At 74.3% G+C, this 57,476-nt stretch carries 46 protein-coding genes and 1 pseudogene (1 of these 47 running past the window's edge); 14 read left to right on the top strand and 33 right to left on the bottom strand.

Going from position 1 to position 57,476, the window contains the following annotated elements:
- The 7 genes from ACZ6S8_RS31775 to ACZ6S8_RS31745 all read right to left on the bottom strand — a co-directional run.
- On the bottom strand, nt 1-124 hold the start of the coding sequence (locus ACZ6S8_RS31775) for a non-ribosomal peptide synthetase (RefSeq protein ID WP_469460889.1). It extends 3,086 nt beyond the left edge of the window; the window shows 124 of its 3,210 coding nt (coding positions 1-124); its start codon is at nt 122-124; its stop codon lies beyond the left edge, outside the window.
- Nucleotides 121-1,896 (bottom strand): condensation domain-containing protein, encoded by a 1,776-nt coding sequence (locus ACZ6S8_RS31770; RefSeq protein WP_469460888.1) that lies wholly within the window; start codon nt 1,894-1,896, stop codon nt 121-123. Before ACZ6S8_RS31770 ends, ACZ6S8_RS31775 begins: the two co-directional genes overlap by 4 nt.
- Nucleotides 1,889-2,113: an MbtH family protein gene (locus ACZ6S8_RS31765; RefSeq protein WP_469460887.1), complete on the bottom strand. Its 225-nt coding sequence runs from the start codon at nt 2,111-2,113 to the stop codon at nt 1,889-1,891. The genes ACZ6S8_RS31770 and ACZ6S8_RS31765 overlap by 8 nt, the downstream gene beginning before the upstream one ends.
- A 209-nt stretch (nt 2,114-2,322) precedes the next feature.
- Nucleotides 2,323-4,590: a pyridoxal-phosphate dependent enzyme gene (locus ACZ6S8_RS31760; protein ID WP_469460886.1), complete on the bottom strand. Its 2,268-nt coding sequence runs from the start codon at nt 4,588-4,590 to the stop codon at nt 2,323-2,325.
- A 2-nt stretch (nt 4,591-4,592) separates the two neighbouring features.
- Nucleotides 4,593-5,654: a GHMP family kinase ATP-binding protein gene (locus ACZ6S8_RS31755; protein ID WP_469460885.1), complete on the bottom strand. Its 1,062-nt coding sequence runs from the start codon at nt 5,652-5,654 to the stop codon at nt 4,593-4,595.
- Nucleotides 5,620-7,212 (bottom strand): lyase family protein, encoded by a 1,593-nt coding sequence (locus ACZ6S8_RS31750; RefSeq protein WP_469460884.1) that lies wholly within the window; start codon nt 7,210-7,212, stop codon nt 5,620-5,622. The genes ACZ6S8_RS31755 and ACZ6S8_RS31750 overlap by 35 nt, the downstream gene beginning before the upstream one ends.
- Nucleotides 7,213-7,284: 72 nt before the next feature.
- Entirely contained in the window at nt 7,285-14,733 is a 7,449-nt protein-coding gene (locus ACZ6S8_RS31745; protein ID WP_469460883.1) for an amino acid adenylation domain-containing protein, read from the bottom strand.
- A gap of 247 nt (nt 14,734-14,980) precedes the next feature.
- Here ACZ6S8_RS31745 and ACZ6S8_RS31740 point away from each other — a divergent pair, with 247 nt between their 5' ends.
- Nucleotides 14,981-15,241, top strand: coding sequence for a DUF4404 family protein (locus ACZ6S8_RS31740; protein WP_469460882.1), 261 nt, complete (start codon nt 14,981-14,983; stop codon nt 15,239-15,241).
- A gap of 143 nt (nt 15,242-15,384) precedes the next feature.
- Here ACZ6S8_RS31740 and ACZ6S8_RS31735 read toward each other — a convergent pair whose 3' ends face one another.
- Both ACZ6S8_RS31735 and ppk2 read right to left on the bottom strand, forming a co-directional pair.
- A complete protein-coding gene (locus tag ACZ6S8_RS31735; RefSeq protein WP_469460881.1) occupies nt 15,385-16,002 on the bottom strand; it encodes a DinB family protein in 618 nt (205 codons plus the stop codon).
- A gap of 203 nt (nt 16,003-16,205) precedes the next feature.
- Nucleotides 16,206-17,165, bottom strand: coding sequence for a polyphosphate kinase 2 (ppk2, locus tag ACZ6S8_RS31730; RefSeq protein ID WP_469460880.1), 960 nt, complete (start codon nt 17,163-17,165; stop codon nt 16,206-16,208).
- Between the two features lie 251 nt (nt 17,166-17,416).
- On the opposite strand from ppk2, the gene ACZ6S8_RS31725 reads away from it, so the two are divergent.
- Nucleotides 17,417-17,647 (top strand): DUF6296 family protein, encoded by a 231-nt coding sequence (locus tag ACZ6S8_RS31725; RefSeq protein ID WP_469460879.1) that lies wholly within the window; start codon nt 17,417-17,419, stop codon nt 17,645-17,647.
- A gap of 186 nt (nt 17,648-17,833) precedes the next feature.
- Complete coding sequence (locus ACZ6S8_RS31720; protein WP_469460878.1) at nt 17,834-19,501, top strand: ABC-F family ATP-binding cassette domain-containing protein; 1,668 nt, start codon at nt 17,834-17,836, stop codon at nt 19,499-19,501.
- A gap of 15 nt (nt 19,502-19,516) precedes the next feature.
- Here the strand turns inward: ACZ6S8_RS31720 and ACZ6S8_RS31715 are convergent, their stop codons facing one another.
- From ACZ6S8_RS31715 to ACZ6S8_RS31695, 5 genes are all read right to left on the bottom strand, one after another.
- Nucleotides 19,517-20,305, bottom strand: a complete 789-nt coding sequence (locus tag ACZ6S8_RS31715) for a restriction endonuclease (protein ID WP_469460877.1) — start codon at nt 20,303-20,305, stop codon at nt 19,517-19,519.
- A 132-nt stretch (nt 20,306-20,437) separates the two neighbouring features.
- Nucleotides 20,438-20,611 (bottom strand): CsbD family protein, encoded by a 174-nt coding sequence (locus tag ACZ6S8_RS31710; RefSeq protein ID WP_469460876.1) that lies wholly within the window; start codon nt 20,609-20,611, stop codon nt 20,438-20,440.
- 78 nt (nt 20,612-20,689) lie between these two features.
- The gene (locus ACZ6S8_RS31705) at nt 20,690-21,484 is read right to left on the bottom strand and encodes a hypothetical protein (RefSeq protein ID WP_469460875.1); all 795 of its coding nucleotides are present in this window, start codon (nt 21,482-21,484) and stop codon (nt 20,690-20,692) included.
- A 142-nt stretch (nt 21,485-21,626) separates the two neighbouring features.
- The gene (locus ACZ6S8_RS31700) at nt 21,627-21,995 is read right to left on the bottom strand and encodes a PRC-barrel domain-containing protein (protein ID WP_469460874.1); all 369 of its coding nucleotides are present in this window, start codon (nt 21,993-21,995) and stop codon (nt 21,627-21,629) included.
- Nucleotides 21,996-22,124: 129 nt separating this feature from the next.
- Entirely contained in the window at nt 22,125-22,499 is a 375-nt protein-coding gene (locus ACZ6S8_RS31695; protein WP_469460873.1) for a PRC-barrel domain containing protein, read from the bottom strand.
- Nucleotides 22,500-22,745: 246 nt separating this feature from the next.
- On the opposite strand from ACZ6S8_RS31695, the gene ACZ6S8_RS31690 reads away from it, so the two are divergent.
- A complete protein-coding gene (locus ACZ6S8_RS31690) occupies nt 22,746-23,867 on the top strand; it encodes a glutamate--cysteine ligase (RefSeq protein WP_469460872.1) in 1,122 nt (373 codons plus the stop codon).
- A 447-nt stretch (nt 23,868-24,314) separates the two neighbouring features.
- Here ACZ6S8_RS31690 and ACZ6S8_RS31685 read toward each other — a convergent pair whose 3' ends face one another.
- The 3 genes from ACZ6S8_RS31685 to ACZ6S8_RS31675 form a co-directional block, all read right to left on the bottom strand.
- Nucleotides 24,315-25,517, bottom strand: coding sequence for an HTTM domain-containing protein (locus tag ACZ6S8_RS31685; RefSeq protein WP_469460871.1), 1,203 nt, complete (start codon nt 25,515-25,517; stop codon nt 24,315-24,317).
- Nucleotides 25,507-26,253, bottom strand: coding sequence for a DUF5819 family protein (locus tag ACZ6S8_RS31680; RefSeq protein ID WP_469460870.1), 747 nt, complete (start codon nt 26,251-26,253; stop codon nt 25,507-25,509). The genes ACZ6S8_RS31685 and ACZ6S8_RS31680 overlap by 11 nt, the downstream gene beginning before the upstream one ends.
- A gap of 145 nt (nt 26,254-26,398) precedes the next feature.
- Nucleotides 26,399-27,643, bottom strand: a complete 1,245-nt coding sequence (locus tag ACZ6S8_RS31675; RefSeq protein WP_469460869.1) for an ice-binding family protein — start codon at nt 27,641-27,643, stop codon at nt 26,399-26,401.
- A 450-nt stretch (nt 27,644-28,093) separates the two neighbouring features.
- On the opposite strand from ACZ6S8_RS31675, the gene ACZ6S8_RS31670 reads away from it, so the two are divergent.
- From ACZ6S8_RS31670 to ACZ6S8_RS31655, 4 genes are all read left to right on the top strand, one after another.
- On the top strand, nt 28,094-29,071 hold the full coding sequence (locus ACZ6S8_RS31670; RefSeq protein ID WP_469460868.1) for a helix-turn-helix domain-containing protein: 978 nt from the start codon (nt 28,094-28,096) through the stop codon (nt 29,069-29,071).
- 14 nt (nt 29,072-29,085) lie between these two features.
- The gene (locus tag ACZ6S8_RS31665) at nt 29,086-31,173 is read left to right on the top strand and encodes a SpoIIE family protein phosphatase (protein ID WP_469460867.1); all 2,088 of its coding nucleotides are present in this window, start codon (nt 29,086-29,088) and stop codon (nt 31,171-31,173) included.
- 61 nt (nt 31,174-31,234) lie between these two features.
- The gene (locus tag ACZ6S8_RS31660; protein ID WP_469460866.1) at nt 31,235-33,130 is read left to right on the top strand and encodes a TerD family protein; all 1,896 of its coding nucleotides are present in this window, start codon (nt 31,235-31,237) and stop codon (nt 33,128-33,130) included.
- A gap of 49 nt (nt 33,131-33,179) precedes the next feature.
- Nucleotides 33,180-33,563, top strand: coding sequence for a YunG family protein (locus tag ACZ6S8_RS31655; protein WP_469460865.1), 384 nt, complete (start codon nt 33,180-33,182; stop codon nt 33,561-33,563).
- Nucleotides 33,564-33,633: 70 nt separating this feature from the next.
- Here ACZ6S8_RS31655 and ACZ6S8_RS31650 read toward each other — a convergent pair whose 3' ends face one another.
- The 11 genes and pseudogenes from ACZ6S8_RS31650 to ACZ6S8_RS31600 form a co-directional block, all read right to left on the bottom strand.
- Nucleotides 33,634-34,497, bottom strand: coding sequence for a phosphatase PAP2 family protein (locus ACZ6S8_RS31650; RefSeq protein ID WP_469460864.1), 864 nt, complete (start codon nt 34,495-34,497; stop codon nt 33,634-33,636).
- 62 nt (nt 34,498-34,559) lie between these two features.
- On the bottom strand, nt 34,560-35,513 hold the full coding sequence (locus ACZ6S8_RS31645; protein ID WP_469460863.1) for a YihY/virulence factor BrkB family protein: 954 nt from the start codon (nt 35,511-35,513) through the stop codon (nt 34,560-34,562).
- Nucleotides 35,514-35,586: 73 nt separating this feature from the next.
- Entirely contained in the window at nt 35,587-37,359 is a 1,773-nt protein-coding gene (locus ACZ6S8_RS31640) for a bifunctional phosphatase PAP2/diacylglycerol kinase family protein (RefSeq protein ID WP_469460862.1), read from the bottom strand.
- Nucleotides 37,360-37,449: 90 nt separating this feature from the next.
- Nucleotides 37,450-37,929, bottom strand: coding sequence for a hypothetical protein (locus ACZ6S8_RS31635; protein ID WP_469460861.1), 480 nt, complete (start codon nt 37,927-37,929; stop codon nt 37,450-37,452).
- 154 nt (nt 37,930-38,083) lie between these two features.
- The gene (locus tag ACZ6S8_RS31630) at nt 38,084-38,527 is read right to left on the bottom strand and encodes an ATP-binding protein (protein WP_469460860.1); all 444 of its coding nucleotides are present in this window, start codon (nt 38,525-38,527) and stop codon (nt 38,084-38,086) included.
- Between the two features lie 108 nt (nt 38,528-38,635).
- Nucleotides 38,636-39,013: an STAS domain-containing protein gene (locus tag ACZ6S8_RS31625; protein ID WP_469460859.1), complete on the bottom strand. Its 378-nt coding sequence runs from the start codon at nt 39,011-39,013 to the stop codon at nt 38,636-38,638.
- 27 nt (nt 39,014-39,040) lie between these two features.
- On the bottom strand, nt 39,041-39,499 hold the full coding sequence (locus ACZ6S8_RS31620; protein WP_469460858.1) for a response regulator: 459 nt from the start codon (nt 39,497-39,499) through the stop codon (nt 39,041-39,043).
- Nucleotides 39,496-41,235, bottom strand: coding sequence for a sensor histidine kinase (locus ACZ6S8_RS31615; RefSeq protein ID WP_469460857.1), 1,740 nt, complete (start codon nt 41,233-41,235; stop codon nt 39,496-39,498). Before ACZ6S8_RS31615 ends, ACZ6S8_RS31620 begins: the two co-directional genes overlap by 4 nt.
- The gene (locus tag ACZ6S8_RS31610; protein ID WP_469460935.1) at nt 41,217-42,440 is read right to left on the bottom strand and encodes a PP2C family protein-serine/threonine phosphatase; all 1,224 of its coding nucleotides are present in this window, start codon (nt 42,438-42,440) and stop codon (nt 41,217-41,219) included. Before ACZ6S8_RS31610 ends, ACZ6S8_RS31615 begins: the two co-directional genes overlap by 19 nt.
- Nucleotides 42,441-42,808: 368 nt before the next feature.
- Nucleotides 42,809-43,267 (bottom strand): annotated as a pseudogene (locus ACZ6S8_RS31605) (MarR family winged helix-turn-helix transcriptional regulator); the annotation flags it as partial.
- Between the two features lie 106 nt (nt 43,268-43,373).
- On the bottom strand, nt 43,374-44,555 hold the full coding sequence (locus ACZ6S8_RS31600; RefSeq protein WP_469460856.1) for a PP2C family protein-serine/threonine phosphatase: 1,182 nt from the start codon (nt 44,553-44,555) through the stop codon (nt 43,374-43,376).
- A 100-nt stretch (nt 44,556-44,655) separates the two neighbouring features.
- Between ACZ6S8_RS31600 and ACZ6S8_RS31595 the strand changes: the two genes are divergently transcribed.
- The gene (locus ACZ6S8_RS31595; RefSeq protein ID WP_469460855.1) at nt 44,656-45,165 is read left to right on the top strand and encodes a MarR family winged helix-turn-helix transcriptional regulator; all 510 of its coding nucleotides are present in this window, start codon (nt 44,656-44,658) and stop codon (nt 45,163-45,165) included.
- Between the two features lie 79 nt (nt 45,166-45,244).
- Here ACZ6S8_RS31595 and ACZ6S8_RS31590 read toward each other — a convergent pair whose 3' ends face one another.
- The 5 genes from ACZ6S8_RS31590 to ACZ6S8_RS31570 form a co-directional block, all read right to left on the bottom strand.
- The gene (locus ACZ6S8_RS31590; RefSeq protein WP_469460854.1) at nt 45,245-46,681 is read right to left on the bottom strand and encodes a cellulose binding domain-containing protein; all 1,437 of its coding nucleotides are present in this window, start codon (nt 46,679-46,681) and stop codon (nt 45,245-45,247) included.
- A 26-nt stretch (nt 46,682-46,707) separates the two neighbouring features.
- Nucleotides 46,708-48,231 (bottom strand): beta-N-acetylhexosaminidase, encoded by a 1,524-nt coding sequence (locus ACZ6S8_RS31585; protein ID WP_469460853.1) that lies wholly within the window; start codon nt 48,229-48,231, stop codon nt 46,708-46,710.
- Nucleotides 48,232-48,408: 177 nt separating this feature from the next.
- A complete protein-coding gene (locus ACZ6S8_RS31580) occupies nt 48,409-49,353 on the bottom strand; it encodes a carbohydrate ABC transporter permease (protein WP_469460852.1) in 945 nt (314 codons plus the stop codon).
- Complete coding sequence (locus tag ACZ6S8_RS31575; RefSeq protein WP_469460851.1) at nt 49,350-50,252, bottom strand: carbohydrate ABC transporter permease; 903 nt, start codon at nt 50,250-50,252, stop codon at nt 49,350-49,352. The genes ACZ6S8_RS31580 and ACZ6S8_RS31575 overlap by 4 nt, the downstream gene beginning before the upstream one ends.
- A gap of 7 nt (nt 50,253-50,259) precedes the next feature.
- Nucleotides 50,260-51,519 carry an extracellular solute-binding protein gene (locus tag ACZ6S8_RS31570; protein WP_469460850.1) on the bottom strand — a complete coding sequence of 420 codons (1,260 nt, stop codon included), beginning with the start codon at nt 51,517-51,519 and terminating at the stop codon, nt 50,260-50,262.
- 336 nt (nt 51,520-51,855) lie between these two features.
- On the opposite strand from ACZ6S8_RS31570, the gene ACZ6S8_RS31565 reads away from it, so the two are divergent.
- From ACZ6S8_RS31565 to ACZ6S8_RS31545, 5 genes are all read left to right on the top strand, one after another.
- Entirely contained in the window at nt 51,856-52,668 is an 813-nt protein-coding gene (locus ACZ6S8_RS31565; RefSeq protein WP_469460849.1) for a GntR family transcriptional regulator, read from the top strand.
- Nucleotides 52,669-52,840: 172 nt separating this feature from the next.
- Nucleotides 52,841-53,848: an alpha/beta fold hydrolase gene (locus tag ACZ6S8_RS31560; protein ID WP_469460848.1), complete on the top strand. Its 1,008-nt coding sequence runs from the start codon at nt 52,841-52,843 to the stop codon at nt 53,846-53,848.
- Between the two features lie 108 nt (nt 53,849-53,956).
- Complete coding sequence (locus tag ACZ6S8_RS31555) at nt 53,957-54,298, top strand: avidin-fold protein (RefSeq protein ID WP_469460847.1); 342 nt, start codon at nt 53,957-53,959, stop codon at nt 54,296-54,298.
- Nucleotides 54,299-54,407: 109 nt separating this feature from the next.
- The gene (locus tag ACZ6S8_RS31550) at nt 54,408-55,043 is read left to right on the top strand and encodes an NADPH-dependent F420 reductase (protein WP_469460846.1); all 636 of its coding nucleotides are present in this window, start codon (nt 54,408-54,410) and stop codon (nt 55,041-55,043) included.
- Between the two features lie 197 nt (nt 55,044-55,240).
- Nucleotides 55,241-57,202 carry a flavin monoamine oxidase family protein gene (locus ACZ6S8_RS31545; RefSeq protein ID WP_469460845.1) on the top strand — a complete coding sequence of 654 codons (1,962 nt, stop codon included), beginning with the start codon at nt 55,241-55,243 and terminating at the stop codon, nt 57,200-57,202.
- Nucleotides 57,203-57,476: the final 274 nt, after the last annotated feature.

Genomic DNA, 57,476 nt, shown 5'->3' with positions numbered 1-57,476 from the left:
CCAGCGCGGGCCGGTCGAGCGGGCCGCGCAGCCTCAGCCCGACCGGGATGTGGTAGACGGCGCCGTCGGCGCCCTCGCGGGCGTGGAACCACAGCCGCTGCTGGGCGTGGGACAGAGGGATCACAGCAGGGCTCCGAGCTGGGATTCGAAGGTGTCGAGGTCGGCCTGGCTGACCTGGGCCAGGGACACGTCGGAGGGGGTCAGGCCACCGGCACCGGGGCGGGCGGCGTGGGCGGCGACGGCGCGCAGCATGGTGAACCACTCCCGGGCCAGGTCGCGTACGCGCTCCCCGGGGTAGGCGTTGCCCGCCCAGGTCCAGGTCGCGCTGAGGGTGAGGCCGTCGGCGCCCTCGTGGGCGGCTGCGTTGACCTCGATGGCGTGCGCCATCGGCAGCCCGTCGTCGGCGTCGTCGAGGGCGAAGGCGTGGCCGGGGGCCGCGTCCCAGTCGGCGGCGCCGCCCATGGGGAAGCGGCCGAGGTAGTTGAACCCGATCTCGGGGATGCCGGGTCCGGCGAGGGCGGGGCCGGTGCGGCTGTTGAGGTGGCGCAGCATGCCGAAGCCGATGCCCTTGTCCGGTACGGCGCGCAGTTCCTCCTTGACCAGGCGCAGGGCGGCTCCCACGGCGGCCCCGCCGCTCCGGGCGTCGTCGAGGTCGGGCCGGCCGAGGGCGAGGCGGACGGGGAAGACGGTGGTGAACCAGCCGACCGTGCGCGAGAGGTCCAGGCCGTCGGCGATGTCCTCCCGGCCGTGTCCCTCGACGTCGACGAGGACGGCCCCGTCCGCGTCGGGGCCGCCGGGACCGTCGGCCGGTCCGCCGGCCGCGGCGCGCCGCCAGCCGAGCACGGCCAGGGCGAGCGCGGTCAGCAGGACGTCGTTGACGGTGCCGTTGACCAGCGCGGGCGCGGTGGTCAGCAGCGGGCCGGTGACGTCGGGCGGGAGGGTGAGGGTGTGGGTGTTGCCGGCGCTCTCCGGGTCGAGGGCGCCCGGGGCGCGGACCCCGGCCAGCGGCTGCGGCGCCTCGCGCAGGGTGGCGGCCCAGCGGGCGGCCTCGGCCATCCGGTGGCCGGAGGTGGCCTCGGCGCGCAGCAGGTCGGCCCAGTGCGCGAAGGGGGTGTGCACGGGTTCGGGGACCGGGTCGCGGCCTTCGGCGAGGGCCGTCCCGCACGACCGCAGGTCGTCTTGGAGGATCCGCCACGACACGCCGTCGACGGCCAGGTGGTGGATGACGAGCGCGAGCCGGCCCTGCCGTCCGGCGCCGCGGTCCAGGAGGACGGCGCGCAGCATGCGGCCGTCCCGGGGCGAGAGCAGCCGGCGGGCGGCCCGCATCCGCTCGCGGGTCAGGGCGGGGAGCGCCTCGTCGTCGAGGCCCCGGGCGTCGACGTGTTCGAGCAGGTCCCCGGCCGCGACGGAGCCGGCGGGCGGCAGCTCGGGCTCGCCGCGGCCGGCCCCGATCCCGTCGGGGAGCCGCATGCGGAGCACGTCGTGGGTGTCCAGCAGGGCCTGGAGGGTGCGCACGGCGGCGTCCGCGCCGAATCCGGGCGGGGTGCGCAGCACGAGCGACTGGTTGTACGTGTCGACGGGGCCGCCGAGTTCGCCGAGCCAGCCCATGATCGGCGTGGGCGCGAGCGGGCCGAGGCGGCGCGGGGGCGCGGCCGGCCGGGCGTCGGCCCGTGCGCGGCCCGGCGTACGGGCCGCGGCGGCCAGCGCGGTCACGCTCTCGGAGCGCAGCACCTCGCGGGTGGTGACGACGAGCCCGGCGGCGCGGGCCCGGCTGACCACCTGGATGGCCTGGATGCTGTCCCCGCCCAGTCCGGTGAAGCTGTGGCCGGGGTCGACCTCGGCGAGGCCGAGGACGTCGGCGAAGAGGGACCGCAGGGTCCGGAGGTGGTCAGCCACGGGGCGCGGCCTCCGCGAGGGCCGCCACGAGGGAGGCGGGGCGCATGTCGGTCCAGGCCTGCTCGACGTGGTCGAGGCAGGCGCGTCGGCCGTCGGGGCCGTGGACCACGGTCCAGCCCGCCGGGACGGGGTGGGAGGCGGGCCACAGGGAGTGCTGGAGCTCGTCGTTGCGGACCACGACGTAGGCGGCGTTGTCGTTCTCGAAGGGGTTGCTCATGGCGGGTCACCTCACGTGTCGGGGTGCGGTCGTACGGGTCGTACACCGCGTCGGGTGCCGGCCCGGCCGGGCGGGGGCCGGGGCCGGGCCGGTGGAGGGGGTCCGCAGCCGCGGTGTGAGCGGCCGGGGGAAATCGACGGGCAGGGCGGAATCGGCGGGCAGCGGGGTCGGCGGACCGGGCGCCGCCGGCCGGGTTCAGCGCACCGGGCTCAGCCGGCCGGCGCCGCCTCGACGTGGAGGCGGACCAGGGCCCGGGCCTCGTCGAGGGCGGTGTGGACGCCGTCCGCGTCCGGGTGCCGGGCGATGATGTGCCCGAGCCGGTCGGAGGCGCTGCGGGGCCGGCGTACGGCCGTGCCCGGCGCCGCGGTGACGGTGACCGCCTCGACGCCCTCGACCGCGGCGGCGGCCTCCGTGCCACCGGCGGCGGTCAGGACGCCGTCGGCGTCCGCGAGCAGGAACTGGATCCCGGCGTGGCCGCCGTGTTCGGGCTTCAGCTGCGGCGGCAGTCCGAGGGCGGCGCGCAGTTGTTGTTCGAGGAGGCGCACGCCGCCGGCGAGGCGGATCAGCTCGGGGATCATCCCGCCGGCCGGCCGGGGGTTGATCTCGATGACCGCGGGGCCGTCGGCGGTCAGCTTGACCTCGGTGTGCGTGGCTCCCAGCCGGACACCGGCGGCGTCGAGGGCGGCGGTCACGGTCTCGGTGATCCGCTCGGCCTCGGCCGTCGGCAGCGGGGCCGGGAACAGGTGGCGGTGCTCGACGAAGTGCGGGATCGCCGTGACCGACTTGGCGGTGATGCCGACGCACTCGGCGCGCCCGTCCCAGGTGAACATCTCGACGCTGACCTCCGGCGCGTCGAGGTACTCCTCGACGAGCACCGTGCGCGCGGTCGGCATGCCCCGCACGTTGGTGGTGATCGCGAGGATGCGCTCGGCGTGCGCGGTGGCCCCGGCCTCGTCGGCGCAGAGCAGGACGTTGGTCGAGCCGGAGTCGTCGGCCGGCTTGACCACGCAGGGCAGTCCGGTACGGGCGACGGCCGCCGCGACCTCAGACGCCTCGCGGACCAGTCCGTAGCGGGGCTGGCGCACCCCGGCTTCCCGCAGGGCCTCGCGGAGCGCGGCCTTGTCCCGGCAGGTGGCCATCGCCTCCGGCGGGTTGCCGGGCAGACCGAGCCAGCGTGCGATCCGCGCGGCGGCCGGTACGTAGAAGTCGCTGGTGGTGGTGACGCCCGCGATCTCCTCCCGGCGGAACCGCTCCTGGACGGCCGTGCGCAGCGCGGCGGCGGAGTTGGTGTCGCAGCGGAGCACTTCGGTGCCGGTCTCGGCGAGCCCCCGGTAGCGGTCGGGGTCTGCGGTCAGCAGGACGGGTACGGTGCCCAGTTCGCGGGCCAGGTCCAGGGCCATCATGCCGGTGCCGATGGTGTTGGACTCCACGAAGAGCAGGTGGCGACGGATGCCGGCGGGCGCGCTGTAGGCGAGGCGGGACCAGGTCCGGGCGGTCTCGCCGGTGGCGACGGCGGCGGGCGCGGCCGCGGTGGGCACCTCGCGCAGGGCGTGCTCGGCCCAGTGCTCCTCGCTGTAGACGGTGTCGGCGTAGCGGTCGCCGCGGTCGGGCAGGATGCCGACGATCCGGCTGCCCGGCTCGGCGCGGCCGGCCAGGTCGGTCAGGACCCGGTAGACGGAGCCGGAGGTGTTCCCGCCGAAGATCTGCTGCTCGCGGGCGAGGTCCCAGGTCGCGGCGAACGCCTCGTGGTCGTTGAGCCAGTGGACCTCGTCGACGAGGGTGCGGTCGAGGTTCTTGGGCAGCAGGCTGTTGCCCAGCCCGCTCTGGAGCCGCTGGGGCACGTCGGGCTGGCCGAAGAGGGCGCTGCCCACGCAGTCGACGCCGACCACGTGCAGCCCGGGCAGGGACTCCCGCACCGCGCGGGCCGTGCCGCACAACGAGCCGCCGCTGCCGACGGCCCCGACGAGGGTGTCGAACTCCGGCAGGTCGGCGAGGAGTTCCCCGGCGAGGGTGCGGTAGGCGCCCGGGTTGTCGGGGTTGGCGTACTGCTGCGGCCAGAAGGCGCCGGGAAGTTCCGCCAGCAGCTCGGCGAGCCGCTCCAGGCGGGCGCTCTGCCAGCCGTGGCTGGTCATGGCGTCGACGACGTGCACCCGGCAGCCCAGGGCGCGGAGTTTGGCGAGGGTGACGGGGTCGATCCGCGGGTCGGTGACGATGTGGACGTCGTGTCCCAGGGAGCGGCCGACGAGGGCGACGCCGAGCGCCATCGTGCCGGACGAGCTCTCGATGACGGGAGCGCCCGGGCGGAGCGTGCCGAGCCGCCGGGCCTCCAGGAGGATGTTGCGGGCGACGCGGTCCTTCATGGCGAAGAGGTTCTGCAGTTCCAGCTTGGCGTAGACCTCCACGCCGCGGGCCTCGCCCAGGCGCAGCCTGACCAGCGGGGTGGCGCCGATCGCGTCCGTCACGGTGTCGAACAGCATGCTCAGATCTCCAGCTCGATGGGACGCAACGGAAGGGCCGGGGCGGCCGGCGCCGGCGGGGTCCAGCTGTCGCCGGCGCCCAGCGACCGGTGTACGGACACTTCTCCGCCGAGGGCGGCGCAGCCGGCCCGGACGTGCTCGGTCTTGCCGGCGAGGGACGGGTCGTGGGCTTCGAGGAGGACGCCGAGCATGGTTCCGCTGTGGGCGAGCACCAGGCCGAGGCCGTCCACTTCGCGGCACAGGGCGCGCAGTTCCGCGAACCCGGCGCGCTCGCGGCGGTGCGCGTTCATCTCCGCGCTGCGGGTGGCCACGGCGCCGACCTCGTGCAGGTCGCCGCCGGCCACCGCGTCGGTGAGCCGGTCCAGCAGGCGCGCGTACTCCTGCCGGGCGGCCGCGTCGATCGTGCGGGCTCCCCGGTTGTGCGCGACCGTGTCCACCTGGCCGCCCTCGTCGTGGGCGACGACGGTGAGCGGGGGCAGGACGCCGAGGCGGCGGCCGAGGCGCACCTCGCGGTGGTGGAAGGCGACGATCTCGTCGTACATCACCCCGTCGGCCGGTTCGATGCCGCGCAGGAAGGCCTCCGTCTCGGCCGGGGTGAAGGTCCGGCCGAACGCCGCGCCCACGGCCCGTACGGTGGCGACGAGGTCGGCCGAGGAGCTGGCCAGCCCCTTGCCCTCGGGCAGGTCCCCGCCCACCTCCAGCAGGCCGCCGTCCGGGACGCCGAGCGAGGCCAGTACGGCTTCGGCGACGCGTCGGGACTTGCCCTTGTGGGCGGGCCGTACGTGCACGCCCCGCTGCCCGGCCCGGGGGCGGAACACGGCGGTGGCCCAGCGGGCGAGCGGGAAGGTGACGAGGAAGTCGCCCTGCGGACGGGGCAGCGCTCCCTGGAGCAGTTCCCCGAAGGTCCCGAAGGCGCTGCCGGAGGCGGCCGCTCGGACGGACGGCCCGGGAACGGCGGTTGCGGGCGTGCAGGCGCCGGAGGGCGCCGGGCCCGGCTCGGCGGGGGGCCGGGGTACGGGGGCCGCGGCGTCAGTGCGTCCGCTGTAGGCCGGTGCGGGCACCATCGCCGTCCTCCTCCGTGTCGTCGGTTTCCGGGCGGTCGGGGCGGTCCGGGCGGCCCGCCGGGTACAGGGCCCGGTCGACGTCCTCGGCCCCGCCGCGGATCGCCTCGGCGCGCGACGCCCAGTCGGCGGCGAGCCGTTCGTACTGCTGCGCCTGGGCGTGCAGGACCTCGCGAACGGCGTCGGGGCGCGCCGAGCCGGCGGACACCATGCGGGCCAGGCCCCGGTCGACGTCGAAGGCCTCGGCGAGGAGCCCGGCGGGGTCGCCGAGGGTGATGCCGTGTTCCGCGGCCGCGCGGACGAGCAGGGGCGGTTCGCCCGGTGCGGGGTCGGCGCCCGCGTCCGCGGCGAGCACGATGTACTTCCCCGCGACGACCTGGGCGGTGCGCCACGGCACCCCCTCGGTGAGGGTGAGGGCGTTGGCGAGGCTGAAGCCGCCGAGGAACTCCCGGGCGCACACCGCGCGCATGCGGTCGGCGCGGAAGGTCAGCCTGCGCAGTACCTCGGTGAGGAGGCGGACGGTGCCGTGGGCCGAGTCGAAGGCGTTCAGCAGGTGGGTCCCGGCCTCCTTGGACACCTCGACGAGGTTGCAGAACGGGGTGTTGCGCTGGCCCAGGAGCACGTCGAAGTGGAAGGCGCTCAGGTGGGCCGTGCGGCCACGGATGCGTTCCAGGACGGGGTAGTTCTTCTTCTGCGGCATCGCGGAGGAGATCCCGGACAGTTCGTCGGGCAGTTCGATGAACCCGTACTCGCTGCCGCCCCAGGTCAGCAGGTCGGTGGTGAACCGGCTCAGCGCGGTGCCCAGCAGGCTGAGCTCCGCGGTGAGTTCGGCGCTCCAGCGGCGGGAGGCGACGGCCGTGAGGGCGTGGGGCTGGGGCCGGGAGAAGCCGAGCAGCCGGGCCATCCGGTCGCGGTCCCACGGCAGTTCCTGCCCGGCCATCGCGCCGGCGCCGAGCGGGCAGGCGTCGATGCCGTCGTACGTGCGCAGCAGCCGCTCTTGGGTGTGCAGCAGGTGCTCGGACAGCGCGCCGAGGTAGAAGCCGGGGGTGATGACCTGGGCGGCCTGGAAGTGGGTGTAGCCCGGCATGGGCTGCTCGCAGGTCTCCCCGGCCAGCCGGTGCACGACGGTGCCCAGTTCGAGGAGGGCGGCGGCGAAGCGGGTGAGCTGGTCGCGGCCGTACATCACCTGGGCGCAGGCCTGCAGGTCGTTGCGGCTGCGGTCGACGTGCCAGCGGACGGCCGGACGGTCCAGCCCCGCCTCGACGTGGCGTTCGAGGGCGAAGGCGATGTCCGACATGTTGGCGCCGGGTTCCGCGTCGAGGGTGTCGGGACCGACGGCGTCGAGCCGGGCGGCGATCGCGCCGGCTTCGGCGGGGTCGATCAGGTCCATGCGGACGTACTCGGCGGCCAGGGTCTTCTCGATGGCGACGTAGTGGTGCAGCAGGTACCGGGACTCGAACCTGAACTGCGGGGCGAGCACTTCGTCGTGCAGGAGTGCGCTGGGGCCGCCGCGGATGCGGCCGCTCAGCGCGGGGGCGGGCCCCCGGGGATCGCTCGTCACGTGGTGGTGTTCCGTTCTGGTGTGGTGCGTGGTGCGGGATGCGTACGGGTACGGACGGGCGGACGGGGCCGCTCAGCGGCCGTCCGCGGCGGCGAGGGCCTCGCGGAGGGACGCGGCGACGGCCGCGACGTGCGGGTGGCGCATCAGCCCGTAGTGGTCGGTGGTGGCGTCGTGGCGGATCAGGGCGGCTCCGGAGTGCCGTTCCCACCGGTCGGCGGCGTGTCCTTCGGCTCCGGTCGAGGTCTGGTGGAAGTGGACCGGGCAGGGCGCGGCCGACGGCTGGTGGCGGGCGGCGGCGAGGATCCCGGTGCGGAACACCTCGTAGTGGCGGGCCAGGTCCGCCGCGTCGAGTCCCGGGGCGAACCCGTCGCGCTCGACGCGCTCGGCGAGCAGCGCCAGCCGCGCGGCGGTGTCCGGCGCGCCGAGCAGGGCCGTGCGCAGGGCCGGTCCGGCGTCGGAATCGGGGTCGGCGCCGGCCGAGCGGGCGAGGTCCTCGTGGAACCACTCCAGCAGCGAGGCCTCGTCGTCGGGGACGCTCCGGGGATCGGGGAAGGCCGTGTCGAGCAGGGTGAGCGTGGCCACCTCCTCGCCGGCGGCGCGCAGCCGGACGGCCATCTCGTGGGCGAGCAGCCCGCCGAAGGACCAGCCGGCCAGGTGGTAGGGGCCGGTGGGACGGACCCTGCGCAGGGCGCGGAGGTGGACGGCGGCGAGTTCCCCGACGGTGCCGGGAGCGCTCTCCGGCTCGCCGCCGCCGGGGGCAGTCAGCCCGGGCGCGGTCAGCCCGTACACCGGCCGGCCGGTGCCCAGCGCGGTGACCAGGGCCCGGTAGCAGAAGACGTTCCCGCCGACCGGGTGGACGAGGAAGAGGGGCGGGAGGTCCCCCTCCCCCTGGATGCGCACCACCGGGTCGGGGGCGGCGCGGTGCCGTCCGCGCAGGACGGCGGCCTGCCGGGCCACGGTCGGGTGTTCCATGACGGCGGAGACTCCGAGGCGTTCGCCGAAGGCCTGGTTGACGCGGCCGATGAGGCGCAGGGCGTCGATGGAGTGGCCGCCGGCGTCGAAGAAGTCGTCGTGGACGCCGACCGGGCCGGAGCCCAGCAGTTGTTCCCAGATGCCGACGAGTCGGGATTCGAGCGCGTCGCGGGGCGGCGCGGGCAGGGTGCCGGCGCGCAGGTCGGCGGGGTCGGGGTCGGGCAGGGCGGCGCGGTCGAGCTTGCCGTTGGCGGTCAGCGGGAGGGCGTCCAGGCGCACCCAGGCGGAGGGGACCATGTACTCGGGGAGCCGTTCCCGGGCGTGGCGGGCCAGGTCCCCGGGTCCGGGGACCGGTGCGCCGTCGGGGGCGGCGTCCGGGGTGACGACGTAGCCGACGAGCCGTTCGCCGCGGGGCAGGACCGCGCAGTCGCGGACGGCGGGGTGTTCGGCGAGGACCGCCTCGATCTCGCCGGGCTCCACGCGGAAGCCGCGGATCTTGAGCTGGTGGTCGGTGCGGCCGGCGTACTCCAGGGCGCCGTCGGGGCGGTGCCGGGCGAGGTCGCCGGTGCGGTAGAGGCGCCGGGTGACCCCGTCGTGTCCGGTGTGTTCGACGAACCGCTCGGCGGTCAGTTCGGGGCGGCCGTGGTAGCCGTCGGCGAGGCCGACGCCCTCCAGGAACAGTTCGCCGGTGACGCCGAGGGGGACCTCGGACAGCCGCGCGTCCAGGACGTGGGTGCGCATGTTGGCGATGGGGCGGCCGATGGGCACGGTGTCGCCGCCGTCGGGCCGGCACTGCCAGTACGTGACGTCGACGGCCGCCTCGGTGGGCCCGTACAGGTTGTGCAGGGCCACGCCGGGCAGCCGCTCGAAGAACCTGCGCTGCACGTCGTACGGCAGGGCCTCGCCGCTGCACACGACGCGGGTGAGGTCGGCCGCGTCGGCGGTGGCCCGCGGGTCGTCGAGGAACACGCTGAGCATGGACGGGACGAAGTGGACGGTGGTGACGCCCTCGTCGCGGACCAGGGACCCGAGGTAGCCGGGGTCCCGGTGGCCGCCGGGGCGGGCGAGGACCAGGGTGGCACCGGTCAGGAGGGGCCAGAAGAGTTCCCAGACGGACACGTCGAAGGTGTAGGGGGTCTTGTGGAGCACCCGCTCCCCCGGAGTCAGTCCGTACGCCTCCTGCATCCACAGCAGCCGGTTGGCGATGGCGCGGTGGGACACCACGACGCCCTTGGGCTTGCCGGTGGAGCCCGAGGTGAAGATCATGTAGGCCGGGTCGGCCGGGTCGTGGGCCGGGGAGGGCTCCCGTGCGGCGGCCCGGTCCGGAGCGGTGTCGGCGTCCGGGGCCGTGTCGGGATCCGGAGCGGTGTCGGCGTCCGGGGCGGTGTCGGGGCGTACGACGTCCACGCCCGCGGCCCGCAGCGGCTCCTCCCAGCGGCCTTCGGTGACCACCAGTCCGATGCCGGACTCGGCGAGCAGCGACAGGATCCGGGGCTCCGGGTGCCCGGGGTCCAGCGGCACGTACGCGGCGCCGGACTTGAGGACGCCCAGGAGCACCGCGGGCAGCGCAGCGGAGCGCTCCAGCAGCAGTCCGACGAAGGTGCCGGGGCCGGCGCCCCGCCCGCGCAGGACGGCGCGGATCCGCTCGGCGGCCGCGTCGAGCTCCCGGTAGCTGAGCTCGGCGCCCTCGAAGCGCACGGCGGGCGCGTCGGGGGTGCGGGCGGTCTGGGCGTCGATCAGCCGGGTCAGGTGGTGGGGCTGCGGATAGTCGGCGTCGGTGCTGTTCCACTCCGCGTAGCGGCGGTGTTCGGCCTCCGGAAGGAGGTCGGCCGCCCCGCAGTCGCGGTCCGGCGCGGTGGCCAGGTCCGTCAGCGCGGCGGTGTAGGAGGCGTGCGCGGAGGCGATCTGCTCCTCGGAGAACCGGGCGGCGTCGAAGCGCAGGCCGAGCTCCAGGAGGGAACCGTCGGGGGTGCGGGAGAACTCCGCGCCGAAGGGGAGGTCGGTGCCGGCCTCGCCCGTCTCCTCCAGGACGGTGAATCCCGCCCCGTCGGGGCCCGTGTGCTCGACGTGGAAGTGGGTGTAGTTGAAGAAGGTCTCGAACAGCGGGTCGCCCCCGGAGATCCGCTGGATCTCCGGCAGCGGGAAGCGGCGGTGGCCGTGCAGGAGCACCTCCGACTCCGCGACGCGCGCCACGAGCGCGCGCCAGTCGAGTCCGGCGGTGTCGATCCGGAAGGGCAGGGTGTTCAGGAAGGCTCCGACGACCTTGTCTCCGTCGGTCTCCTCGGTCCGCCCGTTGTGGACCACGCCGGTGGTCACCTCGTCGTTCCCGCCGAGCAGGGCCATCACCCGCAGGTGGGCGGCGAGCAGGACGGTGCGCAGCGGCACCCCGCACTCGGCGGCCAGTGCGGTGAGCCGGCCGTGCAGATCCGCGGGGAGCGGTCCCAGGTACCAGGACATCCGGGCCGGTCCCCCCTGGGCGGCGGGCCGCGCCAGCCGGGTGGCGGGTGCGCCGGCGGTCTGCGCGGCCCAGAACGCGCGCTGGGCGGGGTCGGCCAGGGCGGCCCGCTCCAGGGCGACGAAGGAGGCGAAGCGGGAACGGAGCGCGTCGGCCGGGGGCGGGCCCGCCGGGCTCCCGCCGGCCGGGACCCCGACGGTCAAGGTCCCGCTCTCCGGGTCCCCGGCCAGGGCCGTGTAGCGGGAGCCGAGTTCGGCGAAGAGGGACCGCTCGCTCCAGCCGTCCATGACGGCATGGTGTTCGGCGATGAACAGCCGGAAGGTCTCGTCCGAGAGCCGCTGGACGTGGAAGCGGATCAGCGGGGCCCGGTCCCAGGCGAACGGCCGGTCCCGCTCGGCGGCGTACCGGGCGGCGACCGCCGTCTCCTGCGCGTCGGCGTCGAGCCCGTGGAGGTCCTCGAAGGTGATCTCCGGCGCGGCCCCCCGGTGTACGAGCTGGAGGGGTTCGCCGTAGCCGTGGAGGTCGAAGGACGTGCGGAGCATCTCGTGGCGGGCCGCCACGGCGGCCACCGTACGGCGCCAGGCGTCCGGTGCGTACGGCGCCCGGACCAGGTACGAGGCGACGTTGTGGTAGACGCGGCCGCCGGCGGCGGGCAGGTCGCTGTGGAAGAGCATGCCGGCCTGGAGCCGGGTCATCGGATAGGCGTCCTCCAGCCCGTCGGGCAGCGCGGCGCGGTCCTCGGGGGTGAGGAGGGCGAACGGCTCGTACGGCGCCGGGGGTTCGGCGCCCAGCGGGGTGGTGGCCGGGGCCAGGGCGCGTACCGTCTGGCGGCGCATGAGGTCGACGACGGCGAAGGACAGGCCGCGTTCCCGGGCGCGGGCCAGCACCTGCAGGGAGCGGATGGAGTCGCCGCCGAGGGCGAAGTAGTTGTCCAGGGCGCCGACCCGTTCGTGGCCGAGGACCTGCGCCAGGATCTCGGCGAGCGCCGTCTCGACCGGTCCCTCGGGCGCCTCGTACGGCGCCGTGGGCGTACGGGCGGCCGAGCCGGGCGCGGGCAGCGCGCGCCGGTCGGTCTTGCCGTTGGGCGTCAGCGGCAGCGCGGCCAGGGTGACGAACGCGCCGGGAACCATGTAGCCCGGCAGCCTCCGCTCCAGGTGCGCGCGCAGCTCCTCGACGGTGGGGCCGCCTCCGGGCCCGGCGCCCGGGACGGCCAGGTATCCGACGAGGACGTCGGCCCCGGAGGCGTCCGGGACGACGAGCGCGACGGCCGCGTCGACCCGGGGGTGCGCGGCGAGGGCGGCCTCGACCTCGCCGAGCTCGATGCGGAACCCGCGGAGTTTGACCTGGTGGTCGATGCGGCCGAGGTACTCCAGGTCACCGTCGGGCAGGGCGCGGGCCAGGTCCCCGGTCCGGTAGAGCCGTTCGGCGCCGGCGGGCACGACCGGCGCGTCGGCGGCGCCGGTGCGGGAGACGCCGGCGGGGAAGCGTTCGGCGGTGAGGTCCGGGCGGTGCAGGTAGCCGCGGGCCAGGCCCGCGCCGCCCACGTACAGCTCGCCCACGGCGCCGCGGGGGACGGTCCGGCCGCGCGCGTCGAGCAGGTGCAGGCGGAGGTCCGGGATGGGGACGCCGATGACGCTGCCACGGCCCTCCGCGGCGTCGCGCGCGGTCAGCGGCCGGTAGGTGACGTGCACGGTGGTCTCGGTGATGCCGTACATGTTGACCAGCCGGGGGGCGGTGTCGCCGTGGCGGTCGAACCAGCCCGCGAGCGCGGCGACGTCGAGGGCCTCCCCGCCGAAGACGACGTGGCGCAGCGCGAGCGGCGGCCCGGCCGCGGCCGCCGTGCCGGGCGCCCGGTGGTGCTCCTCGTCGGCGCGGGCCAGCTGGTAGAAGGCGGACGGCGTCTGGTTGAGGACGGTGACGCGCTCGCGGCGCAGCAGCCGGTGGAACTCCTCGGGCGAGCGGCTGGTCTCGTACGGCACCACGACGAGGCGGCCGCCGTGGGCGAGGGCGCCCCACAGCTCCCAGACGGAGAAGTCGAAGGCGATGGAGTGGAAGAGCGTCCACACGTCGTCGGGTCCGAACCCGAACCAGTGGTCGGTGGCGGAGAACAGCCGGGTGACGTTGGCGTGCGGCACCAGGGTGCCCTTGGGCTGCCCGGTGGAGCCCGAGGTGTAGATGACGTACGCCAGGTGGTCGGGGGTGACCCCGGTGTCGGGGGCCGTGTCCGGCTCGGCCGCGAGCAGCGCGGCGTCGGCGAGCAGGTCGACGGTGTGCGGGGCGCCGGTGTCCGAGGTGCCCCCGCCCGGGGCCGGGTCCTCCCACAGCGCCCGGGTCGCGGTGGTGCCGACGACGTGCCCGAGGCGGGCGTCGCCGATGATGTAGCGCAGCCGCTCGGCGGGGTTGTCGGGGTCGAGGGGGAGGTAGGCGCCCCCGGCCTTGAGGATGCCGAGCAGGCCGACGACGAGCTCCGCCGAGCGCGGCACGCACAGCCCGACGAGCGTGTCGGGGCCGACGCCGAGGGCCCGCAGCCGGTGGGCCAGCCGGTTGGCGCGGACGTCGAGCTCGCGGTAGGTCAGGGGCGTGCCGTCGTGGACGAGGGCGACGGCGTCGGGGGTGCGGGCCGCGTGGGCGGCGAACAGCTCGTGGACACAGGCCGCTTCCGGCGCGGACTGCCGGGACGCGTCGGTGCGGGGCGGGAGCGGGGAGGTGATGCCGCGGCGCTCGTCGGCCGACAGCACGGGCAGCCGGGTGAGGGGCAGGCCGGGATCGGCGGTCGCGGCGTCCAGGAGCCGGACGTAGTGCCGGGCGAACTGCTCGATGGTGGCCGCCTCGAACAGGTCGGCGCGGTACTCCAGCCGGCAGCGCAACTCCCCGCCGGTGCGCACGACGTCGAAGGTCAGGTCGAACTTGGCGGTCCCGTCGGGCCCGTCGAGCAGCCGGGCGCGCGGGCCGGGAAGGCCCTCGGTCATGCCGTCCTCGTCGTGGAGGCCGAACATGACGTGGAACAGCGGCGCTTCGGCGGCGGTGCGCCCAGGCGTGAGGTGCTCGACGATCCGCTCGTACGGGAGGTCCTGGTGGTCCTGGGCGTCGAGGACGGTGTCCCGCACGCGCTCCAGGTGGGTGCGGAACGCGGGGTCGTCGGACAGGTCGGCGCGCAGGACGAGGGTGTTGACGAAGAGGCCGACGGTGTCCTGGAACTCCTTGCGGTTCCGGTTGGCCACGGGGGTGCCGACGAGAACGTCGTCGGTGCCGGTGTAGCGGCCCAGCACGACCTGGAAGGCCGCGAGCATCACGGTGTACGGGGTGCTGTGCGTGTCGCGGCACAGGGCGGCCATCCGGCGCAGGACCGGGGCGGGGACGTCGAAGGCGTGGACGGCGGCCGCGCCGCGGGCCGGACCGTCGCCGGGCCGGCGGTCCCTGGGCAGGGCAGCGTCCGGGAGTTCGCCGCCCAGCCGCCGCGCCCAGTGGTCGAGGTGGTCCTGCGCCGCCCTGCCGCGGAGCCATTCCTCCTGCCAGTCGGAGAAGTCGGCGTACTGGTACTCCGGTCCGGCCTCGGCGTCCGGCGGCAGGGGCTCGCCGCCGCCGGTGTCCCCGGTGCGCAGGGCGTACGCGCTGAGCAGTTCCCGTACGAGGATGCCCACCGACCAGCCGTCGCCGACGATGTGGTGCATGACCAGCGCGAGGACGGCCCCTTCGGGGGTGTGCAGCAGGGCCGCACGGAACAGGGGGCCGCGCCGCAGGTCGAAGGGCCGGTGGTGCTCGGCGGCGATCCAGCCGTCCACGTCCGTGCCGGCGTCGGCCGTCCGGACCGACCAGTCCAGGTCGGCGGTGGTGTCGACGTGCTGCCACAGCTCGCCGTCGCGCAGGACGAACCGGGTGCGCAGCGCCTCGTGCCGGTCGAGCAGGCCCTGGGCGCACGAGCGGAGCACGGCCTCGTCGACGGCCCCTTCGAGGGCGTGGAAGACGGGCATGTGATAGGTCGGCCTGCCTTCCTCCATCTCGTGGAGGAAGTACATCCGCTGCTGGGCTCCGGACGCACGGAATGCGCTGAACGACAGCTCGGCAGGGCGATCGATCGACTCGTGACTGGCCAAGACAACTCCCTCGGCGCCGCACCGTGTCATGGCGCGCGGCGCATATCCCGCTTGCTTGCGCCTCCACGGTATGAACGGGACGGAGCGGGGTGAAGTCACCTCTTTCAGGTCCCTGATTCACGTGACGGGACCTCCGCGCGGGCGGCGGGCGCGCGTCCGGGCGCCGCTGCGCCCCCCGGATTCGCGCGACGGAAGCGGGGTATCCGGAGCACTGTCAGAGCCACGCACGTCGACGACAGGACCGCCGATGCCCACGCACGAACTGCGCACGTCCCTCACGACCTTGCGGGAGCAGGCCGCGGACCCGTCCCTGTCGCCCGGGGAACGCGCCCACCTCGACGACCTGATCGCACGGCTCGAAGCCGCGTCGGCCCGCGAGGACCACGGCGCGGAGGGCGGCCTGCTGGAGGGGCTGAACCAGTCGCTCGCCCGCTTCGAGGTCGAGCACCCGCGCATCGGCGCGACGCTCAACAGCATCGCGCAGAGCCTGACCTCGATGGGTGTCTGACCCCGGCTGACCCCGGCTGACCCCGGACCACGGAGGGGCCGGGGCGCTCGGGAGCAGGCCCGGCGCTCAGGAGCAGGCCGGGGGCTCAGGAGCAGGCCGGGCGTTCGTGAACGGGCCGGGGCGCTCCCGAGCGCCCCGGGCGCTCAGGCCTGCCGCGACCGGTAGAGGTCGCGCAGCAGGGCGATCTCGGCTCCGTGGTGCAGGACCTCCTGGTTGACCCACCACACGATGTCGAGGAACGGTTCCTCCGCGTCGCTGCCGTGCGGGTACGTGCAGTGGCCCACGGTGTCGAGCGCGACGTCGTCGGCGCCCGTCAGGGCCGTGCGCCAGGCCGCCGCGCCCTCGGTGAAGGCCGCGACCGCCCCTGCGGCGTCCCCGCTGACGGGGTGGTCGTCGCGGGTCCGTACGCACGCGCCGACCGTGTGCTCGGCGCGGAGCGCCAGCATCTCGGAGAGGTGGCTGAGCCGCCAGGCGAGGGTGGTGAAGGGGGGCGGCCAGGGGTGCGGGTACGCCGCGGCGTCGCGCCCCCACGGACCGGCGCCGGCCAGGAGGGTCGCGCGCGCCCCCGGTCCGTCCTCGCGCCGTCGGACCGACCAGCAGTCGGGCACCGGTTCCCAGAGGTACTCCTCGTCCGTCATCGGGACCGTCTTCGTCTCCGATCCGTCACCGCTGTCCATGGAAGGGCCCGCGATCCGGCCGACGAGCCGCTCGGTGGCGAAGTCGAACTGCTCCAGCAGCGGGGCCAGGCGGGAGGGGGTCACGGAATGCTCCTGTGGTGTGCTGCTCGGCCCGGAACGGGCTGGTCCGCGGCCCCGGCCGGAGCCGCCACGAGCCCGCCAGCCTGGCACAGCGCCCACGCGGGCGCATCCCCGTTTCCGTGCGCCTCCCCGCGCGGACGGCCCAACGGCCTCCCCGGGGCGGCACGTTGGGCGCCGCCCGGGAGCGCGGCGGAGGGAACGGTTCCTCAGGGGTGTGCGCCGGGGCCCGACGGGTGGGCGGCCAGCGGGGTCGGCGAGAGGTCGGTGGTCTCCTCGCCGGGTTCGAGGAGCGTGTCGGCGGCGCCCACGATGAGGGGGTCCGGGAGGCCGACGGCCTCGGGGTCCTTGTTGGCGTAGTCGAGCCGCCAGAGCAGGTGGCGCATGGCCTGGAGCCTCGCCCGGCGTTTGTCGTTGCTCTTGACCACGGTCCAGGGCGCGTCGGCCGTGTCGGTGGCGCGGAACATGGCGATCTTGGCCGCCGTGTAGTCGTCCCACAGGTCCAGGGAGGCCATGTCGGTGGGAGAGAGCTTCCACTGGCGGACCGGGTCCACGCGGCGGATGGCGAAGCGGGTGCGCTGCTCGGCGCGGGAGACGGAGAACCAGAACTTGACCAGGTGGATGCCGTCCTCGACGAGCATCGTCTCGAAGGACGGGCACTGGCGCAGGAACAGCCGGTACTCCTCGTCCGTGCAGAAGCCCATGACCTTCTCGACGCCGGCGCGGTTGTACCAGGACCGGTCGAAGAAGACGATCTCGCCGGCGGACGGCAGGTGGTCGACGTAGCGCTGGAAGTACCACTGTCCCGCCTCGCGCTCGGTGGGCTTGTCGAGGGCGACAACCCGGGCGCCTCGGGGGTTGAGGCGTTCGGTGAACCGCTGGATGGTGCCGCCCTTGCCCGCCGCGTCCCGGCCCTCGCAGACCACCACGATGCGGGCGCCGGTCTCCTTCGCCCACTTCTGCAGTTTGAGCATCTCGATCTGCAGGATCCGCTTGGCGCGCTCGTACTCGCCGCGCCGGATCCTGCGGTCGTACGGGTGGTTCTCGCGCCACGTCCGGATCGGCAGGCCCGCGCCGTCGAGCAGGACGGGCTGTTCGGGACGGCTCGTGTCGACCTTGAGCCCGGCCAGCAGCTGCTCGTGCTGTCGCGCTTCCGCCTGATCGGTCATCCCGTACGCCTTCCTGTGGAGGGGGCCGCCGCGCCGCGAAGCGACGCGCACCGCCCTTCGCGGCGCATACCCGTCCACGGACGGCCTAACCTGCCCGGACCCGCCCGTCCCGGCCCTGGGCGGGAGGGCCCGCCGCCACCGTCCGGGCGCCCGCGAGATGCGCGTCGCCGGACCGCGGCGGAGCATGGCCGTGAGCTCTACCCGCTCCGCCCGCAGCACCTTGCCGGCACCCCCAGGACGGATGGAACACGATGCAGACGCAGAGGTACGAGCTGGTCTTCGAGGACGGTCCCGAGTCCGGGCAGGACGTCGTGGTGGTGTCCGTGACCGGCCAGAAGGGCCCGGGCGGCCATCCCGTGTACGCCGACGAGACCGGCATCGTCAGGGCCGAGATCAGCGACCGCGGCGAGGTCCGCGTGCTGCCCAGCGGCGGCGGCCAGGAGCCGGCCCACCGGGTGCGCGCGCGGGCGCTTCCGTCCTGATCCTCCGTCTCCCCGCGCGCCGCAGAAACCAGAAGACGAGACGGTCCGGCTCGCGTTAGGCTGACGGCATGTGCAGGCACTTCTACTTCCGCTGAGCACCGGGCGCGGTCCCGGAGCGGCCCACGGGCCGCCGGGTCGCGCTGCCCGCCGCCAGGAAGCAGGTACCCGCACCCCCGAGGACACCCCATGCGCTCGCGCCCCTCCGCCACCCCCTCCCGTCCGCCTTCCGCCGCCCCCGCCGCGTCCCAGCTCGCCCTGGCCGGCGTGTCCAAGGCCTACGGGGACCGTCTCGTACTCGACCGGGTGTCCCTGACGCTGCGGCCGGGCGAGAAGGCGGCCGTCATCGGCGAGAACGGTTCCGGCAAGTCCACCCTCATGAGGCTGATCGCCGGCGTGGAACAGCCGGACGACGGCCGCGTCACCGTCTCCTTCCCCGGCGGCGTCGGCCATCTCGCCCAGATCCTCGCCCTCGGGCGGGACCGCACGGTGCAGGACGCCGTCGACGCGGCCCTGCACGAGCTGCGGGCACTGGCGGCCCGGATCCGGGCCGCCGAGGGCGCGCTCGCCACGGCCGGACCCGCGGAACTCGACGCTTACGGCGAACTCCTCGGCGCGTACGAGTCCCGCGGCGGCTACACGGCCGACGCCCGCGTCGACGCCGCCCTGCACGGGCTCGGCATCGGCCGCGTCGGCCGCGGGCGGAGCCTCGGCTCGCTCTCCGGCGGTGAGGAGTCCCGGCTGGCCCTGGCCTGCGTCCTCGGCGCGGCGCCGGAGCTCCTGCTCCTGGACGAGCCGACGAACCACCTCGACGAGCCCGCCGTGGCGTGGCTGGCGGAGCGGCTGCGGGCGCACCGCGGCACGCTCGTCGTCATCACGCACGACCGCCGGTTCCTGGAACGGGTGGCGACGACCATCCTGGACGTGGACCGCGACCTGCGGACCGTCACGCGGTACGGGGACGGCTGGGCGGGCTATCGGGCCGCCCTCGCCGCGGCCCGGCGCGGACGGGAGCAGCGCCACCTCGCGTACGTGGACGAGCTCGCCCGTACGCGGCGGCTCGTCGAGGCCGCCGGGCAGCGCCTGGCGGTCACCGGGAAGGACCCCCGGCAGGGCTTCGGCAAGCACCGGCGCTCGCACGACGCCAAGCTGTCCGGCCAGGTCAGGGCTGCTCGGAGGCATCTGGACCTGCTGCTGCGGGAGCCGGTCGCCGCGCCGCCCGAGCCCCTGCGGTTCACCGCGCGTCCCGCGGCGGTGGCCGCCGCCCCGCCGGAGGACCTCCCGTACGTGGCCGAGCTGGCCGCGGTCCGCGTCGGCGGGCGGCTGTCCGTACCGGAACTCACCGTCGCGCCCGGGGCGCGGCTGCTGGTGTCGGGCCCGAACGGGGCCGGGAAGTCGACGCTGCTGCGGGTGCTGGCGGGCGATCTCGCCCCGGACCACGGCACCGTGCGGTGCCACGCGCCCGTCGGGTACCTCCCCCAGGAGGTCGCCGCCGATCCGGCCCGCCATCCGCTCCTGCACGGCTTCGCGGCCGGCCGGCCGGGCGCACCGGAGGAGTACGCCGACGAGCTGCTCGCCCTCGGCCTGTTCCGCCGGGAGGACCTGCACGTACCGGTGGCGGCGCTCTCGGTCGGCCAGCGCCGGCGGCTGGAGCTGGCCCGGCTGGTGACCCGGCCGGCCGGCCTGCTCGTCCTGGACGAGCCGACCAACCACGTGTCCCCGGCGCTGGTCGAGGAGCTCGAAGGCGCGCTGTCCGCCTTTCCCGGCGCGGTGGTGGCGGTGTCCCACGACCACCGGTTCCGGTCCGCGTTCCCCGGCCCCCGCCTGGAGCTGCGCGCGGGCTCGCCGGTCGGGTAGCGCCGGGGGCTGCGGTCAGGCCGTGGAGACCCGGGCGGCGGTGTCGCGGCTGCCCGACTCCCACGGCGGGGGCGAGGCCAGGTCGGTCCAGGCGGCCAGGGCCTCGCCGTCGATGCAGATGATGCCGCACCCTTCGGCGTACTCCAGGGCGGGGGCGGTGTAGGAGCTGGTGGTGACGACGATCGCCACATCGGCCTCGTGCACGGCGAAGCAGGTGCCGCCGAAGCGCTGCAGGTCCTGCGAGCCGACACGATTGGTGTCGGTGTAGTGCTTGCACTGGACGACGATGCGCAGTCCGTCCGGGGTCGTGGCGATCACGTCGGCGCCCAGGTCGCCCGCACCGCCCACCACTTCCACGGGGGTGCAGCCGTCGCGCGCGCACAGCGCGGCTATCGCGTGCTCGAAGCCGTCGGCGTCGACCGCCGCGTGGTCCAGCGCGCCGCCGTCGACGTCCGGCACCTCGCGCACGTCCGGGACCTCCCGGGCGTCGGGCACGTCCAGTACCGCGGTGACCTCGATCATGTACGGGTCCGCGTACGGCACGGGGCCGCGGGCCGTCCGGGCGGCGGAGCGGCGCCTGACGGGCGCGACCCCCCACTTGGCCAGCGCCACACCGGCCGCCAGCACCACCACCGTGACGACGGGTATGACCGGCACCGTCGCACCCGAGCCTCCGGCGGCCTTGAGGAAGACGGCGAGGCCGCCCACGCAGATCCCCACGAGCCCCAAGGCCAGCACCACGTCGCGCCCGAACGAAGCGGAACCGCGCCCGGCCGTCCTTCTGCCTTCCCCCGGCACCCTCATGTGGGAGCCCTCCCTCGTGTGATTCCTGTGTGATGCGGTCGTGATCGTGATGTGGACGCGCCGTGGTCCCGGACCCTTCGGGGGTTCGGGACCACGGCGGACACCGGCGTGCGCGCCGGTGCTTCGGGCGGGTCAGTGCTTGAAGACGTCCTTGATCTTTTCCTTGGCCTGGCGGGCGTCGCCCTTCGCCTGTTCGGCGCGCCCTTCGGCCGTCATGCGCTCGTTGCCCACCAGGCGGCCGGCCGTCTCCTTGAGCTTGCCCTTGGCCTGCTCGACCTTGGCCTGGCTCTTCTCGTTGTTCGACACAGCTGATCACTCCCTGGGGGGACGGGAACTCCTCGTACTGCTCCGTCTGACCCGGATCAGCGCCCCCAAACACGCAGGTCAGGATCCGGAGCCGGGAACTTCTCCACCGAAGAGGTCCGCCATGTGCCGCTGGAGGGTCATCACGTCCGACAGCGTGTACAGCCCCTGCCCGGGACCTGGCTCCCCGCCCTGAGGGCCCGGCTCGTGCCCCGCGGCGACGGCCCGCACCTGGTTCGCCGGGTCCGGCAGGTAGGTGAGGCCGTCGACGCCGAAGCGGGCCCGGCCGCCCGGCCGCGCCGCCCCGGCGCCGGCCAGGTCGCCCAGGGTGGGCGGCTGCGCGAACGTGCCGGCGTAGAACTCGATCAGGGGTGTCTCGTTGAGGCCGTACACCTTCCACACGTACGCGGCGTGGAAGCGGCCGCCCAGCTCGATCGACAGGACGTCTCCGGGCCGCAGGAAGGTGAGGGAGCGCGGCGAGGCCGGCCTGCGCGTCAGCGGGACGGGCACGGAGCACAGGAGTTCCTTGATGTCCTCGGACTGCCGTGCGAAGGCGTCGGAGAGCACGACGTCGCGGTTGAGGGCGTCCACCGCCTCGACCGCGGCCGCGGTGACCGCGGGGTCCTGGAAGCCGTACTTGTGCAGGAGGGTGGCGAGGGCGACCCGGACGACGTCCCGCGTCGCGGGGCGCGCCTCCTCGGAGTCGAGGAGGCAGCGCCAGCGGGCGAGCACCGGGGTGACCACGTCGCGGGTCAGTTCCTCGTGGGAGGGGAGCGGGGCGACCATCTGCCAGTGCACCCAGCGCGCCAGCTCTTCGTCCAGGGCCCGTACGAGCCCCCTCGCCGCCAGCTTGTCCAGTACCTGTTGGTGCTTCATGCCGCCCCCGCCCCTTGCGCCCCACCCGGTCCACCCGGTCCACCGGCGGCCAGGCTAGCGGCCGTGCGCGTCACCCGGACACGCCCGTGGGGCCGGACTCGTGGAAGAGTCCGGCCCCACGGGGGGTGGTGCGGGGCGGCCGTCACACGGGCCGGCCGCCGAAGGGTCCGCCGATGCCGTAGTACAGGCCGATCTCCTCGCGGTACTGGGGGTCGGCGAGGTGGGTGGCCCGGACGAACTCCGGAGCGTCCTTGATCTGCTCCTTGGTCCGGTCCACGTAGATCTTCTGCTGCTCCGGGTCGACGCGGGTCACCGTGCCCGCGGGAAGGAGGACCTCCTTGCCGAAGATCCACACGCCGGTGTCGACCACCACGTAGGCGTCACCGGCTTCGTATGAGTGCTTGTCGACCTTGCCGATGCTGCCGTCGGTCGCCTCGACCTTGTAGCCGGTCAGGTCGGCGCCGGCCAGGTAGCCCGAAGTCGCCTGGTGGCTCCACGCGTGCTCGGTCATGTGAACGCAACTCCTTCGGTCCGTGTTCGGTACGTCGATACGTCATCGGTGCGCGGGGCGGGTGTACGGGGCGTCCCGCTCCGTCCCGGTCCCCCGCGTGCCCCGGAAGCCGGGGTTCACACGTCGGGGTCAGGCCGGAGGAAGGCCGAACGGCATGCCGGAGACGCCCGAGCCGTAGTGCGTGCCCAGCTCCCGGCGGTAGGCCTCGTCGTCGAGGTGCTTGTCCCGGTGGAACTCCGGCGCTGCCTTGACCTCGTCCTTCGTACGGTCCACGTGAACCGTGCGCTCGTCGTGGTCGATGCGCGTCACCGTCCCGGCGGGAAGGAGGACCTCCTTGCCGAGGATCCACACGCCCGTGTCGACGACCAGGTAGGCGTCGGTGACCTCGTCGGAATGCTTGTCGACCTTGCCGATGCCGCCGTCGGTCGCCTCGACCTTGTAGCCGGTGAGTTCCGCCGCCAGGTAGTCCACCCCGGCCCGGTAGGCCCACACGTTCTCGGTCACGCGAAACCACTCCCTCGATCAGCTCCGTGGCGCCCCGTCCGCCCGGGAACCGGGGGTCGGCGGCGCCTCCGTCGACGGCGCGCCTGCCCCGCGTCCGGCGCCTCAACCCGCCCGGTGCCCTCGGCCGGCGAACGGGCCGGTCGGCGCCCGCATGGTCGGGGTGGGGCAGGGCAGGCGCGGGGCGATCTGAACAGCGGAACAACAGCGGAACAACAGCGGATCAGCTGAATGACGGGCGGCGGCGGCATGCGAAGCGTGGGCGTGGAAGAAGAGATGCTGCTGGTGGACGCCCGCAGTGGCGAGCCGCTGGCCCTCTCGGGGGCGGTGCTGGCCGCCGCGGACCGGTCCGTTGAGGAGCGGCCCGAGGGCGGCGAACCGCAGGAGCACACCTTCGAGAAGGAAATGCAGAAGGAGCAGCTGGAGTTCGCCACCAAACCCGTGAGGGAGATGGGCGAGCTCCTGGAGGAGATCACCCGGTGGCGGGCGGAGGCCGCCCGGCACGCCGCGTCCGCCGGGGCGCTCGTCGCGGCCCTCGGCACCTCCCCGCTCCCGGTCCGTCCCTCGTTGAACACGGGCCGGCGGTACGAGTGGCTCGGCGAGCAGTTCGGCCTGACCGCGCAGGAGCAGCTGACGTGCGGCTGCCACGTGCATGTGTCGGTGGAGTCGGACGAGGAGGGCGTCGCGGTCCTGGACCGCATCCGCCCCTGGCTGCCGGTGCTGACCGCGATGAGCGCGAACTCGCCGTTCTGGCAGGGCGAGGACAGCGGCTACGGCAGCTACCGCAGCCGGGTCTGGAACCGGCTGCCGTCGGCCGGACCCACCGACGCCTTCGGGTCCGCCGACCGCTACCACGAGCAGGTCCGCGCCATGCTCGGCACGGGCGTGCTGCGCGACGAGGGCATGATGTACTTCGACGCCCGGCTGTCCGCCGCCTACCCGACGGTGGAGGTCCGGGTCGCGGACGTCTGCCTGGAGGCGTCGACGCCGGTCCTGCTGGCGGCCCTGGTGCGCGGCCTCGTCGAGACCGCCTCCCGCGCCTGGCAGGACGGGCAGCCGCCGGCCAGGATCGGAACCGGTCTGCTGCGGCTCGCCGCCTGGCGCGCCGGCCGCTCGGGGCTCGACGGCCCGCTCATCGACCCCGGCACGATGCGCGAGACCTCGCCCGAGGGAGCCGTCGAGGCGCTCTACGCCCACGTGCGCGAGGCCCTGGCCGACCACGGCGACGACGAACGCGTCCGGGAGGGCATCGCCGGTCTCCTGGAGCGGGGCAACGGGGCGCGCGTCCAGCGCGGGTTGCTGCGTACGGAGGGGTCGCTCGGCGCGGTGGCCACCCGCTGCGCGGAGATCACCGCCGGCGCCGCGGTCTGAGCCCGAGCCCGGTGCCCGTACGGGCCGGACGGCGCGTGCCGACGCCCGCACCGGCGCCGCGGGCGGGCGGGCGGGCGGGCGTCGAAAATATTCACACTGCCCCGTTTGAGCGGTCGGATCCCGGCCACAAGCGGATGACAGGGAGCCCGCGGCGGTGAGCGGCGCGGGATCCCGAGCGGGCCCGAGCCGCGTGGTGGCATCCCCCCGCCATCACGCGGCCGGGGCTCCGGCGGCACGATGAGCTGCCGCCCGGATCCGCACGGCAACCGGACGCCCTGCCCGGCACTTCCCCCCTGCGGGCACGGCAGGTCCGGTACTCCCCCGGCACCGGCGCTTGAGCAGCCGGATCCGGGCACGGATTCCGGACGGCAGCGCCGCCCCCCGAAACGGCGGCCCGCGAAAGAGCGGCCGGCGGCGGAGCCGCGCCTCAGCGGCGTGCTGTTCGCTTTACCCGACCCCCGGCCCTGTACCGCTGCTCCCCTGCGGTGCCGCTGCCCGCCCGGTCCTCGGGCGGCCGACACGCGCCGGAGCCCGTCCTGCCGGTTCGGTCACGACCGCGTCAGGCCGCTGCGCGAAGTCCGTGGCGGGGACCTCGCGCCCGGACCGGCCCCGGACGGCCGACCTGCCCAGCCGTCCCAGGAACCGGTAGAAGCGGTCCGGCAGGAACACCGCGTCGGCGATGACCATCGCTCCCGAAAAGAGCGGCAGCCCCATCAGCACGGCGATCCCCACGTGCATGCCCAACAGCATGCACAGGACCGGGTACTTGAGCCTGCCGAACAGGACGAACGGGAAGGCGACCTGGAGCAGCACGGTGAGGTAGCCGACGACGGCGATCAGTACGTGGTGACCGTCGACGAGGTGGGAGAGGCCGGGCCAGGGCCGGAACAGGTCGAGGTTCAGCACGTAGTGCAGAGCGGTCCCGTTGCCCCAGGAGCCTCCCTGGACCTTGTAGAGCCCCGCGGAACCGTAGAGGAAGCACACCTGGACCGCGATGACGAACATTCCGCAGTTGTGGAGCACCGTCGTCAGGAGCGTGCGTGCCCAGCCGAGTTGGCCCCGCAGCGCTCCGCCGCGCGGTGCTCCGCGCCCCGCTTCCCGGATGCGCGTCCCCGGCTCGGCGCCGACCGCCCGGAGGCGGGCCCGGCGCGCGTCGAGCGACCAGCGGCGGCCGCAGGCGGTGCAGACGAGGTACAGGGACATGAGGAGGATGAGGTTGTCCCCGCCGTCCGTCATGAAGATCGCCCGGGCGTGGAAGGAGGCCACCACGAGTGCGAACAGCACCGACATCGCCCTGGTGTGCCAGCCGAGCGCGAACAGCAGGGAGATGAGGAGGGCGGCCCCGTAACACGCTTCGAAGTAGGCGCTGTTGTCGGACAGCGTGAGCAGGCTGACCCAGCCCGTCTGGTCGAAGAGCTCCTCGGCCAGGGCCGGCGTCCACGGCGAGCCGGGCCCCCACATCACGTCCCGGTGCGGGAACTCGCGCAGCAGGAAGACCAGGTAGAGGAGTCCGTAGCCGATGCGGAGCACGGCCGCGCCGTAGAGGGCGACCGGTCGCTCCGTCAGGGCGGCGTGGAGCGCGTCGATGCGGTCGGTGACTCCGCGCGGCGAGCTCTCGTACGCCGTTGTCCGCCGCTTCTCAGTTTCCACGGGGAACCGCCTTCCACCAGGGGAGGTACCGCACGTCGACGGGCCGGGGGACGGTCGCGGCGGGACGGGGGCCGGCCGCCGGGGCGGGGGCGATGGGCAGGGTGGTCACGCGCAGCTGGAGGGACTCGAAGGTGCCGTGGTCCCGGGCGGCGACGCGGTCGGCCGCGATGTTGCGCAGGTACTCCTGCATCATCCGGGCGCGCTGCGAGTGCGGCTGGTCGTCGGTGCCGTGCGTTTCCAGGTAGGAGGTCCAGGCCCGGCGCAGCATGTTCTGCGTCGTGTGGCTGGGGATCACGTGGTGCGTGACGGCGGCGTTGTCCACGGCGGTGAGGTCGACCCACTCGCTGACCCGGACCGTGCCGTTCCCCGCGGTGTGCAGGGTCCGGGCCGAGATCTGGCGGTTGACCGCCTCCGGGTCCGGGGCGAAGAGCCGCCAGTTCTGTTCGAAAAGGGGGAAGACCCACGCCTGGACCTGGCGGCCGTACAGCTGCGAGACCGGGTTCGGGGGCGCCACGTGCAGGAACACGAGGACCACGTGGATCAGAGCCGTGGCCAGACACGCGACCACCGCGACTCCCACGCCCGCCTTCAGCACGGCGGGCGGACCCGAGCCCGACCGGTCCTCCGCCTCCCGTTCCCCCGCTCCGGGTCCCTGCCCGACGGACGTGTCCGTCCCGTCCGCCGCGGCGGCGTCCGTCACCGGCGTGTCCGGACGATCCGTACCGACTGCTCCCATCGGCCTCTCCCGCTCTCTCATCGGCGGCGCGCGGCGGCTTCGACGACCGCCGCCGCGCGCCCCTGGTACCGCTCACACGGTCCGGCGGACGCCCGGAGCGCTCGCTCACGCTCCGGGAGCCGCCGTCACCTCGGACGGGCCTCGGCTATGCGCGGCCGCCGTGGTCGCGGCCGTCGTCGCGGCCGTGACCGGGCTTGCCGCCGTGGTCGTCGCCGTGGCCGTGGCCCGGCTTCCCGCCGTGGTCGTCGTCGTGGCCGTGACCGGGCTTCCCGCCGTGGTCGTCGCCGTGCCCGTGGCCCGGCTTCCCGCCGTGGTCGTGCCCCGGCTTGCCGTGCCCCGGACCGCCGATCACTCCGCCGTTGACCCCGCCGATCGTGCCGCCATTGATCCCACCGGTCGTGCCCGCGGTCGGGCTGCCCGTCGTACCAGCGACGACGCCGCCCGGGGCGCCGCCCGTGGTGCCCCCGGTCAGGACGCCGCCCAGCACTCCGCCGAGGACGCCGCCGGTGGTCCCGCCGGTCGTCGCGCCGCCGAGGACCCCGCCGAGCACGCCGCCGGTGGTGCCGCCGGTCGCGGTGCCGCCCGTGGTGGTCGTGCCGGCGACGACGCCGCCGGTGATCAGGCCGCCCGTGGTACCGCCGGTGGTGCCCGCGGCGCAGGTCGCCCGGGTGATCCGGTTGGTGTCCATCGTCACCGCGCCGTTGCGGGCGAGGGCTCTGCCGTCGATCGTCGCCCCGGTGGTGAGGCTGATCGAGGTCAGGGCCAGGATGTTGCCCACGAACGTGGTGTTGGTGCCGAGGGTGGCCGAACTGCCCACCTTCCAGAACACGTTGCAGGGCGCCGCACCGTTGATGAGGAGAACCCGGCTGGAGGTGGCCGTCGTCAGCCCCGAGCCGACCTGGAACACCCAGACGGCGTTGGGGTTGCCCTGGGCGTCCAGGGTGAGGGTGCCGGTGAGACCGAGGGTGGACGCGGCGGTGTAGACGCCGGGAACCAGCGTCAGGCCTCCTGCGTCCGGGGGCAGGGCTGCGTCCGTGGCCTGTCCGGCGGCGTTGTCGTAGGCGGCGACCAGGTCGCTCTTCGCCTGGAGGGCCACGGCGTCGGCGGAGTGCTGGACCCCGTTGACGAGGCCGGGCGGGAATCCGCTGACGGCCGTCCCCGGGCTGACCCCGAGGTCTCCGTTGATCACCGTGGGTCCGGTGTTGGTGATCTCCGAGCCGGCCAGGACGGCGAAGCTGGTCGCCGAGGCCAGGGGTACGGGTGTGGCGATGGCGACCGCCTGGGTCGGCACCATCGCGACTGCGACAGAGCCGATCACCGCGGCGAGGGCCGCGGCGATCCATGTCGGGGTGGTGCGCCGACGGGGTGCATCCGGAGTGTTCGACGTCATCGAGGGGCCAACTCCTGAGAAGGGGACGGTGGCGCAATCGGCGGAACCCGCAAAAAAGGGGGCCGCCAATTCCTTTTCGCTGGCATATTACGCAGCAATGTGCCGTGGGGTGCGCCGCATTCAGGTGACGTGAAAGAACACCCCGTTCGGGCGTGTAAATGTCATACGAGTTCACCGATGGACGGGCATTCGGCTCACGATCACGTCACCGGCCTTGGAATCAGCGGGAAATGGCCACACCCGAGGCGCCCGCCACAGGGGAACGCTTTCTCATATTTCCGGGGGAACGCACAGGCCGGATATCACGTGAACTGCCGTGCGCCCCTGACCTGGAGGAGCCGGAACCATAAGGCGTCGCTCCCCCGGGAGGGTGGCGAAGAACGGATTCTCCACGCGCCCGTGGCACTCTGCTGTTCAACACCGGTTCCTTGAGGCGGAGGTACACGTTCCGTGGCAGCACAGCCCAATCCCACCGTCGGGAGACGCAGGTTGGGAGCGCAGCTGCGCAAGCTCCGTGAGAGCAAAGGAATGACGGCGCGCCACGCGGCGGAGAGCCTGATGATCTCCCAGCCCAAGCTGAGTCTCCTGGAGAACGGGCACCGGGCCGTCAAGCCCCGGGACGTACGCGATCTCTGCGCGCTCTACGGCGTCGAGGACCAGCAGTTCGTCGACTCGCTGATCCACATGGCGCGGGAATCCGGACAGCAGGGCTGGTGGAAGGACTTCGGCGACGTTCCGTACGGCGCCTACCTCGGCCTGGAGGCGGCGGCCACGTCGATCCGCTCCTACGACCCCCTCGTGATCCCCGGGCTCCTCCAGACCCCCGCCTACGCCCGGGCGGTCATCGCAGGAACGATCCCCCAGGCGACGGCCGGACAGATCGACACGCACCTGAAGGTGCGGTTGCGCCGTCAGGACCGCCTCACCGGTCCGAGCGGGTCCCTGCGCCTACGGGTCGTGCTCGACGAGTCGGCGCTGTGGCGCGCCGTCGGCGGCGCGGAGGTCATGCGCGCGCAGCTGGAACACCTGGCGGTGATGAGTTCCCGGCCCCACGTCACCCTGCGTGTCCTTCCCCACGGCGCGGGGGCGCACCCCGGCATGTCCGGACAGTTCTCGCTGCTGGAGTTCGCCGGGGGCACCGACCCGGGCGTGGTCTACCTGGAACGCTTCACCAGCGACGTCTACCTGGACAAGCCGTCCGAGGTGGCGGAGTACGACACCGCGTACGGGCGCCTCCGGGACCGGGCGGCGGAGCCGGAGGCCACCGGGCGGTTCCTGTCCCAGGCCTTCGAACGGTACGCCGGAGCGGACCGCCACCCGAACGGGCCCGCCCCGTCCTCCGGCCGCCGCACCCGGCGTGCGGCCCACGAGGACCAGGGCCACGATGAGAGGTGTGGGAGAAGCACAGCTGCCCGCCGTGCCGGGTGAGGAGCGGGTGCGCGATGCATGAGGACATGCCGCTGGGGGATCTGATCAGCAGCGCCGCCCAAGACGCCGGCGGGTGGCTGGGCGCCCTGCCGGTGGCCCTCGTGGCGACCAGCGCCGACGGTCAGATCGTGCGCTGGAACCACGGCGCGCAGGACCTGCTGGGCTACGCCCCGCCGCAGGTGCTCGGGCGGCACATCTCCGACCTGCTCCACCCGGGGGCCGACCGCAGCCTGGGCCGGTCGCTCTGGGAGACGGCCGCCACCGGCCGCGGGGTGATGGGGACGGTCACCACCTGGCACCGGGACGGCCATCCGCTGGAGCTGGAGATCTGGGCGTGCCCGGTCACCGACCGCCGCCCCGGGGCCTCGGCGGTGCTGGTGTTCGCCGCCGACGCCCACGCGGCGCGGCGGATCCGGGGCTCTTCGGCGGTGTGGGACGGCTTGTTCGCCCGCTCGCCCGTCGGCATCGCCATACTCGACACGCAGCTGCGGTTCCTGCAGGTCAACCCGGCGCTGGAGGCGATGAACGGGCTGGCGGAGTCCGCCCACGTGGGGCGGCGCCTGGCCGAGGTGCTGCCCGAGGTGAACGCGGGCGAGATGGAGGAGGCGATGCGCCGGGTCCTGGAGACCGGCGAGCCGGTCCTCGACCGGCGGCGCACCGGCCGTACCCCGGCCGATCCGGACCACGACCGCGTGTGGTCCTGCTCGTACGTGCGCGTGCAGGACCCGGGGGGCCGGCCGATCGGTGTGATCGCCTCCCTCCTCGACGTCACCGAGCAGCAGCACGACCACACCGAGGCCGAGGCGGGGCGGCGCAGGCTCGCCCTGCTCAGCGAGGCGAGCGCCCGCATCGGCTCCAGCCTCGACCTGGAGCGCACGGCGCAGGAGCTGGCCGACCTCTCCGTACCGCACCTCGCGGACGCCGTCACGGTCGACGTCCTGGAGACGCTCGCCCACGGCGGCGAGCCGGGCATGGGCCTCACCGGGGGCATCGCCCTGCGGCGCCTCGGCAAGGCCCCGCAGACCGGTACGCCGGTCACCCACATCCTGGCCCCGCGCGGCAGGACCCTCACCTTCCCGGCCACCGCCCCGTACACCCAGGCCCTCTCCGACCGCCAGCCCTTCCTGATCTCGCGCCTCGACGAGGGGTCCGTCGCCGCCGCGGCCCGGCACTCCCCCAAGCCCGCCCAGCTGGTGCAGACGGGCGTGCACTCGTTCCTGATGATCCCGCTCGTCGCCCGGGACGTGGTGCTCGGCATCGCAACGTTCTACCGCACCCGGCCGGTCGGCCCGTTCGGGTCCGACGACGTCACCCTCGCCGGGGAGCTCGGCGCGCGCGCCGCCATCAGCATCGACAACGCGCGGCTCTACCACCACGAACACGAGACGGCCGTCGTCCTCCAGCGCAGCATGCTGCCCCAGCACGTGACGCCGCCCGCCGGCATCGAGATCGCCCACCGCTACCTGCCGGCCAGCGACGTCAACGAGGTCGGCGGCGACTGGTACGACGTCCTGCCCCTCAGCGGCGGCCGGGCCGCCCTGCTCATCGGGGACGTCATGGGCCACGGCATCGCGGCCGCCGCGGTCATGGGGCGCCTGTCCGCCACCGTCCGCGCCCTCGCGCGCCTCGACATGACGCCGACCGCGCTGCTGCACCACCTGGAGGCCACCCTCGCCGACCTGGCCGAGCCGATGCTCGCCACGTTCCTGTACGTGGTCTGCGACCCCGCCACCGGCCGCTGCACCGTCACCCGGGCCGGGCATCCGCCCCCGGCCGTGGCCGAGCCCGACGGCACCGTCCGCCTGATCGAGACGCCGCCGGGCGTACCCCTGGGCGTCGGCGGGGTGCCCTTCACCACCACCGAGTTCGAGCTGCCGCCCGGCAGCGTCCTCGTGCTCTACACCGACGGTCTGATCGAAGCGCGCAGCCGCGACATCGACGACCGCCTGAAGGAGCTGACGGGACTGCTCTCGGAGCCGCACCAGCCGCTGGACCACCTGTGCGACTCCCTGATCACCCACCTGGTACCGGCGTCCGCGGACGACGACATCGCCCTCCTCGTCGCCCGCATCGGACCGGGCGCCCTCCCGCCCGTGGGATGAGGTCCGGAATATCGGCGTTCGGGTTGAAACTTGGGCCGGGAGCCCGATATTCCTGTCCGGTATGACTCTCGCTCCCGCCGCCCCGCACGCCTCCGGTACGAACGACTACGCCCTCCCCTGGGCCCTGGTGGACGTGGAGACATCGGGGCTGACGGCCCGTCGGGACCGGGTGCTGTCCATAGCGGTGGTCACCGTCGGACCGGACGGAGTGCAGACCGGCGAGTTCTCGACCCTGCTGAACCCCGGCTGCGATCCCGGACCGGTGCACGTCCACGGCCTGACACCCGAACGGCTGCGGGGCGCGCCGACCTTCGAGCAGGTCGCCCCCCGCATCGGCGCGCTGCTCGAAGGCCGGGTGATGGTGGCCCACAACGCGCAGTTCGACTACGACTTCCTGGCGCACGAGTTCGCCCGGGCCCGGTCCCACCTGCCGGTGGCCCGGCGACTGTGCACGCTGGCGCTCAACCGGCGGGTGGACCCGCCCACCGCCGATCTCCGTCTCGGCACGCTCGCGGCCCACTACGGCGTGGCCCAGGCCAAGGCGCACGACGCGCTGGACGACACGCGCGTCCTGGCGGGGATCCTCCGCGCCTCGCTGCGCGAGGCCGCCCGGCTCGACCTGCCGCTGCCGCTCGTCCCGTGCCCGCCCCGGCAGGACCCGCGCTTCGCGCCGCAGCCGCCCAAGACGCGGTGCGCGTTCCGCAATCCCGGGCGGCTGGTTCCCGGCGGCCCCCTCCACCAGGGCATGAAGATCGCCGTCACCGGGGACACCGTCACCGCGCGGGCCGAACTGGTCGCGCGGGCCGTCGCCGCCGGGCTGAACGTGATGGGCTCGGTCAGCCGGCACACGAGCGCGCTCGTCTGCAACGGGACCGCGGCCTCGTCGGAGAAGGCCCGCCGGGCCCGGGCCGAGGGCGTCCCGGTCCTCGACGAGGCGGCGTTCCTCGCGCTGCTGGCCGACGTACGGGCGGGCACACCGCACGACCCGAAGCCCACCGCGGCCGGGCCCACCGCGGCTGGGCCGGCGGCGGAGCCGGCGCCGGGCCCGGAGAGCCCGTCCCCGGACACCCCCTCCCCCGCGCCCCACCCATCCGTACCGGCCGTCCCGCTCGCGTCTTCCGTCCCGGCCGCCCGCAGCCACGTGGCCTCCCCCGAGCGGCCGCTGACGGGGCGGCGGGTCCTGGTCCTGGGCGGTCTGCACCGTGATGCCGCAGCGGCCCGGTCCCGCGTCGTGGCCCTCGGCGGGGCCGCGGCCGTGAACCTCTCGGCCAGCGTCACCGACGCGGTCCTCCTCGCGGGCGGTGAACGCGACCGGCGGATGGCCCGGATCACGTCCATCGAACTGCCCGTCCACCCGGCGCACTGGCTGGACGCCCCCGCCCCCACGGAGTCCCCCGCGGCCGGTGGCGGGGAGGACCGGTCTCCCCGGATCCTGCCCCGGGGCGGCGTCGCCGACCTTCCCGGCACGGGCGGGCCGACGGCCCTCTGGACCGTGTCGGCCACGTGGGCGCAGCGGACCGGCTGCGAGATCGACCTCGTGGCGTTCGTGGTCGACGAGGACGAGCAGGTCGCCCGTGACGAGGACTTCGTCTTCTACGGCGCTCCCGAGAACCCCGGCGGCGCCGTGCGGCTCCACACCGACGGGCCCACCGAGCAGACGATCGCCGTCGACCTCGGCTCCCTGCCCCCGGCGGCCCGCAGGGTGGTCGTCGCCGCCGCGATCGACGGCGGCCAGGTGTTCGGGGACATCGGGCCGGTCCAGGTCACCGTGGCGCCGGGCGTCGCGGCGACGCGCCTGGCTCAGGCCACCTTGGACGCCGCCACCACCGAACAGACGCTGATCCTGGCCGAGTTGTACCGCCGCGGTCCGCACTGGCGGTTCCGCGCGGTCGGCCAGGGATACGACCACGGCCTCGCCGCGCTCGCCCGCGGCTACGGCGTGGACGTCGCCGGCTGAGACCCGCGGTACGAGGGCACGTGTCAGTGGCCGCGGCCATGATGGCGGGATGGAACCACTGCTTCTCACCGACGTAGAGCGCGCGGTCCGGGCCGGCTGGGGCCCCGACACCTGCACGCCGGCCCACCGGCCGCACTGGAGCCCGGACCGCCCGGCCCGCGACCAGTGCGGTGTCACCGCCATGGTCCTCCACGACCTGCTCGGCGGACAGCTGATCCGCGGCGAGGTCCACGTGGACGGCGTACGCACGGACTACCACTGGTGGAACCGGCTCGGACCGGGCCTCGACATCGACCTGACGCGGGAACAGTTCGGTCCCGAGGAGACCGTGACCGGCGGCGTCGTCATACCGCGGCCGGCGACGTTCGTGCGGCTGAGGGAGGAGTACGAACTTCTCCGCGACCGCGTGCGCGGGGAGCTCGGCCTGCGCTGAATCGCCCGCACCGAACCCGGACCGCGCCGAGCGGTGTCCCGTCCGGCGGAGGGCGCGGCGTGCGGGGCGGTCAGCGTGCGGGGCGGTCGGCGCCGTCGCGGTCGGCCTGGTCGCGGGGCTCCGAGGGCTCCGGGTCCCGTACGTCCACGGGCGGTTCGGGGGCGGTGGTCGAGAGCTCCGGCTCCAGTCCTTGCGCGACCGTCGTGCGCAGCCGCCCGGCGTCGGCGCGCCAGGCTTCGAAGACCAGCGTCGTGGCGGTGACGACGGCGAGGCCGAGCAGCCAGCCGCCGACGACGTCGCTGACCCAGTGCACGCCCAGCGCGACCCGGGTGTAGGCGACGCCGACCACGGAGACCAGTGCGACCGCCCAGGGCAGCGGGCGCCACGCGCGGGGTACCAGGGGCAGCAGCACCAGCAGCAGGACCGCGCACGAGGTGGTCGCCGTCATCGCGTGGCCGGAGGGGAAGGAGAAGCCGGGCGCGTGCGACACCGGGTCCGGCAGGTGTGGCCGGGCCCGTTCCACCACGGCCTTGACCAGCAGCCCGGTCAGGCCGCTCGCCACCGCCGTCACCGAGGCCCAGGCCGCCAGCCGCCAGGCGCGGCGGACCAGGAGCCAGAGCACCAGCAGCGCGACGAGCAGACGCATCGTCACCGGGTCCCAGACGATGCCGGTGAGGGTCTCCAGGACGCGCACCCAGCCCGGGTGGTCGAGGGCCGTGGCGTGGAGGCGCTCGGCCGTGGTCCGGTCGAGGCGGTGCAGCGGGGCCCACTGGGACTCGACCAGCACCAGGGCCAGGGCGAAGGGCACGGACACCGCGGCCGTCGCGACCGCGGCGAGTACCAGCCTGCGGCCGAAGGTCACGTCGGGTCCGGAGTGCCGTGAGACCAGGCTCCGCAGGAGCCGTCGTCGGGGGTGTTCGGTGCGCTGTGCCATGGTGGCGACGCTCCCTTCGTTCGCGGTGGAGGCGCCGGTACGGGACCGGGCGCGGGACGGGATCAGACGCCGGGGTCGGCCTTCACCGGCTCCCGCACTCCCGCCCGTACGGCTTCCAGCTGGGCGGCGAACGCGAGGCCGAGGAAGAGGGCCATCGAGGTGAGGTAGGACCAGAGCAGCAGCGACACGATGGCGCTGAGCGGTCCGTAGACGCTGGTGAACGAGCTGCTCGCCCCGACGTACACGCTCAGTCCCCAGGTCGCCAGGTTCCACAGCAGCAGGTAGACGACGGCACCGAACGCCAGCCAGGTGTAGCCGGGTTGGCGGCGCCGCGGCGACAGGCGGAAGATCGCGCTCGTGGCGAGCACGGCGAGCAGGACCCCGAGGGGCCAGCGCAGGATCTCCCACGCCTGCACGGTGGTCGGGTCGAGCTGGTACACCTCCGCCAGCGCGTGGGTCAGGTGGGAGCCGAGGACCGTCAGCACGAAGCTGAGCCCGAGCGGGAAGCCCGCCAGGGCGGCCATCATGAGGCCGCGGGCGTACTTGGAGAGGAAGGGCCGGTCGCGCTCGTTGCCGTAGATGCGGTTGGCACCCCGTTCGACCTGGCAGAGGCCCGTGGTGACGTTGGAGAGGGAGAAGAGCAGCCCCAGCCAGAGCGCCGCCTGGCCCCCGTTGCCCGCGTGGCGGCGGCTCTCGCTCAGCGCCTGGTCCACGACGGCCTGGCCGGGACCGCTGGTGAGCCGGCGGATCGTGAGCTCGGCTATGCGGCCAATGTCCTCGGTGTGCAGGACGCCGGACAGCCCGACGGCGGCGATGGCCAGCGGGACGATGGACAGGACCGTCTGGAGGGCCAGCGCGCGGGCGTGGCTGAAGCCGTCGGCGTAGCGGAAGCGGACGAACGAGTCGCGGGCCAGGCTCCAGCTGCCGTAGCGGCGCAGCGCCGTCCACGCCTCGTCGCCGGACAGCTCCTCCCCCTCCACGTCGTGCCGTTGCGGTACCCGTCGTGCGGTGCCCATCGTTCCCCTGTCCTCTTCGTACGGTTTCCTGCGGTGCTGCGGTGTGCCGGGGCCGATTGCGGCGCGGCGGGTGTCAGCGCAGCTGGTGCGCGGGGGCCGCCGGACGGCGCCCGGTGACGGCTTCGGCCGTGGCGGGGCCGGGAACCCCGGCGGGAGCCGAGGGCGGGCGGGGCAGGTACATCCGCAGCGCACCGGGCTCGACGGCCACGGTCAGCCGGGTGCCGTCGGCCACGACGTCGCCGTCGATCTCGCGCGGCTGGGGTACCGCGCAGCGGACGTCGACCCGGGTGGCGCTGAAGTACTCCAGCGCGCCGCCGGCTTCGCGGCGCCCGCCCGCCTGCGCCGACACCGCTTGCCGCAGCGGGGCGCGGCCGCGCAGGATCCGGGCGGCGAGGTGTCCGGCCGCGGTGAACCAGCCGAGGGGACCGCGGGGGTCGAACAGCACCACTTCCAGCTGTCCGCTGTCCGGCCGCGCGCCCGGCAGGAGGGGGAGGCCGCCCTGGAGGGTGCCGACGTTCCCGATGACGACCATGCGGGCGCGGCGCCGGTGGCGGCGCCCGCCGTCGATCCGGATCGACAGCCGCATGCCGGGGTCACCGAGGTGCCGCAGGGCGGAGAGCACGTACGCGGCCCAGCCCAGCCGGGACTTGAGCTGCGGCGAGGCGTCCCGGACCATCGCGGCGTCGAACCCGGCGCCCGCCATGACGGTGAACCGGGTCGGCGCGAGGCCGTCGCCCTCGACGCGGCCCACGTCGATCCCGAAGCTGTCGCCGGCCAGGGCCCCGTCCAGGGCGCCGGCCGGGTCCAGGGGGAGGCCGAGGTTGCGGGCGAGGAGGTTCCCGGTGCCGCAGGGTGCGACGGCCAGCGGGATCTCCGTGCCGGCCAGGACGTCGGCGCAGGCCCGCAGGGTGCCGTCGCCCCCGCAGACCACCACGAGTGAGGGGCCGGGCGCGGCGATCTCCTCGGCCAGGGCGCCGCAGGGGCGTTCGGCCGAGGTCGCGATCCAGCGCTGGTCGCGGTATCCGCGGGCGGTGAGCACGGCGCGTACCCGGTCGGCCAGTGCGTCGGGGCAGCCGAGCGGATGGCGGACCACGACGACGGTCCGGCCGGCGGGTCCACCGGCGCGGCCGGAGTCCGCGGGGGCGGCCGCGTACGGCGGTGCGGGGTCGTCCGGCGGTGCGGGGGCGGACGAGTCGTCACGCGGGGCGGGGGCCGCCGGATCCGCGGCGGAGGTCCTGCCGTACAGCACCGCGAACCCGATGATCAGGAGGGTCGCGGCGCCGTTGAGCAGGCCGCCCGCCACATCGGTGGGGTAGTGCATGCCGCGGTACATCCGGGACATCCCGACGGCCGGCGGGACGAGCAGGAGCGCGCCGGAGGCGACGTACCGCCAGGGGCCGCGCATCCGCAGCAGTGCGATGACGGCCAGCCCGCCGTAGAGCGCGACGGAGGCCCCGACGTGCCCGGAGGGGAAGCTCGACGTGGGCGGGGCGCCGTCCAGCCGCGGGACGGCGGGGCGCGGACGCTCCACGAACATCGTCACCACCACGAACACCGCCGACTGCGCGGCGACCGACGCGCCGAGGAACAGCGCCTCGGTGCGCCAGGCGACGCGGGGCAGTACCAGCAGCGCCACGATGCAGAGCAGGGTCAGGCCGATGATCGTCTCCGTGGCGGCCAGCGTGGAGAACCACTCGGAGACGCCGGTGACCGGCGCGGCGCGCCGCTCGGCGAGGTCCTGGTTGGCCCGGTTCTCCTCGTTGAACGGCCAGTGGCCGGCGGCCGGTCCCGTGACCAGCATCCCGAGTCCCACCATCAGGGCGGCCTGGACCGGAAGGAGCAGCACCGGCCAGGTTCCCCGCGCGCGCGCGGCGCATCTTCGCTTCATGGAGCACGTGTTGCCACTCCGGGCCGGATGATGCGCCGTAACCAGGGGTTACTGCCGAAGCGGCGGCAGTGTGTACGTCGGGATCGACGGGTCCTTCGGGTCGAACGGCTTCGACGTCCAGTCCATCGTCGGCGTGTGGGGCGGCGCCGGGGGTGGATTCGGCCCGTGGTAGGGGTTCTGCGGTACGCGGGACGTGCGCGGAGCGGCCGTCTTGCGGCTCGGCTGCGCGGGCGCGCTCGAAGCGGGCAGCCGGCGCGGAGCGGACGGGGAGGCGAGCGGTGCGGAGGACTCCGGTGCCGCGGTCCGCGACGGTGCGGCCGGTGCGGGCGATGCCTCCGCCGAGGGAGGGGACGGGACCGGAGACGGGGTCGCCGACACGTCCGCCGTCGTACCGGCGGCCGCCGTCGCCGGGCCCGGCCGGTCCGCGGCGGGCGCGCCACCGCCGGCAGCGCCCGAACAGCCTCCCACCAGCAGGCCGCCCGCCACCAGGACGGAGACCGCCCCCGTCACTCTGCCGCTGGAACCCACGCCCGCCACCCACCGTTCCGCACGATCTTCCGGTCAACGCGGCAGAGCGTAGCCGAGCGCCTCGTGCACGCCCGCGGCGGGCAGCCTGCGGGCCCGTGCCGGGCCGTGCTCCGCACCGGACGCCGACGCCCGTGCCGGGCGGGGGCCACCGGATTCAGGGCAGGCCGTGGGGCGGGGGCGGATCCTGTGCGATGTCCAGGGGCAGCAGTACCTCGATGCGCTTGCCCCCGGGTGCGGCCGGCAGGATCTCCACGCTCCGCGCGAGCCGGCAGATCAGGGGCCAGCCGAAACCGCCCACGGGGAAGGTCCCGGGCGGCCGGGAGAGGGTGACCGGATGGTCGCCGCTGGCGTCGGCGACGGCGAGCAGCAGCCCGTCCGCCGACACGGAGGCGCTGAACCCGACGATCCCGCCGCCGTGGCGGATGGCGTTGGTCGCCAGTTCCGAGGTCACCAGCAGTGCGTCGCTGAGGACGTCCCCTCCGGAACCAGGGGCGCCCGGCAGGATCCCGGACGACTCGATGAGCGACTGCACACGGTCCCTCGCCTGCATGGCGGTCCGCGGGACCGGGTGTACCGGTCCGCTGTCCACGGGTCGCACGTTCACCTCCTCGGTTGTCTCGTCACGACCGGACGCTGACCGTTTGCCCACTGCACGCCCCCGCAATCGCAGGGGCAAACGTCACTGTCGACCGGTCGCGCTCACCGGTCAGCGACGGCGCGGCGGGACGTCGAGCACGATCGCCTCGGCCACGGTCGGCGCGACGGCGAAGGCCCGGTTCGCGCCCGTGACTTCGAGCAGCCGTGCCAGCCGGTTCGGGATCTCCCCCGCCAGGACCACGGGCCGGTCCAGTGCGGGCTGCAGCATGATGCTGAGCGCGGTGGAGTCCGCGAAGGTCACGCCGGAGACGTCCAGCACGAACCGGGCGACGCCGTCGGCGACGGGGTCCAGTGCCGTCCGCAGCTCGGCCGCTCCGTCCATGTCGAACTCGCCCGCCATCACGACGATGCGCACGTCGCCCTCGGACCGCGTCTCGACGCTGTTGCGCGCGTCGGCGCCGTAGACGTCGGCGTGGTGCGTGTCCATGTTCCCCACTCTCTTCATTGCGTGATGTCAGACGGACCGCGGCAGCTTCACCACGGTGACGAAGAAGTCGTCGATCTGCTGGATCGCCCGGATGAACTGGTCGAGGTCGACCGGCTTCGTCACGTACGCGTTGGCGTGCAGCTTGTAGCTCCGCAGGATGTCCTCCTCGGCCGCCGACGTGGTGAGCACGACCACCGGGATGTGGCTCAGCTCGGGGTCGGTCTTGATCTGTTCCAGCACCTGCCTGCCGTCGTACTTGGGCAGGTTCAGGTCCAGGAGGATCAGGTCGGGACGGGGGGCTCCGACGTGGTCGCCCCGGCGGTAGAGGAAGTCGAGGGCCTCCAGACCGTCCCGCACGACGTGCAGGGTGTTGCCGATCTTGTTGTCCTCGAACGCCTCGCGCGTCATGAGCTCGTCGCCGGCGTCGTCCTCGACGAGGAGGACTTCCGCGGGCTGGGCCCGGTATCCGGGGCTGGGGGTGGTCATGGGGTGTTTCCTTCCGCGGCCGCGGGTTCGGCGGTCTGGGACGAGGACGGGGTCCGGGCCGGGGCCGGCACGGAGGAGGGTGCGGGGGCGGCGGCCGCGGGGGCCGCTTCGGCGGCGGGCTCGCCCGCGCCGAGCACGGGCAGCGTGAAGAGCATCCGCGTGCCCTCGGCACGGTCGGTGTCGATCCAGATCCGGCCGCCGGAGTGCTCGACGATCTTCTTGCAGAGCGAGAGGCCGATGCCGGTGCCGCCGTACGCCTCCCGGCCGTGCAGCCGCTGGAAGATGACGAAGACCTTCTCGGCGAACTCGGGGGCGATGCCGATGCCGTTGTCGGTGACGCCGAACGTGTGGAAGCCGGGCTCCGAGCCGTCGCCGCTCAGGAGCTCGATCTCCACGCGCGGGGTCCGCCCGGGCGCCCGGAACTTGACCGCGTTGGCGACGAGGTTCTGCCAGAGCATCGTGAGCAGGGTCGGGTCGCCCTCCACCTCGGGCAGCCCTTCGGGCCGTACGACCTCCGCCCCGCTCTCCTCGACGGCTGCGGCGAGGTTGCGCAGCGCCCGGTCGAGCGTGCCGTCGAGGGCGACGTTCTCCCGCGCGTCCTGGACCCGGCCCACCCGGGAGAACGTCAGCAGGTCGTTGATCAGCACCTGCATCCGCTTGGCGCCGTCGACGGCGAACCCGATGTACTGGGCGCCCCGTTCGTCGAGCCGGTCGCCGTAGCGCTTCTCCAGCAGCTGGCAGAACGAGGCGACCTTGCGCAGCGGCTCCTGGAGGTCGTGGGACGCGACGTATGCGAACTGCTCCAGCTCGGCGTTCGAGCGGCGCAGCTCCACCGCCTGGGCGTCGAGGTCCGCGGCCGTGCGCTTGAGCTCCTCCGCGTTGCGGCGGGAGGCCTCCAGCTCGTCCACGGTCCGGCGGCGCATGGCCTCGACCGCTGCGGCGAGCGAGCGCAGGTCGGCCGGCCCGCGTTCGGGGATCTCCTCGTCGAACTTTCCGTCGGCGACCCGGCGGGACGCCGCGCGCACCGCGCCGAGCGGCCGTACGACGCCCACGTGGAGCAGGACGGCCAGGCAGAGGGCCGTCAGCAGGAAGGCCGCGACGACCGCAAGGAAGATGCGGTCGCGCTCGGAGCGGGCCTCGCCGAAGGTCTCGCGCGCGTCGGCCTGGACCTGGTCCAGCCGGGTCTGCTGGGCTTCGATGCGCCGGCGCACCTCGTCGAACCGGTCCTTGCCCTCCTGGACCGAGGGAGCTGCGCCCCCGGCCTGGACCGAGGCGACGGCGGGGGTCGCGAACTCGTCGCGCCAGGCGCGTGCGGCGTCCTCGACGGCCTTCAGGTCGGCCTGCGCCGCGTCCTCGTCGTCGAGCAGCGTGGCGAGCCGCTGCGACGCCCCGGACTCGTTCGTCCGGCCGCGCTCGTACGGCTCCAGCAGCGCGGGGTCGCGCGCGAGGAGGTAGCCGCGGATCCCGGTCTCCTGGTCGAGCAGGGCCGCCTCCAGCCGGAGGGCGTCCCGCTGGGCCGGGGCGATCCCGTCGACGATGCGGTCCCCCGCCGCGGTGGTGTTGGACAGCAGCGCGGCGCCGACGCCGGCCGTGGTGAGGACCATGACGGCGAGCAGGGCGAGCGCGGTCATGAACCAGGCCTGCACGCTCAGTCCGCTGAGGCCGGTCCGCTTGCGGGGGGTGGGGTCGGGCGGGGGGTCTGATCGATCCGGGCGGGTCACGGGGAGGTGTTCCATTCGAGGTGGAGTACGGCGACGTCGTCGGCCAGGCCGCCCCAGTCCGCGGCCAGGTTCTGCGCGGTGTGGATGAGGGCGTCGACGAACGGATCGGCGGGAAGGTGGGTGTTCCGGCGGGCGATGTCGAGCAGGCCCTGCTCGTCGAGACGCTGGGAGCCGGGGCCGGTGCGGCCCTCGATCAGCCCGTCGGTGAAGAGCATCACGGCGCCGGACGGCTCGACCGGGATCTCGGTCACGGGCCAGTCGGAGTCCCAGTCCGGCATGATGCCGAGCGCCGGGCCTCCGGCGACCGCCTCCAGCCGCACGCCGTCGGAGGAGCGCACCAGGAAGCCGGGGTGTCCGGCGCGCTGCACGGCGACGTGGCCGTCGCCCGGCCGGCGGGTCAGGGAGATCAGGGTGGCGAAGATCTCGGGTCCGGACCGCTCCGCGACCAGGATCTTCTCCAGGAGGTCGAGCAGGTCCTGACCGCGTGCGCCGGCCATGACGAACGCCCGCCACGCCACGCGCAGGCATACGCCGAGGGCCGCCTCGTCCGGACCGTGCCCGGAGACGTCGCCGACGACGGCGTGCGTCGCCCCGTCGGACGTCTGGACCACGTCGTAGAAGTCTCCGCCCAGCAGCGCCTGGGCGCGGCCGGGCCGGTAGCGGGCGCACACCGAGACGGTGTCGTCGAGCAGCAGGGGCGTCGGGAGGAGGCCGCGCTCCAGTCGGGCGTTCTCCTCCGCGCGCAGCCGGCCCGTCTGGAGGGCGGCCGCGGCGCGCTCGGTCTGCTTTCGCTGCACGGCGTAGCGGATGGCCCGCATGAAGACGTCGGCTTCGAGGCGCCCCTTGACCAGGTAGTCCTGGGCGCCGGCCGCGACGGCCGCGAGGCCGGCCTGCTCCTCGGAGAGTCCGGTGAGGACGACGACGGCGGCATCGGCGGACGCGGCCAGCACCCTTTTGAGCGCGTCGAGGCCCTGGGCGTCGGGCAGGTGCAGGTCGAGCAGGACGCACTGGGGCGGTTCGGCCTCCAGCTGCCGCAGGCCGTGCGCGAGCGTGCGGGCGCGTCCGAGGCGGACGTCGATCCCGCTGTCCTCGACCAGTTCCTCGACCAGGAGGGCGTCCCCCTCGTCGTCCTCGATGAGCAGGACGTGGGGCGGGAGGCCGCTCCACAGGGTCTCGAAGCGGTCGTGCTCGACGTCGACGGAGAGGGCCTGCCGGGGCATGCCCGGCGCGGGCGGTCTCGCGTGGTCGGCCGGGTACTGCGAGCCCAGGCCCAGAGCGCTCCCCATGGCGTTCGTTTCCCTTCTCACAAGAGAGCGCGGACGCCCTGCGGGCGCCTGTTACGTCCGGGGCGAGCTTAGAGTGATCATTTGCCGTTAGGCAATATTTTAACTGGTCAATTATCCTCGCCCTCCCCCACCGGCGCCGTCCTGCGCGTCCCGTGCCCCGGGCCGCCTCTCCACGCGGCGCCGGAGATCCGCGCGGAGGCCGTGCCCCGGCCGGATTCCGCGGCCCGGCCCGGCTCCAGGACGACTCCCCCGGGGGGCGCCGCGGGCGGCCCGGCCGTGTCCGGAGTCACCCTCACCAGGCCGGGAGCGAGCACCTCGTCCGCCGCCTCCCGGAACCCGGTCAGCCCCACGATCAGGGCTTCGACGGCCGCCGTCGGCATCCGCTCCAGCACCGCCGACATCTCCCGCACGCGAATCGCCCGCTGTTCCTCCAGCAGCGCCCTGCCCCGCGCGGTGAGGCGCAGCTCCACCTCGCGGCGGCTGGTCGGGCTGGGCGTGCGCTCCAGGAGGCCCATGGCCGCCATCCGGTCGCAGAGCCGGGTGACCGACGGCGGCCGGGAGCCGAGTACGGCGCCGAGGGTCCGCAGGTTGATCCCGCCGCCCCTCCCGATGACGAGCAGCGCCCTCAGCTGGGAGGGCGAGACGGGGGTTCCCGCGGCGTCCTGCCCCCTGGCGCGGAGCACCTCCAGCAGTTCGGCGGCGGCACTGACGGCCGCGGAGGGGAGTCCTTCCGCGCCGTTTCGACCGCTGCGAGGCACCATACGGCCCACTCTGCCATCGGTGACCGCCCGGTGTCGCACCGGTACCGGGCCGATCCGGGACCCGTCCGGTCCCGGGCCGCGGGCGGCGGGACGCTCCGGGGCCGTCCTACGGGTCCGGGACCGTGTCGTCCGGGCGGCCGTGCCAGTCGAGGCAGACGACCATGGCGTCGTCCTCCGCGTCGATCTGCCCGCGGTGCCCGGCGAGCTCCTCCAGGATCGCCCTGGGCACCTGGGAGGGCGGCAGCAGCCGGGTGTTCATGACGGCCCGGCCCAGGGCGTGCAGGCTGTACCGCTCGCCGCCGGGCGAGGCGACGTCGTAGACCCCGTCGCTCATGAAGAAGAGCCGGTCCCCGGGCAGGACCTGGAGGCGCTGGCAGGTGTAGACGGTGTCCTCGAACATGCCCAGGGGCAGCTGGGCCTCCAGCTCGACCGCCTCCACCACGCCCTGCCGGAGCCGCCAGATCCGGGGGGAGCCGGCGTCGATGACGTCGACCTCGCCGGTGCGCAGGCAGAAGCGCATCAGGAGCATGGCGAGGTGCTGCCGCCCCTGGTGCTGGCCGTAGACGGCCTGGTCGGCGAGGCTGGCCTGGTCCACGAGGTCGAGGCCGCCCCGGCGGGCGTTGCGCAGGGCGCTCACTGCGAGGTTGGTCAGCAGGGCGGCGTCGATGCCCTCGCCCATGCCGTTGTTCACGGTCAGCGTCAGCGCGTCGGCGGAGGTCGACCAGTCGAAGCAGTCGCCGAAGATGGCGTACGCGGGCTCCAGCTGCCCGCCGATGTCGTACTCGGGGCGGGAGCAGGACCGCCCGGGGAGCAGCTGCCACTGCATTTCGGCGGCCAGGGTGAGCCGGGTGGCCCGCCTGGCCCGGAGGAAGACGTCGGTGTCGCGTTCGGCGACCAGGATCTCGTGGGCCAGGGCGTCGGCCAGGTCCTGCAGCTCGGCGAGCAGCTCCGGCGTGTAGCCGTCCACCGGGAGGCCGACGCTCAGCACGGCGAGGCGGTCGCCCCGGACGCTGACCGGCAGGTGCACGGTCACGCCGGCCCGGTCGGTGACCGCGTACGCCTCCTGCGCGCCGAAGGCGCGGCCCGGGGCACTGGTGTGGACGGAGACGGGTTCGGCGGTGTCCGGGAGCTCGGTCACCGGCTGGAGCCTGGTCATGGCGTAGTCGGCCATCAGCAGTTCGACGGCGTGGGCGCGGTACCTCTGGGCGAGGACGTCCCGGACCTTGTCGAACAGCGCGTGCGGCGCGGCATTCCGCAGAATGCGCTCCACTCCCTCGGGTCTGGCCACCGGCCTGGGCCTGCCTCTCTCGAAACTGTCACTATGGGGAGCCACGAAGCCGCCGACCGCGACGGCTCGGGCGACTCGTAGGTCCGGTAGGGAGTGTCACATGCGCGAGAGCCCGATCCGCCCCTCCGGGCCGGTCGCGTCCGCGGTCGTGGAGGTCGGCGAGCTCATCGAGCTGCTGGAGGTCGTCTGGGAGCGGGGCCGGGACACCGTGTGCGCTCCCCCGGTCTCCTCGGCGCAGGCGCGGGTCCTCTTCGTCATCGAGCGGAACGAGGAGATCAACCTGAGCGCGCTGGGCAGGCTGCTCGGGGCGGCTCCCCCCTCCGTCACCCGGCTGTGCGACCGGCTGCAGGCGGTCGGTTTCCTGGAGCGGAACCCGAGCCCGGGCGACCGGCGCGAGCTGCAGGTGCGGCTGACCGCGCGGGGCCGGGCGTACCTGGGGGATCTGCGGTCCCGCAGGCAGGAGGCTCTGACGGAGGCGATGGCCGCCATGCCCGCCCCGTCCCGGGCGGCGCTGGCCGTGGGGCTGTCGGACCTCATCGACGCCGTCGCCGGCCCGCTGCGGCTGCCGGCTGCGGGACGCGCGGAGGCCGCGGAGTCCCGGACCGCCTGAGCGGGCGCCGGACCTGCGTCCGGACGTGCGCCGGCGCCCCGGGGGCGTCGTACGCCCCGGAGCGCCGGCAGGACGGGGGTCAGCCGTTCGGGACGGTGTCCTGGAAGGTGGTTCCGGCGGTGCGGAAGGCACCGACCCTGGCCGCGACCTGGGCGGGCGTGAGCACCTGGTCCTTGACGTGCAGGACGTAGTCCACCTTCTGGTCGTAGGCGCGGGCCGTGGTGCCGGGCTGGCCGTTCAGGTCGATCAGCCACTGGTTGAAGTTGATCGACATGGGGCGCTCGGGCAGGTAGCGGGCGTCGTGGGTGCCGAAGAGCTGCCCGTCGACGTAGTAGGTGATCGCGTTGTTGTCGATGGTCAGGACGAGGTCGTGCCAGCCCGCGTAACTGGTCCGGGCCTCCGAGTGCTGGTTGACGGCCTCCCACGGGTCGGGGCGGTAGGTCTCCCACGAGGTGGTGTAGAGGATGTTGGCCGGCTCGCCCCAGCCGCCGTTGGGGAGGTACTCGAAGTCGTACTCGGCGTAGTCGTCGGCCATGGGGGCCTTGAGGTCGTTGATGGTGAAGAAGGTCTGGACGAGGTGGTCGCCGTCCGGGCCGTACGTGGGCGCGTCGGAGAACTTCACCCGTGCCGCGTAGGTGCCGTTCTTGAACTTGCTGGCCCGGGTGAGGATTTCGGTGTGCTTGGTGCTCTCGCCGGTGCCCGCCGTGGAGGTCTCCAGGTTCATGACGGAGTTCCCGGCCTCCCGCGCGAAGGTCACCTTCTCGGGTGCCCAGGTGGCGCCGGGCACGCCGGGTCCGCCCGCGTTGGAGCGGACGCTCCAGCCGTGCGCGGCGATCGCCGGGTCGGCGTGCGAGCCGTAGTCGAAGTCGTCGAAGAGGGTGGCGCCGGAGGGGCCCGGGTCGGTCGGGTTCGGCGTGGGGCCGGTCGGGCTGGGTTCCGGGTCGGGCGTGTTTCCGCCGGGGGCGGTGCCCCAGACGGTGGAGCCGCCGACCTGGGCGGTGACCTTCGTGAAGTCCCCGTAGGCGGTGCGGGCGGCGTCGAAGGAGTAGTCGTCGGACTGGTTCAGGGTCTGCCAGTCGGCGCGGTGGAAGCGCAGTTGCATGTCTCCGGTGTCGGTCCCCGGGGCGAGCGAGCCGGCGCCGCCGGTGAACGTGATCTCCAGGTAGCGGTCGGCGGTCGCGGTCGGGGTGGCGAGGGTGCCGAAGGTGCCGGTGATGTTCGCGCAGCCCTTGACCGCCCAGGAGCAGGCGAAGCGGTACTGGGTGGCGGGGCCGTCGGCCTTGAAGTAGTAGCGGAGTTTGACCTGGTTCAGCGCCACGGTGGTGGTGCCGTTGTTGACCACCTTGAACCAGGGCTCGACCTGGTCGGCGGTGGCTCCGCCGGCGCTGGTGCGGTACTGCACCTTGACCGACTCGCCGGCCGCGCCGGCGGGCAGTGCGGTCAGGGCGGCCGAGCCGAGGGCGGCCGTCAGGGCGATGGCCAGGGCGGCGGTGGTGCGCCGGGTGGGGGTTCGCATGGTGCGTTCCTCTCGGGGTGGGGGGATCACGGGGCGGGAACGGTGTGCGGGGATCGGCTGCGCACGCCGAGGGCGGCGAGCCGGGTGCGGTGCCGGTCGAGCCGGTGCAGGAAGGCCGGCCAGTCGCGGTGGGCCGACCAGGCGGTCTCCGCGAGGGCGCAGAGCCGGGGGAAGGCCAGGTACTCGAGCTCCGCGGGGGTGCGCGCGTACTCCGTCCACAGCTGGGCCTGGGTGCCGAGGACGCGGCCGGCCGCCTCGGGCTCCCAGTGGGCGGGCGCGGGGTCGTTGTCGTAGACGCCGCGCAGGTCGAGCACGCCGTCCTGGCCGCGGGGTTCGCCGGGGTCGGCGGACTGCGGGTAGTCCAGGTAGGTGGAGCGGAACGGCGCCATGATCACGTCGTGGCCCCGCAGGGCGGCACTGCGGCCGTGTTCGGGGTCCCGCCAGGGCAGCACGGTGAAGGCGGCGGGGAGTTCGGTGCCGGTCTCGGCCCAGCCGAGCGGGCGGCGGCCGAGCGAGGTGAGGTGGGCGGACACGGCCCGCATGAACCAGCCGTGCAGGGCGGCCGGTCCGGCCAGCCCCTCCGCGGACATCCGGGCCCGGGCGGCCTCGGACGTCTCCCATTCGGTACGGGGGCACTCGTCGCCGCCGATGTGCACGTACGGGGCGGGGAACACGTCGGTCACCTCGTCCAGCACGGTCCGGCAGAAGTCCAGCACCTCGTCGTGGACGCCGAACACGTTCTCGCAGACCCCCCAGCGCGTCCAGGTGTCCAGCCGGGCACCGGGGCGGTTGCCGAGGTGCGGGTAGGCGGCGAGGGCCGCCCGGGCGTGTCCGGGCATCTCGATCTCGGGGACCACGGCGATGCCCCGCCGGGCGGCGTACGCGACGAGGTCCGCGAGCTCCGCGCGGGTGTACGCCCCGGCGTGGGGCAGGCCGTCGCCGGCGCTCTCGGCGCGCCGGCCGCCGACCTCGGTGAGCCGGGGATAGGCGGCCACCGGCATCCGCCAGCCCTGGTCGTCGGTGAGGTGGAGGTGCAGCACGTTCAGCTTGTGCAGGGCGAGGAGGTCCACGAACCGGCGTACGTACGCGGCGGGCTGGAAGTGGCGGGCGACGTCGAGCATGGCTCCGCGCCACGCGAACCGCGGCCGGTCGGTGATCCGCAGGCAGGGCAGGGTCCATGCGGAGCCGCGCCGCGCGCTCCCGGCGAGGGCCTCGGCGGGCAGCAGCTGGCGCAGGGTCTGCACGCCGCGGAGCAGGCCCTCGGGGCGGGCCGCGCGCAGGACGACGGCCTCGGTGGACACGGTGAGCCCGTAGCCCTCGGCCCCGAGGCCGCCGAGCGCGGGGTCGAGGAGGAAGACGACGCGGCCGTCGGAACGCGGGGGCAGGGGCAGCCCGGTGGCCGGGGCGAGCGCCTCGCGCAGCAGGTCGGCGGCGGCCTCGGCGCCCGGGCCGGCCCGCACGCCGGTGAGGGCGTCGAGGGTGAAGTGGCCGGGCAGGGCCGTGACGGAGTCGGGGCGGGGGACGAGCGCGATGGCGGTGTGGCGGGACATGCGCGGTGGGGCTCCTCACCTGGTCGGGCGTCCGGTGGAACGGGGCGGCCTGGACGGCGGGTTGACGGGACGACGGGCGGTGGTGACGGGAACGGCGGGCGGCAGGTGGCGGGCGGCAGGCGGGGCGGCGTCCGTGGGGGCCGGCGGTCGACGCGGGGGGACCGGCGATGCGGGGGATCAGCCCTTGACGGCGCCGCCGGTCAGGCCTGCTGCGACCCGGCGTTGCAGGACGAGGAAGAGCAGCAGGACGGGCAGGGCGAAGAGGGTGGCGGCGGCCATCGTCGCGCCCCAGTCGGTGCCGAAGACGTTGGAGAAGGAGGACAGCCACACCGGCAGGGTCCGGTCGTCCTGGTTCTTGATGATGATCATGTTGGCGAAGGCGAACTCGTTCCAGGCGGTGATGAAGCCGAACAGCGAGGTGGCCAGCAGTCCGGGCGCCAGGAGCGGAAGGGTGACCCGCCGGAAGGCGGCGGCCCGGGTGCAGCCGTCGACCTGCGCGGCCTCCTCCAACTCGACGGGGACGGCCGTCAGGAAGGAGCGCAGGGTCACGATGGTGAAGGGCAGGGTCACCATGAAGTAGATGAGGGTGAGGGTGGGGAGGCGGTCCAGCATGTCGGCGTCGCGGGCGATGACGTACATGGGGATGAGCAGGGCTTCCCAGGGGGCGACCTGGGCGATGAACACCATGAGCAGGAACCCGCGCCGGCCCTTCCAGCGGAGCCGGGCCACGGCGAAGGCGGAGCCGAGGGCGACGATCAGGGCCAGGAGCACGCAACCGGCCGTGACCAGGAGGCTGTTGCGCCAGAAGGACCAGAACCCGTCGGCGGCGAGCGCGGTGCGGAAGTGGTCGAGGGTCAGCGAGGTGGGCAGGAACCGGGGGGTGTCCGCCTGGATGGCGGCGGTCGGCTTGAAGGCCGTCAGCACCATCCAGTAGACGGGGAAGGTGCTCGCGAGGAAGACCGCCAGGGCGGTGGCGGTCCGTACGGCGGACGCGAGCGCGCGGCGTGCGCGGTCCGGGGCCGGGGTACGGCGTACGGGCCGGGCGGCCGGGACGGCGGCGCGGGCCGCCCGGGCGTCCGCGGGCCCGGCCGGGGCGATCGGGGTGGCGGGCGGGGCGTTCACTGGTCGGCCTCCTGGCGCAGCAGCCGGCGGAAGTACGCGATGAGCACGCCCACGAGCAGCAGCACGGTGAGGGTGGACACGGCGGCGCCGAGGTCGTAGCGGTGCAGGGACTGGGCGATGCGGTAGGCGTAGACGGGCAGCGTGGTGGTCGCCCCGTCGGGGCCGCCGCGGCTGATCGCCCAGATCTGGGCGAAGCACCGGAAGACCCAGATGACCTCCAGGCACAGGACGAGCCCGAAGACGGGCGAGAGGATCGGCAGGGTGAGGGAGCGGAAGGTGCGCCAGGGGCCGGCCCCGTCGAGCCGGGCCGACTCGTACAGCTCCTCGGGGACCGTGAGCAGCGCGGAGTGCAGGGTGATCGCGGCGAAGGGGACGGACTGCCAGACGACCAGGACGACGAGGATGGTGAAGGTGGCGGGGCCGTCGGCGAACCAGGAGTAGTCGCGGTAGGACTCGAAGCCCAGGGTGACCAGCAGCCAGTTGACGACTCCCAGGCGGGAGGCGAAGAGCCACTGGAAGACGGTCGTGGTGGCGATGACGGGGCTGGCCCAGGCCAGGACGAGGCCGCTGGTGACGAGGACGCGCAGGCTCCGGCCGAGGCGGCGCAGCAGCAGGGCGATGCCGGTGGACAGGAGCATGATGAGGACGACGTTCAGGGCGGTCCACCCCAGGGTGCGCCGGGTGACCTGCCAGAACTCGGGGTCGGCGAGGATCCTGCGGTAGTTGTCCAGGCCCACGAACCCGGCTCCGCCGCGGATCAGTTCGGTCATGCCGTAGTGCTGGACGGAGATCAGCAGGTTGCGCAGGAGCGGATAGCCGAGCAGGAGCAGGCAGCCGAGCAGGGTGGGGACGATCAGCAGGTAGGGCAGGAGTGCGCCTGCTCCGGGTCGCTTCGGCATGTCCGGCTCAGGAGCCCAGCGTCTTGGTGATGCTGTCGGAGGCGGTGCGGGCGGCCCGGGCCGGATCCGTGCCGGTGAGGACGGCCGTCATGTAGCTCTTGATCGGGTTGGTCGCCTCGACGGCGGCCCACTGGGGGGAGTTGGGTGTGGCGCGGCCCCGTGCCGCGCCGGCCGCCATGGCGGCGGTGCCCTCGTCGTCCTGGACGACGTGGGCGAGGCCGGTGCGGTTGGGCACGTAGCTCATGGCCCGGGCCAGCTCGGTCTGCCACTGCTCCCCCGCCAGGGCCTTGACCACTTCGTACGCCGCTTCCCGGTTCGCGGAGGCCGCGGGCACGATGAGGTCGGAGCCGCCGGTGAACACGGAGCCGGGCTGGTCGGCGGTGGGTCCGGGGACGGGGAAGAAGCCGAGCTTGCCCGCGAGGGCGGGGTTGGCCTTCTCGATGGCCTTCGCGCCGCCGGGGACGGAGATGATCTGGGCGACGTCGCCCTTGGCGAACACCTCGGCCTGCGGGGGCTTGGCCTCGTCGGAGTCCTTGGGGCCCTTGCCGAGGGCCTGGAGCCGGCCGTAGTAGTCCATGGCCCGCTGGACGGCGGGGGTGTCGAGCGCCCCCTTCCACTTCCCGCCGTCCTTGACGGCGAACTCTCCCCCCTCGTCCCACACGAACCCGGCGAGGGTGTACCAGTTCTGGCCCGGCAGGTAGATGCCCTGCCGGCCGCCGGTGTTGAGCTTGGCCGTGACGGCGAGCCATTCGTCCCGGGTCCGGGGCGGGGCGGTGATGCCCGCCTGGGCGAAGTGGTCCTTGTGGTAGACGACCACGCGGTTCGCGGCGTACCAGGGGATCCCGTACTGCTTGCCGTCGATCTTCCCGGGGGTGGCGAGGCCGGGCAGCCAGTCCGCGCCGGCGAGCTCGGCGGTCTTCCCGGTGAGGTCGGCGACCCCGCCGCCGGCCGCGTACTGGGCGACCTGGGTGTTTCCCACCTCGATGACGTCCGGGGCGTTCTTGCTGGCCAGAGCCGCGGTGATCTTCTCCCCGATGCCGTCCCACTCCTGGATCTGGACGTCGAGCGTGGTGTCCGGATGCTGCCGGCGGAAGTCGTCCGTGAAGCGGGTCAGGAAGTCCTCGGAGACGCTGTCGCGCATGATCCAGACGGTGAGGCGGGTGCCGCCGGCCGCGTCGCCGCCGGATTCGGACGGGGAACCACAGGCGGAGACGGCGGCCGCGGCCAGCAGGAGTGCTGCCGGTCCGGCGATGGTACGGATCTTCACGGAACACCTCGGGTTCTGAACGCGCCACGGAGTCGTGCGAGTTGACCAATTGGCAAGGTGGTCAGCTGGGTGGCTAGAAGGTGACATGACCCAGTCATCGCGTCAACCCTCCCCGCCGACAGGATTCTCAGCGGGAGTGTCGCGAGGAAGCGAGTCAAGTGGTTAGATGCATATGACCAGTTGGATAGATGACCAGATGGCAGGGGGCGAACCGTGGGAGAGACCTCCCCTGGAGGGGACTCGGGACCCGGGGCGACGGGACCCGGGGCGACGGGACCCGCACCGAGGTCGGGCAAGGGAGCCCCGCCGGCGGGATCGGCGCCGGCGCCCGGGGCGGTGCTCAAGCGGGAGCGGGTCCGCGAGCACCTGCTCGGCCTGATCGACATCCGGCGCCCCGGCGACGCGATCCCGTCGGAGCGCACCCTCTGCGCCACCCTGGAAGTGTCCCGCCCGACGCTGCGCGCGGCCGTGGACGAGCTCGTCGCCACCGGCGCCCTCGTACGGGAGCACGGGCGCGGCATGTTCGTCGCCCCCGCGAAGATCACGCAGGAACTCTCCGCCGGCGAGGCCGCGTTCGCCGTCCGGCAGGCCTCGGGCCACTGGTCCAGCAGGGTTCTGGAGCACTCGACCATCCAGGCGGGCGCCCGGATCGGGCGCCGCCTGCGGATCTCCCCCGGGGCGGAGCTGCTCTACATCGCACGGCTCCGTCTGGTGGACGGGGCGCCGATGGCGATCGAGCACCTGCACATCCCGGCCGACCTGATACCGGCACTGACACCCGCCGAGCTGGAGGCGGGCGACCTCTACGAGCACCTGCGCAACCACCACGGCGTCTACGTGCACGAGGCGCAGCAGTCGATCGAGCCGACGGTGGTCAACGAGGCGGAGGCGGGCCTGCTGGACGTGCCGCTCCTCTCCCCCGCCCTGCTCATCGAACGGCTCACCACCGATTCGACCGGCCGCCCCGTGGAGTACGTGCACTCGGTGTACCGCGGCGACCGCTACCGGATCGTGTCGCGGCTGGCGCTCGGGGCGACGGTCCCCGGCGCCCCCCGGCCCGGCCACCACCCGGGCATCCCCCCGGGCGACCTGGGGCGCCGCGGCATCATCATGTCCACGACGAGCGGCGACATCCACACGAGCGCCTGACGCACCGGAGCGGTACGGCCCGGCAGGCGCGCTGCGGCGCGGCGCGGCGCGGCGCCCGAGCGTTCGCGACCGCGTTTGCCGAAACGGCAAGCGAACGCGACGCCGCCCCGCCGTTCCCCGGATGATCGACAGCAGCCTTGACCCGAGGCGCGCGCCGAACCCCGGAGGAACCATGCCGCAGCAGTCCACGGAACCCGTCCACCGCCTGGTCCCCGCGCCCGCGGGCCGCATCCACCTCGTGGAGCAGGGCAGCGGGCCGCTGGTGCTGCTCGTGCACGGCTTCCCGGAGTCCTGGTACTCCTGGCGCCACCAGCTGCCGGCCCTGGCCGCGGCCGGGTACCGCGCGGTCGCCGTGGACGTCCGCGGCTACGGCCGCTCCTCCAGGCCGGAGGGCATCGACGCGTACCGGATGCTCGAACTGGTCGAGGACGGCGTCGCGGTCGTGGAGGCCCTGGGCGAGCGGACCGCGGTGATCGTCGGCCACGACTGGGGCTCGGCCATCGCCTCGAACTCGGCCCTGGTCCGGCCGGACGTCTTCCGCGCGGTGGGCCTGCTCGGCGTTCCCTACACCCCGCGCGGCGGACCGCGGCCCGGCGAGGTCTTCGCGGGGATGGGCGGGGAGGAGGAGTTCTACGTCTCCTACTTCCAGGAGCCGGGTCGCGCCGAGGCCGAGATCGAGCCCGACGTCCGCGGCTGGCTCGCCGGCTTCTACGCCGCCCTGTCCGCGGACACCATGACCGGACCCGACGCACCCGACGCACCCGGCGCACCCGGCGCACCCGGCCCGTACTTCGTCCGCCGCGGCGGAACGCTCCGCGACCGGTTCCCGGCGGGGCCCCGGCCCGCCTGGCTCGGCGAGGGCGATCTCGACGTCTACGCCGCGGAGTTCGAGCGGACCGGCCTGCGCGGAGCCCTGGCCCGCTACCGGAACATGGACCGGGACTGGGAGGACCTCGCCCGCTTCGACGGCGCCCCGGTGACCCAGCCGTCCCTGTTCGTCGCCGGCGGCTCCGACCCCTCCCTCACGTGGCTGGCCGACGCCGTCGAGGCGTTCGGCACGACCCTGCCGGGCCTGCGCGGCTCCCACGTCCTCGAAGACTGCGGCCACTGGGTCCAGCAGGAACGCCCCGCCGAGACCAACCGCCTCCTGACGGCCTGGCTCGAATCCCTGCCCCGCTGACACCGGGCGGGGGCCGGGGACGGCCCGGAGGACAGCCCTTAGGGTGGCTCGGACCGTACCCGTTGCCGGGTGTCCCCCTCCCGGCCGGCCTGCCCCCAGGAGTCACCCATGGCCCGCTCGCTCGACGGCCTCGTCTTCGCCCCCGTGGCCGACCAGGCACCCGGTCAGGTCGGCCGGCAGACCCGGTTCGCGTACCACGAGCGGGACGGCCGCGTCCGGGCCGAGTACTCCGGCGGGGACGTGGTCACGGGCTACCTGGTCGGCACGCGGACCGCCGACACCCTCGACTTCCGCTACGTACAGCTCCGCGCCGACGGTACGACCGCGTCCGGGCACTGCGTCTCCCTCGTGACGGAACTCCCCGACGGCCGCCTGCGCCTGGAGGAGACCTGGACGTGGGAGTCCCGGGAAGGAAGCGGCACCAGCGTGGTCGAACAGCTCCCGGCCTGAGGCCTGCGCGTCGGCCGCCCGGGAAGACGGTGGACCTACGCCTTTGGTGCCGGTCCGTGCGGGCCCGCAGCCCGATTTCGCGGAGCGCAGCGGCGGCTAGCGTCGCAGCATGCGCATAGGACTACTTGGCACCGGCAACGTCGCCCGAGCACTGGCCCACGGCTGGGGCGCCGCAGGACACGACATCCTCCTCGGTTCGCGCCGTCCGGAGGAACGGACGGACCTCGGGCTGCCCGTGGCGGGCCTGAGCGAGGCGGTCGCCCACGCGGAGGTGCTCGTCAACGCCACACCGGGGGGCGTCTCCGTGGAGCTGCTGCACTCCATCGGGGCGCCGGCCCTGGCGGGCACCCTGCTGATCGATGTCGGGGTCGGCCTCTCCGACGACTTCGCCGAGCTGTCGCACCCCAACAGCAGCCTGGGCGAACAGATCCAGGAGGCGTTCCCGCTGACTCCCGTCGTCAAGACGCTGTGCACCATGGACTCCACCGTGATGACGGCCCCGGGCGGTCTCGACGGCCCGAGCACCGTGTTCCTCTCCGGCGACGACGCCGAGGCCAAACGGACGGCCGGCCGGCTGCTCACGGACCTCGGCTGGCCCGCGTCGTCGCAGCTGGACATCGGCGGCATCACCACCGCACGCGGACAGGAGCACTTCGCCCTGCTCTTCATGGGCATCGCGGGCGGTCTGGGATCCCACACGTTCAACGTCAACGTGGTCGCCGCCCGGGCCCTGCCGCCCGTGTGACCCCGTACGCCCGGCCGGGCCGAAGGCCGTCCGGCCGGGCGGAAGACCGGGGGGGAAGACCGGGTGGAGGCCGCTCGCCCGAACCTCCGTTCGTCAGCACGGGACGGTCCGCGCCGCACGTCCGGGTGGTACTTGGCCGCCCGGGGGCGTTCCGGCCGTTCGGGTCCGGGCGAGCGGCAAGAGTTGCCTTCATGATCATGAACTCCGATGCAGGGCCGGACGTCCCCGAAGCTCCCCGCTCCCCCGGCGCCCCCGCGCGGGCGCCCTCCCGCCGGCCTTCCCGGCGTACCGTCATCGCCGGCGCGGCCGCCGTCGCGGGTGCCGGGGGGCTGGCCGTCGCCGCCACCTCCGCCGAGACCTCGCAGGCCGCCCCGGCCGCCGCGGTCACCGACTGGGGGTCCTGCCTGGCGGTCGCCCGGGCCATCCTCGTACGGGACGACGAGGACCAGCCGCTGGTACCGCGCTATGCCGACGTCCTCCTGAAGAGCGGCCTGCCCCGCTCGCGCCGCCCCGGCAAGAAGGTGCTGATCGTCGGCGCCGGGCCGGCCGGGCTCACCGCGGCGCACCTCCTGCGCGAGGCCGGGCACCGGGTCACCGTCATCGAGGCCAACGCCAACCGGGTGGGCGGCCGGATCAAGACCTTCCGCACCGGCGGTCACGAGAACGCCGCCCAGCCCTTCGCCGACCCGAAGCAGTACGCCGAGGCCGGTGCGATGCGCATCCCCGACAGCCACCCCCTGGTCACCGGGCTGATGGACGGCCTCGGCCTCAAGCGCCGCCGCTTCCACCTGGTCGACGTGGACGGGACCGGCCGCCCCGCCCACCGGACGTGGATCTTCGTCAACGGCATCCGCGTCCGCCGCGCCGACTACGCGCGCGCCCCCCAGGCCCTGAACCGTTCCTTCGGGGTACCGCAGGCGTACGAGTCCGTCCCCGCCGCGCAGATCGTCCGCACCGCCTTCGCCCCCGTGCGCAAGGAGATCGACGGCAAGCAGGACCGGGCGCTCGTCGAGGGCTGGGCACGCATCATCCAGCGCTACGGCCACATGTCGATGTACCGCTTCCTGACGGAGGAGGCCGGGCTCGACGAGCGGACCATCGACCTGATCGGGACGGTCGAGAACCTCACCTCCCGCCTGCACCTCGCCTTCGTGCACAGCTTCATCGGCGCCTCCCTGATCAGCCCCGACACCGCCTTCTACGAACTGCCCGACGGCACCGCCACCCTGGCCGACGCGCTGTACTCCCGCGTGAAGGACCTCGTACGGCTCGACCGCCGCGCCACCCGCATCACCCACGGCGAGGGCAGGGCCACCGTCGAGACCGTCTCCGAGGGCCGCGGCGGCAGCCCCGTACGGCGCGAGACCTTCACCGCCGACACCGCCATCGTCACCGTCCCCTTCTCCGGCCTGCGCCACATCCCCATCAGCCCGGCGCTCTCGTACGGCAAGCGGCGCGCGGTCACCGAGCTGCACTACGACGCCGCCACCAAGGTGCTGCTCGAATTCAGCCGCCGCTGGTGGGAGTTCGACGAGGCCGACTGGAAGCGCGAGCTGGAAGCCGTACGGCCCGGGCTGCACCGGAAGTACCAGACCGGGCAGACGCCGGCGGACGGGAGCCTGCTGGGCGCCCACCCCTCCGTGCCCAAGGGCCACGTCTCCGCCGGCCAGCGCGCGCACTACGCCGCCTGCCGGGTGGTCACCCGCGACCAGCCCGAGGCGGCCGGCGTCTTCGGCGGCGGCTCGGCCACCGACAACCCCAACCGCTTCATGTTCCAGCCCTCGCATCCCGTCGAAGGCAGCCCCGGCGGCGTCGTCCTCGCCGCCTACAGCTGGTCGGACGACGCGTTGAAGTGGGACTCCCTGGACGACGAGGAGCGCTACCCGCGCGCCCTCGCCGGTGTCCAGGAGGTGTTCGGGCAGCGCATCGAGGTGTTCTACACCGGCGTCGGCCGCACCCAGTCCTGGATGCGCGACCCGTACGCCTACGGTGAGGCGTCCGTGCTGCTGCCGGGCCAGCACACCGAACTGTTCCCGCACGTCGGAAGGGCCGAGGGGAGCCTGCACTTCGCCGGGTGCCACACCTCGATCAAGCCGGCGTGGATCGAGGGTGCCCTGGAGTCCGCGGTGCGGACCGCCCTGGAAGTACACCTGGCGTAGCGGCGCCCGGGAGACGCCGCGCCGGGCCCACCGCGGAACCGGTGGCGGGTCCACGCGAAAGGGCGGCGACCCGGGGCCCCCGGGCCCCGGGGGCGCCCCGCCGTCCCCCACCCGCCGGGCCCCCCGCCCGGGCGGCCCCCGCCGGCCGGGGGGGCACCCCGCCGGGGCGGTGGAAGGCGGGGACCGGGAACGGCGGGCGCCACGCGGCGGGGGGGTCTGCCGGGCGTAAGGCCAACCATAATCCCAGCCCGCAAATGTCACGCCCCGGGGCAAA

It is taken from the genome of Streptomyces sp. NPDC048461 (genome assembly GCF_055587105.1).
The sequence above is the reverse complement of the archived record's forward strand: the minus strand, read 5'-3'. Positions and strand labels throughout refer to the sequence as shown.

Bases quoted from the DNA above. Each gene is read 5' to 3' on its own strand.
- ACZ6S8_RS31620 (WP_469460858.1), bottom strand. From the start codon at position 39,499: ATGACCACCCCCAGCCCCGGATACCGGGCCCAGCCCGCGGAAGTCCTC.
- ACZ6S8_RS31625 (WP_469460859.1), bottom strand. From the start codon at position 39,013: ATGGACACGCACCACGCCGACGTCTACGGCGCCGACGCGCGCAACAGC.
- ACZ6S8_RS31550 (WP_469460846.1), top strand. From the start codon at position 54,408: ATGCGCATAGGACTACTTGGCACCGGCAACGTCGCCCGAGCACTGGCC.
- ACZ6S8_RS31655 (WP_469460865.1), top strand. From the start codon at position 33,180: ATGGAACCACTGCTTCTCACCGACGTAGAGCGCGCGGTCCGGGCCGGC.
- ACZ6S8_RS31615 (WP_469460857.1), bottom strand. From the start codon at position 41,235: ATGGAACACCTCCCCGTGACCCGCCCGGATCGATCAGACCCCCCGCCC.
- ACZ6S8_RS31610 (WP_469460935.1), bottom strand. From the start codon at position 42,440: ATGCCCCGGCAGGCCCTCTCCGTCGACGTCGAGCACGACCGCTTCGAG.
- ACZ6S8_RS31545 (WP_469460845.1), top strand. From the start codon at position 55,241: ATGAACTCCGATGCAGGGCCGGACGTCCCCGAAGCTCCCCGCTCCCCC.
- ACZ6S8_RS31665 (WP_469460867.1), top strand. From the start codon at position 29,086: ATGCATGAGGACATGCCGCTGGGGGATCTGATCAGCAGCGCCGCCCAA.
- ACZ6S8_RS31595 (WP_469460855.1), top strand. From the start codon at position 44,656: ATGCGCGAGAGCCCGATCCGCCCCTCCGGGCCGGTCGCGTCCGCGGTC.
- ACZ6S8_RS31700 (WP_469460874.1), bottom strand. From the start codon at position 21,995: ATGACCGAGCACGCGTGGAGCCACCAGGCGACTTCGGGCTACCTGGCC.
- ACZ6S8_RS31715 (WP_469460877.1), bottom strand. From the start codon at position 20,305: ATGAGGGTGCCGGGGGAAGGCAGAAGGACGGCCGGGCGCGGTTCCGCT.
- ACZ6S8_RS31590 (WP_469460854.1), bottom strand. From the start codon at position 46,681: ATGCGAACCCCCACCCGGCGCACCACCGCCGCCCTGGCCATCGCCCTG.
- ACZ6S8_RS31755 (WP_469460885.1), bottom strand. From the start codon at position 5,654: ATGGTGCCCGCACCGGCCTACAGCGGACGCACTGACGCCGCGGCCCCC.
- ACZ6S8_RS31575 (WP_469460851.1), bottom strand. From the start codon at position 50,252: ATGCCGAAGCGACCCGGAGCAGGCGCACTCCTGCCCTACCTGCTGATC.
- ppk2 (WP_469460880.1), bottom strand. From the start codon at position 17,165: ATGACCGATCAGGCGGAAGCGCGACAGCACGAGCAGCTGCTGGCCGGG.
- ACZ6S8_RS31705 (WP_469460875.1), bottom strand. From the start codon at position 21,484: ATGAAGCACCAACAGGTACTGGACAAGCTGGCGGCGAGGGGGCTCGTA.
- ACZ6S8_RS31765 (WP_469460887.1), bottom strand. From the start codon at position 2,113: ATGAGCAACCCCTTCGAGAACGACAACGCCGCCTACGTCGTGGTCCGC.
- ACZ6S8_RS31650 (WP_469460864.1), bottom strand. From the start codon at position 34,497: ATGGCACAGCGCACCGAACACCCCCGACGACGGCTCCTGCGGAGCCTG.
- ACZ6S8_RS31555 (WP_469460847.1), top strand. From the start codon at position 53,957: ATGGCCCGCTCGCTCGACGGCCTCGTCTTCGCCCCCGTGGCCGACCAG.
- ACZ6S8_RS31760 (WP_469460886.1), bottom strand. From the start codon at position 4,590: ATGCTGTTCGACACCGTGACGGACGCGATCGGCGCCACCCCGCTGGTC.
- ACZ6S8_RS31645 (WP_469460863.1), bottom strand. From the start codon at position 35,513: ATGGGCACCGCACGACGGGTACCGCAACGGCACGACGTGGAGGGGGAG.
- ACZ6S8_RS31720 (WP_469460878.1), top strand. From the start codon at position 17,834: ATGCGCTCGCGCCCCTCCGCCACCCCCTCCCGTCCGCCTTCCGCCGCC.
- ACZ6S8_RS31725 (WP_469460879.1), top strand. From the start codon at position 17,417: ATGCAGACGCAGAGGTACGAGCTGGTCTTCGAGGACGGTCCCGAGTCC.
- ACZ6S8_RS31675 (WP_469460869.1), bottom strand. From the start codon at position 27,643: ATGACGTCGAACACTCCGGATGCACCCCGTCGGCGCACCACCCCGACA.
- ACZ6S8_RS31660 (WP_469460866.1), top strand. From the start codon at position 31,235: ATGACTCTCGCTCCCGCCGCCCCGCACGCCTCCGGTACGAACGACTAC.
- ACZ6S8_RS31585 (WP_469460853.1), bottom strand. From the start codon at position 48,231: ATGTCCCGCCACACCGCCATCGCGCTCGTCCCCCGCCCCGACTCCGTC.
- ACZ6S8_RS31560 (WP_469460848.1), top strand. From the start codon at position 52,841: ATGCCGCAGCAGTCCACGGAACCCGTCCACCGCCTGGTCCCCGCGCCC.
- ACZ6S8_RS31740 (WP_469460882.1), top strand. From the start codon at position 14,981: ATGCCCACGCACGAACTGCGCACGTCCCTCACGACCTTGCGGGAGCAG.
- ACZ6S8_RS31690 (WP_469460872.1), top strand. From the start codon at position 22,746: ATGCGAAGCGTGGGCGTGGAAGAAGAGATGCTGCTGGTGGACGCCCGC.
- ACZ6S8_RS31680 (WP_469460870.1), bottom strand. From the start codon at position 26,253: ATGGGAGCAGTCGGTACGGATCGTCCGGACACGCCGGTGACGGACGCC.